This is a genomic window from Bacillus altitudinis (assembly GCF_001191605.1).
GTDB classification, from domain to species: Bacteria; Bacillota; Bacilli; order Bacillales; family Bacillaceae; genus Bacillus; species Bacillus altitudinis.
In genome coordinates, this window is record NZ_CP009108.1 from 3,401,196 (window position 1) to 3,458,866 (window position 57,671).

Genomic DNA, 57,671 nt, shown 5'->3' on the forward strand with positions numbered 1-57,671 from the left:
GCCGATGACTAAACCTTCCGGAAGAGAGGCCGGCATATCTTTCATGCTGTGTACTGCCATATCGATATCATGGTTCAGCATTGCTTGTTCAATCTCTTTAACAAACAGACCTTTTCCGCCAACCTTTGATAAGGTCACATCTAAAATTTGATCACCCTTTGTCACAATCTCTTTAATTTCAAAAGAATAAGAAGGGTTTAGTTCAGACAACTTTTGAATGACCCATTTTGTTTGTGTAATCGCAAGTTTGCTTCGTCTAGAACCTACTTTAATTGTACGCATTACGTCTTCCTCCCGACAATGCCCTTAAGACTCATCATTATTGAAACCAATGAAAGGTTGATAAGCTACCAAGCAGAAAATAATTGATCATCAGCACAAGAAATGAAGCGACATTCCATCGCGCCACGATTTTGCCCTGCATATTTCTCACCAGTCTAATGTATAAGTAAAAGCCGTATAAAAACAGCATAATAAACGAACCGAGCACCTTTGCATCTGTCCAGTACAACGTATCATACGAGATATATGCCCATATAATGCCAAGAATTAAACTAAGCAAGAGCATCGGCACGCCAATAATATTTAAGACATACGCCATGTGATCAAGCTTTGATAAGTCTTCAATTCTCAAAAGCCATTTTCCCCACTTTTTCTTTTTCAGCAAACGATATTGAAATAGATAGAGGAGTGAAAAAGCAAATGAAAGTGAAAAAGCGCCGTATGATAAAATGGCCATCGTAATATGAATGACGAGCAGCTCACTCGTCAGCTTTCCCGTCAGTTCGGCAGAATGAAGATCGGATGGTGTAAAGGTGTGAATCGCCATCATGGAAAAACCAATCACATTTGTAAAAAACACAATAAATTCAACGCGTAATACTTTTGTCAAAACGAGTGACAATGTCACAAGCACCCACGTATAAAAATATAACCCCTCTGCTACATTCAACACAGGGAATCGGTCTGTTTCCATCATAATATAAAACATGTAGACTGTTTGCAGCAGCCAGACAATAGAAAGCAACCAGAAAGCCATTTTTCCAGCCTTCCGGTTGTGTTGAAGAAAATCTATGAAATAGAACAAGACACTGAGTGCATAGATCAAGATCGTCGCTTCACCTAGTCTCGCTACAATGGATTCCATCATCGCCTAATCACTCACTGGCAACTGTAGCAAGGCCTTGTGCCATATTTGTTTTAAACAGCTGAAATGCCCCTTGCTCCACCTGCATCGGCTCTGCCTTTTGCTCTTCATCTTCAACCTGTAAATCAAAGATTTCTTTAAAGAGTAAAAGTTTTTCCTCTGCATTCGGCTCCCCGGCAATTTCTTTGGCCTTTAAGATAGGATCTTTCAGCATTTGATTGATGATGCTTTTCGTATGTTTATTTAACAGCTTCATTTCACGATTTGTGAGGTTTGGAAGCTTTCGTTCGATGCTTTGCATCGTATCCGCTTGAATCGAGAGTGCTTTTTCTCTTAAAGCAGAAATCACAGGAACCACTCCGAGCGTATTAAGCCATTGCTTAAATTCCACAATTTCAGCTTCGATGAGAAGCTCCACCTCTTCAGCTACTGCACGTCGCTCTTTCAGGTTGGCTGCCACAATACCCTCAAGATCATCAATGTCATACAAAAAAGCACCTTCTACTTCAGAAATAGCTGGATCTAAATCACGTGGTACTGCAATATCCACCATGAATAGAGGTCTGCCTTTTCTCTGTTTGTTCGCTTTTTCGACCATTTCTTTTGTGATCACAAATTGTTTAGCCCCAGTAGAGCTAATTAAAATATCCGCTTCAGATAAAGTTTTTTCTAATTGATTCAAGCTCTTAGGCTCTCCTGAAAAACGGCCGGCCAGTTCTTTGGCCTTTTCGAACGTTCGATTGATGACTGTTACCTGGCCAATTCCTTGACCTTGAAGGTTTTGAGCCGCCAGCTCGCCCATTTTACCCGCACCAAGAATAAGGACATGTTTATCAGAAAGACGTCCAAAGATTTTTTTGGCAAGTTCCACTGCCGCATAGCTGACAGATACAGCATTAGACGCAATATCTGTTTCCGCATGAGAGCGTTTCGCAACTGTTACCGCCTGCTTAAACAAATAATTGAAAACGGTACCAATGGTCTTCTCCTCTTGAGCAACTTTAAAGCTTGAGCGCACTTGACCGAGTATTTGTGTTTCACCAATGACCATAGAATCAAGTCCACAGGCAACTCGGAATAAATGCTCAACCGCTCCATCATTTTCATAAAACTTCAAATATGGAGAGACATCTTCTTTTTCTAAACCGAACCAATCTGCTAAAAATCTTTTTATATAAAACCGACCAGTATGAAGCTGATCTACAACTGCGTAGATCTCTGTTCGATTACATGTTGAGATGACGATATTCTCTAGAATGCTTTTTTCTTCTTTAAGCTTGGACATCGCTGTTCCGAGCTCGCTCGGTTCAAAGCTCAGCTGTTCCCGTATCTCAACAGGGGCTGTTTTATAATCTAAACCCACAACAAGAATATGCATAACTTCAGCTTGCACCCCCAACGCCCTGTCTAATTTATAATAATTACAATATAGAATTTATTATTTATAATGATTATAACATATATTCATTTTTAACTGGATAAAAATTGTGAACAGATTTCAAAAATGTTGTGATATAGTAGAAAAATGTTCGACATCGAATGCCATATCATCACTTCAAGCAATTTACCAGATTTGGCGCGTGCGGACAAATGATCTGCTTATAAGAAGGTGACATCTTTGAAGAAGAAATCTATTTTGCTGCCGCTCACTTTGCTGGCTGTAGCACTATATGCCATTCTCTCAGGAGATCAATTTGACATTTGGAAAGATCAGGAGAAATGGTATACACTTGTACTGCTTTTTGGCCTTGCTTTCTTATATCAAGGAAAGAAGGAGCAGGAAACCTCTCATGTGTTTATCGGTATGCTCATGACAGGCCTTGCGCTACACTTTATCCTTCAGCCGAAATTAGAACACTGGCCAGATACATTTACGATGATTGTGTTCATCATCGGCCTCGCACTTTTGATGAAATCATCACAGAAAAAGGAATATCGAATAGAAAGTGTTGTTCTCATTGCACTCGGTCTATTCCTTTATTTCTTTCAACAAATTACGAAGCAACTTAGCACACTTTCGATCCCTACTTCCGGTTTTGAATTGTACTGGCCATATGTATTGATTGCCGTCAGTCTCCTCTTATTATTTTTAAAAAGGAAATAACTTATACAATAAAAAGGCATCTGCATATAGCAGATGCCTTTTTTTAGCTGTTAATCTTCGCAAGGATCGCATTCCAGGCTTCATCTTTTCCCTTTTTTGTTTCAGAAGAGAAAAGGATTAATTCATCTGATGGGTCGATGTCGAGTGTCTGTTTGACGACTTTCGCATGCTTTTCCCATTTGCCTTTTGGAATTTTATCGGCCTTTGTCGCAATAATGATCACAGGAACTCCATAATATTTAAGGAATTCATACATGTTCACATCATCTGCGGATGGCTTATGACGCAGATCCACAATTTGGACGACTGCTTTTAACTCTTCACGCATTGTAATATACGTTTCGATCATTCTCCCCCATGCTTCGCGCTCTGTTTTTGATACTTTCGCAAAGCCATAACCTGGGACGTCCACAAAATGGAGCATATCATTAATAATGTAAAAATTAAGCGTCTGGGTCTTTCCTGGTTTAGAAGACGTACGCGCTAAATTTTTCCGATTAATCAATGAGTTAATGAACGAGGACTTTCCAACATTTGATCGTCCAGCAAGTGCGATCTCAGGCAGTCCCCCGCTCGGGTACTGCTCTGGTTTCACCGCACTAATGACGATATCTGATTTTGTTACTTTCATCTTCCCTCTCCTACTAACGCTTTCTCAAGCACCTCATCTAAATGTGAAACCGGAATAAAAGTTAATCCTTCTCTCACACTTTCAGGAATATCATCAATATCCTTCTCATTGTCCTTTGGAAGAATAATCGTTTTCAGTCCTGCACGATGTGCGCCTAATGCTTTTTCTTTTAATCCGCCAATCGGAAGCACTCTTCCTCTTAACGTAATTTCTCCTGTCATGCCAACCTCTTTTGAAACAGGACGTCCTGTGAGTGCTGATACAAGAGCCGTCGCAATGGTAATACCAGCTGATGGCCCGTCCTTTGGAACCGCCCCCTCTGGAACATGGATATGAATATCGTGCTTTTCATTAAATTGAGGATCAATGTTCAGTTCATCTGCTTTTGAACGGATATAACTGAATGCCGCCTGCGCAGATTCTCTCATGACATCACCGAGCTTACCTGTTAGCAAAAGCTTGCCTTTACCCGGCGAGAGTGAGACCTCGATGGACAAGGTGTCTCCGCCAACTGTGGTATATGCAAGGCCTGTGACAACGCCGACCTGATCTGTCGTTTCCGCCTGACCATAACGGTAAAGTCTTTTTCCGAGGAATTCAGATAAGTTCTTTTCCGTCACTGTGATGCGTTTGCGGTCTTCAGCCACAATTGCTCTTGCTGCTTTTCGGCAGATCGCCGCAAGCTGACGCTCTAACCCGCGGACTCCTGCTTCTCTCGTGTAATAGCGAATCATATCGTAAATCGCTGCTTCACGAAGCTGCAAGTTCCCTTTCTTTAATCCGTGCTCCTTTAGCTGCTTCGGCAGAAGGTGATCTTTCACAATTTCTGCTTTTTCAACTTCCGTATACCCTGCAATCGTGATAATCTCCATTCTATCACGAAGTGGACCTGGAATGGTTGCTAAATTGTTGGCAGTTGCGATAAATAACACTTGAGACAAATCAAATGTCTCTTCAATATAGTGATCGCTAAAGTTATGATTTTGCTCTGGATCTAACACTTCAAGCATCGCAGAAGACGGATCTCCTCTAAAGTCAGAAGACATTTTATCAATTTCATCTAAAAGAAAGACCGGATTCATCGTGCCCGCCTTGCTCATCCCGCGAATGATACGGCCCGGCATCGCACCTACATAGGTTCTTCGATGACCACGGATCTCAGATTCATCACGTACACCGCCAAGAGAGATACGGATAAACTTTCGATCGAGTGATTTGGCAATGGATTTAGCAAGTGATGTCTTCCCTACCCCAGGAGGTCCTGCCAAGCAAAGAATCGGTCCCTTTAATGAATTTGTTAGTTTTTGAACAGCAAGATATTCGAGTACCCGCTCTTTTACTTTTTCAAGCCCGTGGTGCTCGTCATCTAAAATTTCGCTTGCAAGCTTTAAATCTAGACGATCTTCTGTATATGTGCCCCACGGCAGATTGATCAGCCAATCAATATAATTGCGAATGACAGAACTCTCAGCAGAGCTTGAAGGGATTTTTTCATAACGGTTCAGTTCTTTTAAAGCCGTTTCACGAACGGAATCTGGCATGCCGGACTCTTCAATTTTAGCCATAAGCGTACTGACTTCGCCTGTTTTCCCCTCTTTGTCTCCAAGCTCTTTTTGAATAGCTTTCATTTGTTCACGCAAATAATATTCTTTTTGCGTTCGCTCCATTGAACGTTTGACACGCTGGCCAATTTTCTTTTCAATCTCTAGCACTTCTTTTTCATTGTGAATGAGACTGATGACCCGATTCAACCGTTTTTTGACATCGACTGTTTCCAGCACTTCTTGCTTGTCTTTTAATTTCAAAGGTAGGTGGGAAGCGACGATATCCGCCATTCTTCCAGGTTCTTCAATATCCGTCACCGTTGCATATGTTTCAGCTGAGATTTTTTTTGAAATTTTTATGTACTGATCAAAGTGATCTAACAAAGTGCGCATGAGTGCTTCTGCTTCTGCGTCCTTTAATTCTTCTTCTGTCAACTCTTTAATATCGACTGACGTATAGTCTTCTAGCTCCATGTAGGATTCGATCTGCGCTCGATTTAAGCCTTCGACGAGCACACGGATCGTTCCATTTGGCAGCTTCAGCATTTGTTTAATTTTTGTGTAGGTGCCGACTTTGAAAATTTCCTCTTCACCTGGTTCATCTATTGAAATTTCCCGCTGTGTTGCTAGAAAAATCATATGATCGTTCATCATGGCCTGTTCTAATGCTTGAACAGACTTTTCGCGCCCAACGTCCAAATGCAAGACCATTGTTGGATAAACAAGCAAGCCTCGCAGTGGAAGGAGCGGAACATTCTTTTTGATTTCAACTGCCATGTTGATAGACACCTCCGTCACTAGTATGAATCATTATAATATACCTGTTTCAGTCTTGTACAATGTAAAAGACTTGAGAAATGATGATCTTACCGTAGTATACCCTTTCTTTTTATCTTGAAAAAGAAAAAAAGATCTATTTCACTAAAAAATCCCCATATGAGATGGGGATTAAACAGATTTCCTTTTCATTTCTTCTTCTAGTCCATCTTTCTTCTCATCTGGCGGATTGACCAAACACTGATCCAGCACTTCTTGGAAATGCTTCACAGGCACAATCGTAACCCCTTCAATCTCTTTTAAGATCGACTGCTGATTGTCATAAGGGATGATCACTGTTTTGACACCCGCTTGTTTGGCTGCCTTGATTTTTGGTATGACACCGCCAATCGGCTTCACCTGACCTTGTAATCCAATCTCACCGGTCATCGCCGTTAAATGATCAATCGGGATTTGATGAATGGCTGAGAAAATGGCTGTGGCCATCGCAATTCCAGCAGACGGCCCATCAATCGGGGCACCAGCCGGAAAATTAATGTGGATATCATATTCATTTGTTCGTATGCCTAAGTTTCGAAGCACGGTTAAGACATTTTCAACTGAGCCCTTCGCCATACTTTTCCGTCTGATCGATTTAGACTGATTGCCGATGCTTTCTTCTTCCGCAATACCTGTAATATTGATACTGCCTTTTTCAAGCGCTTTACAAATGTTCACTTCAATTTCAAGCAGAGCCCCGCTGTTCGGTCCATACACGGCAAGACCATTTACTACTCCTACCTTTGGCTTTTCCGGTACTTTTTGTTCATATCTTGGTGTCAGCTGGCTTGAATGAATGACCCATTCTACATCGGCGATCGTAATATCTTTTCGGTTTTCAGTGACAGCCATACCTGCGGCGATCTGTACCATGTTGACCGCTTCACGTCCATTTTTCACATAAGATGTTAACAGGTTCAGTCCTTCGTCACTTAATTCCTTCTGTATTTTCTCGACTGCTTTAGCTGCAACAATTTTCAGCTCATGCTGATCCAAATCCTTGAAGAAAATCTCCAAACATCTTGATCGAATAGCCGGCGGAATTTCGTCTGGTGTTCTTGTCGTGGCGCCAATCAGTCGAAAATCAGCGGGTAACCCATTTTGAAAAATATCATGGATGTGATTCGGGATTTGCGTATTTTCTTCACTGTAATAAGCACTGTCTAAAAACACTTTTCGATCTTCTAGCACTTTGAGCATTTTGTTCATTTGAATCGGATGCAGTTCTCCAATTTCATCGATAAAGAGAACGCCGCCATGAGCATGTGTGACGGCTCCTTGTTTCGGCTGCGGAATGCCTGCCTGTCCCATGGCCCCTGCTCCTTGATAAATGGGATCATGTACGGAACCAATCAAGGGGTCTGCGATGCCTCGTTCATCAAATCTTGCCGTTGTGGCATCAAGCTCAACAAATACTGCATCTTTTTTAAATGGTGAATCAGCGTGACGCTTCGCCTCTTCCATCACTAGACGAGCAGCAGCTGTTTTTCCAACACCAGGCGGCCCGTAGACGATGACATGTTGCGGATTCGGTCCACACAGGGCAGCTTTAAGTGCACGTATACCATCTTCCTGCCCTACAATATCTTGAAACCCCTTTGGCCGGACTCTCTCTGATAAAGGTTCACTCAGTTTAATGGATCGCATCTTTCTGAGTGCTTCCATTTCTTTTTTTGATTCTTTATCGATCGTCACCTTTTGTGTGCGCTGATTTTTCAGTAAGTTCCAAAAGTACAACCCGATGACGATACCAAAGAACAGTTGTATGAATAATACGATTCCTGTCCAGCTCAATCGGTGCTCCCTCCTTCATCTATCGTTATGTATTGGTTTCTGTCTGCTAGTATTTCCTAGAGCTGGACGGAATAAACACAACTTCCACGATAAATAAAAAACTCCTGAATCAAAAGATTCAGGAGTCATTCAAATGGGCTTATGCTGATGTTTTTGTATCTTTATTCACGACTGTACCGTCTTTTAAGACAAGACGTGGCGGCTCACCATCAGCAACCGTTTCACCAGTAATGACACATTTCTCAATATCATCACGAGATGGAAGATCAAACATCACATCAAGCATGATGCCTTCAATGATGGAGCGAAGACCACGAGCTCCTGTTTTACGCTCAATTGCTTTTTTCGCAATTTCGCTAAGAGCATCTTCTTCAAACTCAAGCTCAACATCATCAAGCTCAAGCATTTTTGTATATTGCTTAACGAGCGCATTTTTAGGCTTCGTCAAGATTTCTACAAGTGCTTTTTCATCTAACGGCTCTAGGCTTGCAATAACCGGAAGACGACCGATGAATTCTGGGATTAAACCGAAGCGAAGTAAGTCTTCTGGCAGAACTTTTGATAGAAGGACTTCTTTTTCAAGATCTTCAATTTTATTTTCCGCACCGAATCCAATGACTTTTTGACCTAGGCGGCGTTTGATGATTTGCTCAATGCCGTCAAAGGCTCCACCACAAATGAAGAGGATATTTGTTGTATCAATTTGAATGAATTCTTGATGAGGATGCTTACGTCCACCTTGAGGCGGTACACTAGCGACTGTTCCTTCAAGAATTTTCAAAAGGGCTTGCTGTACACCTTCCCCAGATACATCACGAGTGATAGAAGGGTTTTCTGATTTTCTTGCTACTTTATCGATCTCATCGATGTAGATAATGCCTTTTTCAGCTTTTTCTACATCATAATCTGCTGCTTGGATCAGCTTTAGTAAAATATTCTCTACGTCTTCCCCAACGTAACCTGCTTCTGTTAAAGACGTCGCATCTGCAATCGCAAATGGAACATTTAAAATACGTGCAAGCGTTTGAGCAAGTAATGTTTTACCGCTTCCTGTAGGTCCAATCATAGAAATGTTACTTTTCGAAAGCTCAACATCATCAATCTTACTGTTGGAATTAATCCGCTTGTAATGGTTATAAACCGCTACAGCTAAGGATTTCTTCGCATTCTCTTGTCCGATGACATATTCATCAAGAATTTCCCGGATTTCATGAGGTTTCGGAACATCCTTGAATTCAACTTCTTCCTCAGTACCGAGCTCTTCTTCAACTATTTCCGTGCAAAGCTCGATACATTCATCACATATATATACGCCAGGTCCTGCGACCAGTTTACGCACTTGATCTTGCGTTTTTCCGCAAAACGAGCATTTTAATTGACCTTTTTCCTCGTTGAATTTAAACATTCTTTCACCCCTTATTCTTCTTCACTTGCCTGTAGCTAACAGTCAGCTACCCTTCTGGGTCCAGTATGTATGCATTTTACCATACTTTCCTAAAAGACGGTAATGATGTGTTTGTAACACTGCACATTGAGATATGTATGACAGAAAGATGCGACTTACACTATCGTTTCCAAAAGAAGCGATGATAAGTCAAAAATTGTACAAAACAAGGCACGAGTCACTCGCGCCCTGTTTTATTATTATGCACCATATTAACGGTTTTCTACAAGAAAATCAATTGCTTTACGAACTTTTAAATCTTCTTTCATTGCTTCAGTAGAACCGATCGCTTGTTTGATATTTTCAACTGGCATGTTGTATGCTTCAGCCATTTTTGAAAGTTCTTCTTCCACTTCTTCATCAGACACTTGTAGGTCTTCTGCAGCAGCAATTGCTTCAAGAGTAAGATTAGATTTTACGCGTTTAGCAGCATCTTCTTTCATTTGCTCTTTTAGCGCATCTTCATCTTGTCCAGAGAACTGGAAGTAAAGCTCAAGGTTCATCCCTTGCATTTGAAGACGTTGTTCGAATTCTTTCATCATGCGGTCTAGCTCAGTGTCAACCATCGCTTGAGGAACGTCAACTTCCGCATTTTCAGAAGCTTTTGCTACTAGCTCTTCACGAAGTTTGCCTTCTGCTTCGTTTTCTTTTGCTTCTTCAAGACGTTTCTTCGTTTTTTCAGTTAATTCAGCAATCGTTTCAACTTCTTCATCAACATCTTTAGCGAACTCATCGTCAAGTGTTGGAAGTTCTTTTGCTTTGATTTCATGAATTTTTACTTTGAATACAGCTGGTTTACCTGCAAGGTCTTCAGCATGATATTCTTCTGGGAATGTCACTTCAACGTCTTTTTCTGCACCTGCTTCAAGACCAACCAATTGCTCTTCGAAACCAGGGATGAATGAACCAGAACCTACTTCAAGAGAGTAGTTCTCAGCTTTTCCGCCTTCGAATGCTTCTCCATCAACGAATCCTTCGAAATCTAGAACAACTGTATCGCCGTTTTCGATTGCGCCTTCTTCTTTGACAACAAGCTCAGCTTGACGGTTTTGCATAGCTTTTAACTCTTCTTGGACATCTTCATCAGATACAGATGTGTCGTCTTTTTCTACGTTAAGACCTTTGTAGTCACCAAGTTTTACTTCTGGCTTCACTGTTACTTTTGCAGTGAAGATTAAGCTTTCGCCTTTTTCGATTTTCTCAACATCGATTTCAGGGCGGTCAACCGGCTCGATACCAGCTTCGTCGATTGCTTTTGGATATTCAACTGGAAGAAGAATATCTAGTGCATCTTGATAAAGAGATTCTACTCCAAAACGCTGCTCGAAAAGACCACGTGGTACTTTCCCTTTACGGAATCCAGGGATTGATACTTGCTTAACTACTTTCTTAAATGCATCATCAAGTGCTTTGTTAAATGTTTCAGCGTCAACTTCTACTGTTAAGACACCTTCGTTACCTTCTTGTTTTTCCCATTTTACTGACATGTGTGTTTCCCTCCAAAAATCTATTCAGATTGTGCGTTGTTACATTCTAAAGCATCATAAAGACTTCGTCCAATCAAAAACCACGCACTCCGCTAAAGAAGCGGTCTTATGTATACAACATTTGACTTGATTATACATAACGTCTTTCAACCGTTGGAATCTTACAACCGCACGATATATGCACAAATACAACCATTATATTATAACATAACAAGTCCGTCTTTCAACTAAATCGACAAATTACAAATAAGAAATTTCTTCAATATCTTTCAGCATTGTACAAGCTTCTCTCAGCTCTCGTTCGTTAAAATCATACAATAAATGCAATTCTTCGAGGTCAATCTCGATTCCATGCATTTCATAGCCGACTTTATGAAGTGCCGCAGCCCAAAGATTCGGATCCGTATATTTAGGAAGAAATGGATATAGCACAAATAAGTGCCGGCGCCATAACTCTTCAACCCCTTGGTAAAGGGTTGGGTTCTCATTGCCGAGAGTGTCATCAAGCTTTCGAAGGACTTGCTGAAGCAGTGGCATTTGCTCTGGCTTGACAGCCTCAGAAGGAACAAGCGTTAAAGAATCACCGAACTTCGTCACATGAACCGGCTTTGCCACATCATGATCTGACAGAAGTTGCAGGATCAATGATTTGACCAAAGGGTTTCCATCAGGCTTTTGTAGGATCGTATTTAATAGACCCATATGCGGCGTGATGTTTCGGTCTTTCAGCGAATGGATGAACTGCACCTGCTCTTCTGGCCGCTCGAGCATATCATCTATATTGATTTCTCCGCTGCCTTCCTCGTCTTCGTCTAAAATCTCTTCTGGTGATTCAATCATCTTTCTGCTAAATTCAAGCAGTTTATAAAAATGCTCCGCGCTTTCTGCTGGAAGGTGATTTTCTTCAAGGACAGCCTCAATTGTTTGTTTGACTTCCTCGTACTCTTTCAGCTGAATTAAGATGGTCATATACACTTGAAGCACAGTGAAATAGTGTCCATATCCTTCATGTAGCATCTTTTCACATACTCGCTTTGCATCCTGCAGCTCACCAAGCTCTAGAAAACAAATCGCCATACCGAGATGAATATCGGATTCTTCATCGTCATCATACGATTTCGCTTCTGAAAATAAGTGAAGCGCCTCTTGATACTGTTTATCTTTTAATGCTGCCATTCCTTTTTCAATCAGTCTTTCTTTCAGACCAGGAAACAAAATGACATTATCTTTCTTCTTGTCATGTTTCATGCTTACGTTCCTTTCGGGCGCATATTTTTTATCAGTTTACCAACGAAGGTTAGTAAACACAAGTAACGAGAGGTTTTCATGCAAAAAAGAAGCCGTCACACCACGGGGACGGCTTCTCGTTGTTTATGCACGCAGCCAGCTGCTACGTTTCTCTTCAAATGCCTGAATCTCATCTTCTAGTAACAATGTTAATGAAATCTCATCATAGCCATTCAGGAGCATTTCTCTCCAGTGTGGATCTACATCGAAAGGAGTAACATTCCCTTCATGGTCTTGAATCTGTTGTTTTTCCAGATCAACTGTCATTTCATATCCTTTGTTTTCATATGATGCAGCAAACGTTTTCCACACATCATAATCAAGGCGGATCGGAAGCATCCCGTTTTTAAAACAGTTTTGATGAAAAATATCGGCGAAAGATGGGGCAATGACAATTTTGAAGCCATAATCATCAAGTGCCCAAGGCGCATGTTCCCTTGATGATCCGCAGCCAAAGTTTTCGCCTGCGATCAAAATAGAGGCTCCTTCATAAATCGGCTGATTGAGTTCAAAATCTGGATTCGGACTGCCATCTGCTAAATATCGCCAGTCAAAAAAGGCAAATCGGCCATATCCTGTTCGTTCGATTCTTTTCAAAAACTGTTTCGGAATGATTTGATCTGTATCTACATTAATACGGTTAAGCACAGCGGCTTTTCCTTTATGAGTGACTAAAGGCTCCATCTATGACACAACTCCTTACACGACTGTTTTCTCTTGATTAAACTTCCTGACATCGACAAATCGGCCATGTATGGCAGCCATTGCAGCCATTGCCGGGCTGACAAGATGCGTTCTTGCACCCTTCCCTTGACGTCCCTCAAAGTTACGGTTTGATGTAGATGCACAGCGTTCACCTTCTGGCACCACATCGTTATTCATGCTGAGGCACATACTACAGCCAGATTCTCTCCATTCAAATCCTGCTTCTAGGAAAATTTCATGAAGACCTTCTTCTTCTGCTTGAAGTTTGACACTTTGTGAGCCAGGAACCACAATCGCTCTGACATGATCGGCTACTTTTTGGCCTTCAATCATAGAAGCGGCTTGGCGTAAATCAGTCATTCTTGAGTTCGTACATGAGCCAATAAACACATGCTCAATCGTAATATCTTCAATACGCTGATGCGGGTGAACCCCCATGTATTCATAAGCACGCTTTGCTTCTTTTTGATCATCTTCTTGTGCAAAATCTTCAGGTCCTGGAATTGCTGCATCCACAGGGAGCACCATTCCTGGGTTAATTCCCCACGTGACCATTGGTGAAATATGATTTCCATCTAAAACAATGGTTTTATCATAGGTCGCACCCGGATCTGTTCTTAGTTCTTTCCATTCTTTTATCGCTGCTTCGAAATCTTCACCCTGCGGTGCGTATTTGCGTCCGCGGCAATATTCAAAGGTCACTTCATCAGGTGCGATCAACCCTGCTCTTGCGCCTGCTTCAATTGACATATTACAAACGGTCATCCGCTCATCCATTGACATGTTTCTGAATACTTCCCCAGTGTATTCAATGACATAACCTGAACCAAACTTCACGCCATGTGCGCCAATGACTGCTAAAATGACATCTTTGGCTGTTACCCCTTTTTGAAGCGTTCCGTCTACTCTAATTTCTAGTGTCTTCGGACGCTGCTGCCAAAGTGTTTGTGTGGAAAGCACATGCTCAACCTCACTTGTGCCAATCCCAAAGGCAAGTGCACCAAATGCGCCATGAGTAGATGTATGACTATCTCCACACACGATTGTTTTCCCCGGAAGTGTTAAACCAAGCTCTGGTCCAACGACATGAACGATTCCTTGGTCTACACTGTGAAGGTCAGCTAGACGGACCCCGAATTCAGCACAGTTGCGCTCTAGAGCACTGACTTGCTTCTTCGCAATCTCATCTTTGATCACAAATCGATTCACAGTCGGAATGTTGTGATCCATCGTCGCAAATGTGTTTTGTGGTCTTCGCACCTTGCGCCCTTTTTGTCTTAATCCTTCAAATGCTTGAGGTGACGTCACCTCATGCACCAAGTGCAGATCAATATATAAAAGGTCTGGTTTTCCCTCGCCATTTTTGACAACATGCTGATCCCATATTTTTTCGATGATTGTTCGAGGCATAACCCTTTTCCTCCCTCTACCTAATTCAACAAGATTTCTATTTATACAATTGATTTCGTACGTTGTTTGAGTGCATCTACAACGGCTTTCGTGATATCATCAGTCGTTTCATACGTTCCCTCTTTTGATGCTAGGTCCTTTGTTCGTTTGCCAGAGGCAAGAACGGCTTCCACAGCTGCTTCAATTGCAGCCGCTTCTTCTTCTAGAGCAAAGGATGTTCTAAGCAAGCTGGCTGCTGACAATATAGTAGCCAGAGGGTTTGCGACATTTTGCCCCGCAATATCGGGTGCTGAACCATGAATCGGCTCATATAAATGAAGGCCGGTGCTTGATAAACTAGCAGATGGCAGCATGCCGAGTGAGCCAGTAATCATAGATGCTTCGTCACTTAAAATGTCACCAAACATATTCTCTGTCACGATGACATCAAATTGAGCGGGCTTATAAATAAGTTGCATCGCGGCATTATCGACGAGCATGTGCTCATATGCGACATCTGGATATTGTGATGCAACTTCTTCTACCGCATCCCGCCATAATTTACTCGAAGCGAGAACATTCGCTTTATCCACAGACGTTACTTTTTTCCGTCTCGTTAACGCCATGTCGAACGCTTCTTTTAATACACGAACAATCTCTTCCTTTGTATAAAGAAGTGTATCAACCGCAGCTTCTTTTCCTTCATCATCCGTGTAGCGCTCACTTGGTTCGCCAAAGTAGAGGCCTCCAGTTAATTCACGAACGATGACAAAATCTACTCCGCTAATGTGATCTTGTTTTAACGGTGAAGCCTCACTCAAGCTATCAAATACTTTGACAGGGCGGATGTTCGCAAATAAGTCCAGCTGCTTGCGAATGGAGAGCAAGCCTTTTTCTGGGCGAAGCTCTGGTGGGTTTTGATCCCACTTTGGTCCGCCAACGGCTCCTAATAAAATCGCATCTGCGCTTTTGCACACTTCTACTGTTTCTTTAGGGAGCGGATTGTTTTTTTCATCTATCGCTATACCGCCAATGAGAGCTGTTTCGAATTCAAATTCGTGTTGAAATTGATCCGCTGTCTCTTTCAGAACAGCGACGGCTGATGTGACGACTTCCGGTCCGATTCCATCGCCGGGCAAAAGTGCAATTTTCTTTTTCATGAGTCCCTTCCTCCTTTCTTATGAGATGGCGTGATGTTTCTCAATTTCTATTAGGTTTGATTTAAAGATTAAATGTCTATTCACTGCATTGACGTAAGCTTTAGCCGATGCTTCCAGCACATCTTGCGCTACACCGCGTCCTGCTGTTTCTTTTCCTTCTATTGAAACAGTGACATATACTTCCGCTAGTGCGTCTCTGCCTTTTCCATTGGATTGAATACGATAATCTAGCAAATGAATTCTTTCCTCCATACAGCGCTCAAGCGTGTTGTACACAGCTTCTACACTGCCTGCACCTGTAGCTGCTTCTTGAATGACTTCCTGCGTTTCTTGATTTTTAAGAGAGACTGTTGCTGTCGGCATTTGCTCTGTCCCATAGTGAACTTGAAGACTTTCAAATTCATAGCCGATTTTACGGTCTGCTACTTTTTCTTCTAATATAATAGAGATCAAATCATCATCTGTGATTTCTTTCTTCTTCTCTGTTAAGTTCTTAAAAGTTTCGAAGAACTTATTGATCTCTTCTTCAGTCAATTTAAAGCCGAGTGTTTTTAAGCGGTCTTTAAACGCGTGTCTTCCGGAGTGTTTACCAAGGACAAGCACATCTGTTGTGACGCCTACAAGCTCTGGAGAGATAATTTCATAGGTTGTTTTTTCTTTGAGGAATCCATCTTGGTGAATACCTGATTCATGGGCAAATGCATTGTTTCCAACGACTGCTTTATTACGCGGTACAATCATACCTGAGTATTTGCTCACTACATCACTTGTGCGCTTAATTTCATTCAACTGAATGGTTGATTCGACTTGGTAAAAGTCTTTGCGAATATGAAGGGCAACTGCAATTTCTTCTAAAGCAGCATTTCCTGCGCGCTCTCCAATACCGTTGACAGCTGTTTCAATTTGATCTGCTCCATTTTCAATGGCAGCAAGTGAGTTCGCTACAGCCATTCCTAAATCATCATGACAGTGTGCTGACAAGATGACTTGATCGATATTTGGAACGTGTTCCTTCATATATTTAAAGATATTTCCGTACTCTTTTGGTGCTAGGTATCCAACAGTGTCAGGCAAGTTAATGACACTTGCGCCTGCGTCGATCACTTTTTCTACAATTTCTGCTAGGAAAGAAAGATCTGTTCGGCATGCATCTTCTGCTGACCACTGAACAACTGGGAAGCGCTCTTTCGCGTATTTCACCATTGAAACAGCTTGTTCAACCACTTCTTCACGTGTTTTCTTTAGTTTATGCTTGAGGTGAATGTCAGAAGTCGCAATAAAGACGTGTATTCTTGGTTGAGCTCCATCTTTTAATGCGTCCCATGCAGCATCAATGTCACCTTTCACACATCGTGCAAGTCCTGCAACTGAACAGTTCTTAATCGTTCTTGCAATTTCTTGTACGCCTAAGAAATCCCCTCGGGATGAAGCGGGAAAACCCGCTTCAATGATATTAACCCCAAGGCGCTCAAGCTGCTTAGCAATGATTAGCTTTTCTTGTGCATTTAAGTTCACTCCTGGTGATTGCTCTCCATCTCGAAGTGTTGTGTCAAAAAAATTAATTTTTCGCACCGACGCTCACCGCTTCCTTTTTCTTTCCTTGTTTAACGAAAGGCATCATTTCACGAAGCTTTCTTCCGACGATTTCAATTTGGTGCTCATTTTCATTTGCATTGATCGCATTGAAACGTGGACGATTCACTTGGTTTTCAACAATCCATTCTTTTGCGAATGTTCCGTTTTGGATGTCAGTCAAAACTGCTTTCATTGATTCTTTTACTTTTGCATCCACAACGCGTGGTCCTGATACGAAGTCACCCCACTGCGCTGTATCAGAGATTGAATATCTCATACCTTCTAATCCTTCTTCATACATAAGGTCAACGATCAATTTCAGTTCATGCAGACACTCGAAGTATGCAAGCTCTGGCTGATAACCAGCTTCTGTTAATGTTTCAAAACCTGCTTTTACTAATGAAGTAAGACCTCCACAAAGAACTGCCTGCTCACCGAATAGATCCGTTTCCGTCTCTTCTTTAAATGTTGTTTCGAGAACGCCCGCTCTTGCTCCGCCAATCGCTTTTGCATAAGCAAGTGCTTTGTCTTTCGCTTGACCTGATACATCCTGGTAGATAGCAAATAGTGCAGGTACACCAGCGCCTTGCTCATATGTTCTTCTGACAAGATGTCCTGGACCTTTTGGAGCCACAAGATACACATCAACGTCACTTGGAGGAACAATTTGATGGAAGTGAACGTTGAATCCGTGTGCGAATACAAGAGAGTTGCCAGCTTCTAATTGATCTTTGATTTCTTCATCATATACTTTCTTTTGCTGTTCGTCAGGAAGTAATACCATGACGACATCTGCTTGTGCTGCTGCTTCTTTTACTGTGAATACTTGATGACCGTCTTCTTGTGCTTTTGTATAAGATCCGCCTTTTCTCACACCGACAATCACATCTACGCCGCTCTCTTTTAAGTTCAATGCATGTGCATGACCTTGTGATCCGTAACCAATGATGGCTACCTTTTGACCGTTTAATACGTTTTCTTGAATATCACCGTTATAATATACTTTTACCATTTGACTCTCTCCTTTTGTTTAGACAATTGAAATTGTTTTATTTGTTTGCGGCTTTTGCTGATTATCTCTCGCAAAGGCCGTGGTGCCAGTTCTGGCGACTTCTTTAATGCCGTATGGCTTAAGTAATTCAATGAGTGCTTCAATTTTTGAAGACTCACCTGTCACCTGAATGACGACACTCTCTCTGCTCACATCTACAATAGAAGCTCTAAAAGGTTCAATGACCCCCGTGATCTCCATTCTAGATGCTGGTGCAGATACGACTTTTATCAAAGCCAGCTCTCGCTGAACGATTGATTGGTTTGTAATGTCTGTTACTTTCAGAACATCGATTTGTTTGTTCAGCTGTTTTGTCAGCTGTTCGATGTCTTTCTCTTGGTCTACATGGACGACGAACGTGATGCGTGATACATCTTGAATCTCAGAATGGCCGACCGTAATGCTTTCAATGTTGTAGTGTCTTTTGGTAAAGAGGCCTGTGATTCTGTTCAGTACGCCTGATCGATTTAATACAGTCAACACAATAATTCTTTTCAAGGTTTCACCCCCACCATCTCATGAAGTCCTTTCCCCGGTGCTACCATCGGGAATACTTTTTCATCTCTCGCTACATTGACATCGATGAAAACAGGCTCTCTAGAGGTTAAGGCTTCTTCGAGTTTTTCTTGCGCCTCTTCGTCTGATGAGATTCTGATCCCTTTAATGCCATAAGCTTCAGATAATTTCACGAAGTCTGGCTGCTCTGAAAATTTAGAATGTGAGTAGCGTTCTTCGTAAAAAATTTCTTGCCATTGTCTTACCATTCCAAGACTGTGATTATTGAGAACAATCACTTTCACCGGAAGGTTCAGCTCACGGATAACGGCAAGTTCTTGCAGGGTCATTTGGAAACCTCCGTCTCCTAAAATCGCCACAACCGTTGCCTCTTGATCAGCTAGCTGCGCGCCAATCGCTGCCGGTAAACCAAATCCCATTGTGCCAAGCCCACCAGATGTCACCCATTTATCGGCATTTTCAAATGGATAGAACTGTGCAGCCCACATTTGATGCTGCCCAACATCGGTTGCCACAATGGCTTCACCTTTTGTAAATTGATGAATGTATTCGATCAGCTTTTGAGGCTTAAAGCCTTCAGCTTCGTTTTCGACATACCAGAGTGGATATTCTTCCTTCCACTGATTTAGCTGGCTCTTCCACTCGTCTGATTCACCTTGTTTCCCGTCCTGCTTGATCAGTTCTTGAAGCACTAGCTTACTGTCACCAACAACTGGGATATGGGTGTGAATGTTTTTACCAATTTCCGCTGGGTCGATGTCAATGTGAGCCACCTTCGCATGCTTTGCAAAATGATTGAGGTTGCCGGTTACCCTGTCATCAAATCTCGCTCCGATTGAAATGAGTAAGTCACATTGATGTAGTGCCATGTTCGCTGCATATGTGCCGTGCATACCCGCCATTCCTAGGAAAAGAGCATGCTTTGCTGGGAATCCGCCAAGTCCAAGCAATGTATGAGCGACAGGGATTTGTTGCTGCTCTACATATTGCCTTAATTCTTCCGACGCTTTGCCGTGAAGAACGCCAGCTCCTGCAAGAATAACTGGTTTCTTTGCTCTGCTTACAGCTTCTACTAACTTGCGAATTTGCAAATAATTCGGCTCAATTTTCGGCTGATAACCTGGCAAATCGATTGGCTGATCGTATTCAAATGTCCCTTCAATGCCAGCGACATCTTTTGGAATATCAATCAAGACTGGACCAGGTCTGCCGGTTGTTGCGATGTGAAATGCCTCTTTAATGACACCCGGTAACTCTTCTGGACGTCTCACTTGATAGCTGTGTTTTGTGATTGGCATTGTGATACCAAGTACATCTGCTTCTTGAAAAGCATCTGATCCAATGACTGAGGTTGCCACCTGTCCAGTAAAGATAACCATAGGTAGTGAATCAATCATCGCATCTGCAATTCCAGTGACTAGGTTTGTTGCCCCCGGTCCTGATGTGGCAATGACAACGCCTGGTTTACCAGATACTCTGGCGTATCCCTCCGCTGCGTGAATCGCTCCTTGCTCATGTCTTGGCAGGACATGAAATAAACCAGAATCGTAAATTTTATCGTAGATCGGTAAAACGGCTCCGCCAGGATAACCAAAAATGACTTCTACTTTTTCTCTTTTGAGTGCTTCAATTAACATGAGTGCACCGTTCATCGTTTGTGGTGCATTTGATTTTTCCGTCTCCATTTGTACATTTGTCCCCATTTGATTTCCTCCTCTTTGTCTTGCTTCAGTCAAGTTCTTTCACCCTTTTCCATTCAAGATAGAGATATGAGACCATATAAAAAAGCCTTCTCACCCCACAATGACACTACTTTTCACTAGGTCAAAGGGGCGAAAAAGCTTTGTTTTTCGCGGTACCACCCTTGTTCACGGCAAATCATGCTGCCGTCTCATGGACATCTTTCATCCATTTTGGTAACGAGTGATGCAATGTCACTCGGTCTGCCCTACTATCATTTCAAGCAGACACTCAGAGGTGAGTTCACTTTAGAAAGTAACACCGGTTTCCAGCTAGCACCGGCTCTCTGTAGATACTGACTCTAAAGCTACTAGTCCTCTTCAACGTTTATCGATATCTATTTAGCTTGCGTGAATGTTTTCATCGGTAAAGACTACTTTTTCTCCTTCTTCAACGACTCGCTTGCGGAATTGTTCAAGAAGTTTGTTTGTGTGGAACCCTGGTTTTCCTTCGCCAATGATACGGCCGTCAACTTTTACAACAGCGATGACTTCGGCAGCGGTTCCTGTCAGGAAGACTTCTTCAGCTGTATACACATCATGCCTTGTGAAAGGTTCTTCTTTCACTTCGTAGCCTAAGTCTTCTGCGATTTCCATGATGGCATTTCTTGTGATGCCTTCAAGTGCGCCGATATAACCTGGCGGTGTATAAAGCTTGCCTTTTTTATAAATAAACACGTTGTCCGCTGAACCTTCAGCCACATACCCTTGATCGTTCAGCATGAGCGCTTCACTGACACCGGCCATATGGGCTTCAATTCGGACAAGAATGTTATTCAAATAGTTTAATGATTTCACTTTCGGACTCAATACGTCAGGACGATTTCGCCTTGTCGGTACTGTCACAATATCAATACCTGTTTCATATAGGTGCTTTGGAAAGATGGCCAGCGGTTCTACAATGATCACTGTGTTGGCTCTCCCGCAGTTGTTTGGATCTAAGCCAAGATCACCGGCTCCTCTTGAGACAACAAGGCGGATATAGGCATCTTTTAGGCCGTTCCTTTCAACTGTATGAATCATTTTTTCAGTGAGCTCCTCAAGTGAATATGGAATGTTCAGCATAATGGATCTAGCGGAATCATACAGGCGATCTAAGTGTTCTTTCATTCGAAAGATATTTCCGTTATATACACGTATTCCTTCGAACACACCGTCACCATATAAGAAGCCATGATCATAAACTGAAATTTTCGCATCCTCTTTTTTCACGAGTTCATCGTTTAAAAAGATCCACTGTTCCTTTTGGTCTTCCATCTTCAGTGAGCACCCTCTCTTTCAAACAAAAAGTAGTTGAATTTTCAGACACTTTATATTGAAGTGTCTCACGCTTACTCTGCGTGTCTGTTTGCTTTTGTTGAACCCATCTTACGCCGCTTTCCATACAGTGTCAACAGCATTTTTAAAATTATTAGACAATTTAGACTAATCAAAATAAAATGTATACGCTTACACCTTTGCTAGACAAGGAATGAAAAAACTTAAAATTTTTTGTATTTTTTCTTCAATTTATTTACTCTACATGAACGGTTTTCTTTTGAACAAGCTTTTGTGATATTTTTTCACACGGTTTTTGAAGAATATTGTGAGATTTCATTGCGTTTGTTTTTTCCTTCAGCATGCCTTTCTAAAGCGTTTTCCTATGAATTTGTGATAGAATGAGAGCATCTAATAGAAGGAGGGCAATACATGGCTAACATCAGAGGTTATATCGGAACGTATACAAAAGGAGACAGCGAAGGAATCTATTCTTTTACTTTAAATACGGACAAGCAGCAGATTGAACAAGTAGAAGTGGCTGCAGAACTTGAAAATCCTACATATTTAACTGTCTCAGATTCTCAAAAGTTTGTGTATGCTGTTGTGAAAGAAGGAGCACAGGGCGGTCTTGCTGCGTATCAAATTGATGCCGACACCGGCGCACTTCGTTTCATCAACCAAGAGCTTGCCGATGGGGCTTCTCCTTGTCACGTCAGCGTGGACAGCCAAACGAAAACGGCGTTTACAGCAAACTATCATAAAGGAACAGCAGAGATGTATGAAATTGATGCTGAAAACGGCTCAGTGATCCGCACGCTGTCACAGGCGCAGCATGAAGGCACTGGACCAAACGAAGACCGTCAAGAAAAACCGCACACTCACTTTATGGGTTTGACACCTGATGAACAATTTGCAGTGGCTGTTGACCTTGGCACAGACGGTATTTATACGTATAAGAAAGAAAACGGCAAACTTGAGCTTGCCCATACATTTGAAACAAAACCAGGCAGCGGCCCTCGTCATATCACATTCCACCCAACGAAACCTGTGGCATATGTCATGACAGAGCTCAGCTCAGAGGTCATTGTACTTCGTTACTTTGAAGATGGTCATTTCGAAGAGATCCAAACGATCGCAACCATTCCTAATGACTTCACAGAGAATAATCAAGGCAGCGCCATTCATGTGTCTTCTGACGGTCAATTTGTGTATGCAGGAAATCGTGGACATGACAGCATTGCCATTTTCAAAGCAGATCATGACGGCAAACTAAGCCTCGTTGAAATTACTTCATCTGAAGGAAATTGGCCTAGAGACTTTGTCCTTGATCCAACAGAAGAATTTCTCGTTGGTTCAAACCAAGAATCTAGCAACCTTGTGTTATACAAACGTGACAAAGAAACCGGTCGACTCACTGTCTTACAATCAGACATCACCGTTCCGCATCCGGTTTGCGTGAAATTTTTAGGATAATGAAAAAAGCCTCCGTTTAGGAGGCTTTTCTTTAAGCAGACGGCATACCGCCATCTTCAAGCTTTTGATCAATGAAAGACGTATCGCTTTTTTCACCGAACCATTTTCCCAGCCTGTCTTTCGCTTTTCCTTTGACATCGTCATCAATGTACATTGCCACTTGAAGCAGAGCAAATGTGATGGCGCCTAGATCATCTGTGTAGCCGATCCCCACCAATGTATCAGGGATCAGATCAATCGGAAGGATAAAGTACCCTAGCGCCCCAATGATGAGGGTTTTCGCTTTAACCGGTACTTCGGGTTTTTGCAATGTATAATAAAGTAATAACACAGCATAGACAAGAGAAACTCCAGCTTTTTGTGCCGTCTTTTTTAACTTTTCCCAAAAGGCATGATCATTAAAATGCTTCTTTGAACGCTTTAATAGTTCTTTTTTCTCAGAACGATTCATCGTATCGCCTCCATATTCAGCATAGCCCTTCCACTTTATTTATACAAGAAATCCACTCATTCGACAAACAAACAAAAAGCAGCAGAAAGCTGCTGCAATCTACTGCTCTTTGTAAAACTTTTCGATCGCCTTATCGATGTATACCCATCCTTTATACGACACATGAATCGTATCCTTAAAGAAATATGGGTCATACTCATGCGAAGTCAAATCTGCGACTTCATACCCATTATCTCGAATTTGACGATTGATTTTTTGATAATAATCTGTACGTCCCTCTTTCGGAAAACCAGTGTAATCATACCATTTTCCGTTGACGGGAATCGTCACAAATAAAGGCTTCGCCCCTGCCTGTTTTAAAATATCCAGCATGATCTGGAAATCTTTATATTCAGGTGATTCTGCATAAGAATTGTCGCGACGAGAATCCTTCATCTTTTTCATGATCGGCTTCAGCTTGCGGTCAAACAGTCTCTGATCAATATAAAACGGGTTGTCCCCTGCTTTTTCAGATCCTAAGACGCTCGCTTCTTTTTCAAGCTCAGTCCATGTTTTCCCTTTCACTGAAGGAGACGGACGAAGCTTGCGCTCATGCCCAGACCCGATCGTATAGTACATGTCTTTCTTTTGAAGCATGCCATAATACATTTTTGCAATAGGAGAAATCGCGCCATAGGCGAATTTGTTCCCAGAAAGCTCTGCTTTAAAAAGCTCTGTGATGACCATGTCGTTCTTTACTGCCTTAAACTTCATGATTCTTTTGATGAGCTCTTTTTTAACAGCTGGATCAATTTCTTTATTATAAGCGAGATCAAGCGCCTGAAGCGCTGAATAGTTAGGAGCAAAGTGATTCTCGTCTGATCCCCATTTGACAAACCACTGCGGGGACACGATAAACACAAGCTTTTTCCCTTTTAATTCATCCATATGCGCTGCAAAGTTCATGGCATGAATTAATGATTGCGATCCACCTTTTCCAACAAGATAAGGTGTAAACCCTTGAGGATTTTCATGAAAGACATTCGAAGGGTGATATGGATCAAAACGTGAGAGTTCAGAAGATCCATAGATCGGCAAATAAGTTGGATCTTTTAGCATTTCATCTTGTAAATAAAGCCCTTGGAACATCCCTGGATCTAATTCTGTGGCTGACTTTTGTAATTTGTCTTTTGGGATCAGATGTGAGAGCCATGTATTTGGTACAAGAAGAACACCAATGAATAGAACAGCCGCTAAAATAAGCGGCCCAAAAAAACGCTTTTTCATTACTTCATCTCTGCCAGCTGCTCAGCAATGTGATTCGGTGTATCCCACACATCACGATCAAACTCTGTAATCGGAACAGTAATTCCAAGTTGACTTTCAATTGCCATAAGTAGTTCTACTGTACCAAATGAATCTAAAAGACCTTCGTCAAAAATTGCAATCTCTGGATTTTCTTTCACAACGTCGTCCTGACAAACCTCTGCAATAATACCGTATACTTGATTTTTAAATTCCATAATTTTCTACTCCCTTAATCATTAATGATGAAATGGTTTTCCTGAAAAAATATAAAATCCGAAACAAATCACATGGAATGTAATAATGATCGACACAACCATTGTGACCTTATTATCCGGCCACCACTTGTGCTTTTTATTCCACTTCTCAAATAAATTGTAACCGGACATCACAACTGCATGGTATAGTCCGTAAATAATGTATTGAAGGGCGAGACCATGCCAAGCACCCATCAATAGAAAGAGGACAAAGTACCCAATATTTGATACAGCCATCCGGTTCTTGATCCACTTCTTCTTTGTCATAAAGAACACAAATCTCATAAACACATAATCTCTGAACCAAAAGGATAGCGACATGTGCCAGCGATTCCAGAAGTCTTTAATATTACGGCTGATAAACGGTTTATTAAAGTTTTCTGGTGATTTAATGCCCATGATATAACTCACACCTACAGCAAATGCTGTATATCCAGCAAAGTCAAAGAACAAATACATACTGTACGCATACATATACGTTAACTGTTGAACAAAGTGACTGCTGCTAATGTGATGAATATTCATGAGAATATACGTGTGAATGAGATAACCAATAATGAACTTATATAAGAACCCGATAAAAATTTTATGAATCCCTGCATATAGAAGGTCACTGTACGCTTCTTTTTCAGGCGGTGTATCCATATCCTTTTCAAACCGGCGGTAACGATCGATTGGACCTGATGAAATCGTCGGGAAAAAGACGATGAAATAAACCAAACGGTGAATCGGGATTTTCTTTTTAATCAAGCCGTCTCTTGTCTCGATAATTAACTGAACACCTTTAAATGTTAAGTACGAGATCCCCAAAAAGCTCAGCCAGTTCATTGGCGGCGGTTGATGCGGCTGATGAGTTAAAAAGAACGGTAAAATCTTTGATAGCACAAGCGGCAAAATCGATGCCACCACTGCCATATAGAAGACAGACGCCTTGTTCGCCTTCAACCGGTACGCAAGGTATAGGCGGATAATCAAGACTTGCCACACTGTAAACAAGAACAGCAACAAAGCGCCATGTGCATCCTTTGAGAAAATAAGCGCAAGTGCCACAACCGTTGCAAACATGTTGTAGCCCTGCATTCTTTTGCCGCGAAGACCAAGAATCATCGTCGGCAAAAGAAGAATACCAATTAGAATGAAGAAAAAGAATGAACTAAACGGAATCATAGAAGAACCTCTTTCGCGATTCTTTTACGGTCAACCTTCCCGTTTGGCGTCATGTACAACTGCTCAAGATAGACAAACTTTCTTGGAATCATGTACGCAGGCAGTGAATCCGCCATTTCTTTCTTAATCGCACTTGTCAGCTGATATTCTTTTTCAAAGGAATGTTCAGTTGGGACAATGGCTGCAATTAAGTACTCCACATGCCCGTTTGGCTGGAATGGCACAATCACACAAGCATTGACATACGTTGTCTCGCTCACATGATATTCAATTTCTTCAAGCTCCATCCGGTATCCATGTAGCTTAATTTGATAGTCCAGACGACCGTGGCACGTAATCAAACCATCCTGCGCCACACCTGCATCACCTGTGCGGTAAGCAGGACGTCCTTCGTATTCAAAGAACACTTTATCCGTTAAGGCTTGTTCACCTAAGTAGCCTTTTGTGACGCTTGGCCCCACGATGACAATTTCCCCTTTTTCCCCATCAGGCAGTGTCTTGCCTTCTTCATCTAAAATGACGATATCTGTATCCGGTTTGGCATAACCGACTGGTAAAGAATCGTGCTGATCAAGAATCTCCTGCGTGACTCCAATCGATGTAATCGCAACAGTTGCTTCAGTTGGACCATACGTATTAAAGACCTGCGCCTTAGGAAAACGCTCAAGAAGCGCACTTGCTACAGCTACAGGAAGCGCCTCACCGCAGAACAAGAAAACTTTCAGCTCTGGTAAAAGCTCCCCTGTAAAGGATGGGTCCATTAAGCACATTTGCACAAAGGAAGGTGTGGATGTCCATACTTCAACGTCAGATTGACCAAGCGCTGCAAACATATCCTTCGGCTTATTCACAAGATCTTTCACTAAACAGTAAAGCGTGCCGCCTGATTGAAGCGCTGGATAGAGATCCATCACTGATAAGTCAAAAGAAAACGGTGCTTGATTTAAGAACGTGCGCCCCTCACCAATTGGGAAATCGCGGCACATCCACTCTGTAAAACTTTCTAAATTATTGGCTGTTACCTGAACGCCTTTCGGTTTTCCGGTACTGCCGGACGTGTAAATAATGTAGAAAACATCATCTTGTTGAACCCACTGCGTGGATGGCGGTGCTTCTTTTTCAAGTGCTAAAAGCGATGCCGCACTCTTTACTTCAATGTGTTCTTCTACATCTGGTATAGCCTGCTCATTTGCACAAATCAATAGACTGGCTTTTGAGCTTTCAATGATTGAGACGATGCGCTCGACAGGTATGGAGATATCGACCGGAATATAAGGTCTGCCTGATTTCACACTGCCTAAAAAAGAAATCAGCATCTCTGGCTCCATATGACCATATACAATGACAGGTGCACTGTCAGTTGCGACTGTATCAATCGCACCAGCCATTTGGTCTGATAGATGCCAAAGCTCATCATATGTGATCGAAGCATGTTGAGAAACAAATGCTGGCTGTGTCGGTTTCGTTTGTTGGTATTCATGAATCGTGTGTAATAGTTTCATAGTTTAATCTCCAATTAAAAATCGTTGTAAATGAATGATCCCGTATTTGCTGTATGGAATCCGTAAATAAAGAACAATAATAGCAAAATAAGTAAGTAAAAGCTTGTATATCCTATCCATTTTACAGACTTATTTTCTGATAGCTTTTTGAATAGCATATTGATAACCTCTTTTCTTTTGACACTTATAAAGACGCATGGATCATCAAAAGAGTTTCATATCAAAACATAAAAATTTTAAGAATTGATGAAAAAAAGATGTCCAAAGTATGAACGTGTCTTCGGGCAAAGCTGTCTTATTGTAACAAAGATTTAATGTAATTGAAATGAAATGGAAGCTTAAATTTGCCTTAAAATTGATGAAAACTGTCGAACAAACGTAAAAGCCACCTAGTTTGAATAGATGGCTTTGATGTTATTTACTTTTTATATTTATTCACTTCGAACATGAGAATGTTGTTGAATACCACATAGTCCTTTTTACTTTCAAAAGGACCTTTGTTGTTGTCATGCTCGTCAATTTCATAAAACCCTGGACCTTCGCCAGCATCACGTTTTTTGTACCAGGATAGGAAGGCGTTGACTTCTTTCATTGAAAGGTCATACTCCTTTTGCAAACCATTGACCATTGTGATGATGAGAAGTGCATCGCCGTCTTCATCTGTTGTATCGTCTTTTGGTGGTGTGGTTGGTTCTGGGTCTTTGTCGCCTGGATTAGTTGAACCGTCTTTTGGTGGTGTTGCTGGATCTGGGTCTTTGTCACCGGGTGTTTCTGTATTGTTTGGAAGTTCCAGATCTTTTAAGGAGATAGAGATCACCGATTTATAGTTTCTATCAGCTAATCTTTTAAAACTATTATTAATACTAGATTCTTTTCCACCTATTACATACAAAGTATCATCGATTATTATTGAAGAAGCTGCTTGACGCATTTCAGTTCTTGTAGTGTTTATTTTGAGCAGTTCTTCCTTATCTAAAGAGTACACATAAAGATTGTATGGATTAACTGCTGGTACTATAATGTGATTTTTGTATGCAGAACTGGTGCGATATTCTGCTTTCATCCCATTTTTTTTAGTAGTCCAATTATTTGTAGAAGGATTAAATTCGTAAACTAGATTTTTGTTATTGCCAGACAGAACATAAAATTTATCATTTACCACTACACCAGTAGCAAATTTCAAATCAGCTGCTGGGTCATTTTCAGCCTTCCATTCATTTGTTTCTAGATTATAACTATGAAATTCGTTTCCTCCCCCTAAGACATAAATCTTATTACCGATAAATCCAGCATAAACATTATATTCCCCCTTTAATGTTTTAAAAGGAATATCCTCTAACTGAGTCCACTTGTTAGACTTAGTGTCATACACTTCAAATTTATTTAATGTTTTATTTTCTGATTCACCGCCTATTACAAATATCTCACTACCGACAACTACAGTTGCTGCTCCACCTCTTGGTGACAACATTTCTTTCTTTTCAGTCCATTTGTCTATACTGGGATCATACATAAAAGTTTTATTTGAATAAACACTAGTTGGAGTACCTCCACCAGCCAGATATATCTTACCGTCAACTACACCCACACTTGCGCCAACTCTTGCTTCAGGTAAATCAGATAATTTGTTCCATTCTAATGTTGTAGCATTTGCAATTTGCTTTGAATGCATAAAAGATAAAACTAATAACATAAATATAAAAATAAACTTTTTCAAAAAATGACACTCCTTTTTAAATTACCATAACTAGAATTTTTGTGATGACATAATCATATTTCCACTCAAAGAAATATGATTATTTTTTTATAAATTTAGCCCCTTCCCAAATTCTACTTCTTAGATTTTTCAAGTAGTTTATACCTATCATTATACACATTAACCATAATTTTACTAGTTTATAATTGTTCCTATTAGAGTATTATTTTCAAACAAAAGACCAAACACATAAAATCGAATGCTCTCAATTCTTTAAGAACAAAATCAGATTATGTGGGCATTTTCTTCTTAATTGAAGCAAATAATAATTTCTCATTTTTTAAAAAGAAGTGAATAACATCTTCACAATTAAAAGTAGCATAATGTCCTATTGATGGTATTTTCTCTAACAACTGAATCTATTCAAAAAACCCATGATTTCATGGGTTTTTCATTAATCCATTATAAGAAAATCCGTCACAAGGCTCCATTTCCATCCAGTCCCCAAAAGCTTGGATACATCCCGTCGCCGAAGCCTGTTGTAAACATGGAAATATCCACCTTGTCATGAAAACGGGTGACGAGCCAGTCCCATGTGAGCTTGTAGTTTTGCTCAAGTACTTCTGCAAATTCCTCATAAAAATAAAAATCATTGTCCTCTTTATATCGCTTATCCTCATACGCTTGAAGATATATAGCTGACTCCGCATCCATATAGCAGCCCATACCCGTATTTACACCGTATCCGAAGAACTCGTCTTCTTTCAATTGATTGAGTTCTTGCCCTATTCTTGTAGCAAGCTCCCATTCTATTGCTAGCTCGTTTGTAAACTTGATCATTGCATAGGCTACTCGTTCGTCTCCGCTTTCCAACCGCTTAACTACAAGTATAATAGGATATTTTCCTAGAGTAATCTTCCTCGTAAAAGATTGGTCCCCTTCTGAAACAAAAGGATCACAGGCAACAATATGACCGCTCGTGATCTCGATATTTCCGATCTGTTTGGCGAATAATTGATCACCTTCTTGACTGCTTGTTGTCTCTCCATTTCTATATAACAAGTAAGTTGGATTGATGTTGTACAAGTGATCTTTCTCCTTTCAGCATTTTGGACTCTTATTCTTAGTCGATATTTAGTAATATATATAAAAACCCTTGAAATAGTTATGTATATCAAGAATTTTATCGCCAATCTTCTTATAGTCTTCTTCTTTCTGTAACATTCCTTCCAGTTCAACAATTTTTCTTGCCAAGTCTTTTGGTAATATTGAAATGTATTTGTATATGTAGCCGGACAGTATTTCCTTAGTATCATTTCTGAGAACGCTGAGATTTTCCGTAGTTATACTAGAAGCTTCCATAGCTTTATTTAGATAGTAATTAGTGTGTTCATGCAGTAATTTTTTACTATCGTAATCTTCAGACTTAATTCTTTCTATATCTCCCTTTATAGAAAAATATATGTTAGATAAACACACTGTTAACTCTAAGTGTTGCACACCAATGGTATAAAATGCTTCTTCTTTTGCTTCCCTCCCCTCAATTTTCTTTTGGGTATTGTTCACAAGTATTGTAATAAAGATGGCAGTCACAGGTATGAGTAGGAAATCCACAATTAAATTAGGTAATATACTATCTAACCACTGTGAACAGTTGTACCTATTCATAAACACTGCTGTAAGTATAGCACTTAGAAAAAATGAAAGAGCAGCAATCCACTTATACTCTTTAGGTATATTTAAGTGTTTGTATTTCCTCCTTATAAAAAGTGTTAAGTAAGTTATGACTAGATATATTCCAATAATTATCGTTAAACTTAATAACTCATTGCCTGGAAAACATGAAGCAATACCATTCATAATAATTTCCCCCTTTTATTATTTAAGAACTTCAGTTTGTTTTTATCCTTTCTATCTTCTCTTAAAATAAAGTAATATATCAATTATGATTAGGATGTTAAAATTCCAATAAATTTTCAATTGAGATGTCAACTTTATATATTAGTATCGGCCATTCCATTAATCAACAGTTTTCATTAGGAATTATATTGCTGAAAATTTATTGCATTTGATAAGTGAGTAACAAATATATAAGCGTGTCCACGGGGCATTTTGATAAATTCTAAATTGTTTGTTCTAAATTAATTTGTCTTTTTTCCACAAATAATTTAATCGAACATAGAAAAAGACACTTTTCTATATAAAAGTAAAGCGCCTTCGTTATATATATTATTATTATTTTATTAATCATAAACATGGATTGTTGCCATATCTGTATTCAATCCATCTTCTACATCATTTAACAAATTTTCTATAGAATATCGTATTTCCTGAAGTCCAACCTTATCTATTATATAATCTGCTAATTCATCCTTATTGTTTTTATTACCTCCTTTTGGCCGAACATTATAGAGCCTATTTAAACTACCTGTAAATAAATCTGCTGCTTGTATTAATCGACTCAATTTTGAATCTAGTGGAACATAGTTATTAAGTACTAGATCATCTCCGTATTGTTCTTTAAATTTGCTACTTAGTAATTCAGAAAACTTACTAATGTTATAAGTATTATCATTATCATCTCTATCTTTGAAATAATTTATTTGCCTTGGTAGCACCACTCTTCCAGTTAGAATTTCATGTTCCATACCTTTAATTGTTAATCGATAGAATAAATCATTTATTATCTCATCGATAGGTGTCGATAGTTTGGATTTGTTCACTGCGATCGCTCTAAAACTGACCATTGCGGAATTATCCAGCAAAACCTTAAAGAAGTCCTTGTATAATCTTAGTTCATCTCTATTTTTATTATTTAAATTCTTAAAGTGAAACTCATCTGGAAACCTAATATTTTCTTCTTTAGCTTTTTTTGTCCACTCTATTAACTCATGATTCAATAAACCATTATGTCTGTCATCTAATGCCCACACACTTCCTATAATTATATATTCGCTGTCTTTACCTGTCTCATCAGCATAAAGATGCATAATAGGAACTGTTGGTTTGTCTAATAAGGCCGCTTCCTTTTCAATTTCTTCACGTTCTCTTCTAATTTTTCTAGTTCTCTCATCTGATAAGAACAATTTGTATTCATTTTGGATTTTCGCTCTTGCTCTTACCAATGAACTTAACCTTTCATATTCATACATTTTCTTCAAATCTACTTTTTTGGAAGTATGTCCATGAAATTCTTCCCAAAATTTTATTTGCAGTGTAATATCTGACTTTCTTGCTTCAGGGTATTTGTTTAGTATTTTAGCAACCTTTTGCCTTAAAGTATTTGTAAGTCCAGATTGCACAGCAGTTATTAAAGCTTGTGCTTCCTGTCTTTTCCTCTCCTCTATAACTGGATCGATTACTTTTTCTTGAATTTCAATTTCTTTTTCATTTGAATGATTCATAGAAAACAGCCCCCTATATTCAAAAGCAATTACAAGAGATGATTGTCTTATTATTCTAAAGTTTAATTTTATTTCCACCTATTTTGCTAATCGAGAAATCCAAATTTTATGTTCCCCTTCTATTTAGACAAAGACTAAATCGTTAGACTCCAATAAGAAATAGTGTTCAGTATTTTCGGGATAATAAATTTGATCTCATTTCCCTTGATAAATTCATCAAAAATCTTTCAAGTTTGCCATAATTGAACTGTGTTTTGTTGTTGTTTGATTTGTCTATATTATCAACTCCTACCTTTATATCGGCAGGAAAAGAGCACACAGAACTATTCTCGAAATTTGTCGATCGACAAATCAATTTTCACCTTTCTCTTTCCTAGCGTAGACTTGCTCAAATGTTCTTAACATTAAGACAGCAACACTTCTGGCTCTTTTTCCTTTAATTACTATTGTTATAATAAAAATAAGTGATATAGCTGTGGTAACTAAAGCTAAAGCTTTACTTACATTAACATTAAATTCCATAGTGAAATATACAGCCACTAAAGGGACAAATGCTGGATAGTACTTAGAGACATCTCTTATGTTCTCAATATGGGCAAACCTCGATATTTTCTGAATATGTATAGATAACATCTTCTAACTCCATTAATTTCTTTGAGTATATTTCATTATCTAATTTCTTAATTTTCTTATTCTGTCTTTTATTTTTTATTACACGTTTCTTTCCTTTACCCAAATCTACTCACTCCTTGATTTTAATATCGGAGAAAATTGATAAAGTTGAGGTGCTTGCAAAATTTGTCGAACGAATCCTATAACTCGCTAAAGCAAGAAAAAATATATTAAATTTCAGAAAATTATACTTCTCCGTCCCACCTTCCATCTTTCAGTCCTAGCTCCCTGATCTTTTCTCCTTCAAACTTGTGTGTTGACGTTTCTATTGCATACTCACGTTCCTCAAGTTTCCAAAGACGTTTAAACAATCTTTATTCCTTCATATCCATGCACTTAATTCAGATTGGCTCTCTCCTTTGCTATCTTTTAGTAAATTGCCTCGATGCCATGTTGAGCAATCCACCAGCTGCTTTAAAGATTGCGGCCTGCATATTTGGTCCGTTTTCACGCTAAAGTTATTCAAAAACAATTAGGGCATACAAAAATGGATACAACTATGTCAATTTACGCTCATGTCATTGAAGAAGCTGATCAGAAATCAGCCACCCATTTTGATAGCTTCTTTGATACAAAAACAGGGAACGGAAATACTTAAAAATAAATCCGCTCCCAAAATCCTTTTTTGAAGCGATTTACGAACTTATGTTCTAAAGAACAAAAAAGCCTGAAACCCTTTATTATCAAGGGTTTCAGGCTTTTAATTTAGTACGTCCCAGGAGAGATTCGAACTCCCGACCGACGGCTTAGAAGGCCGTTGCTCTATCCTGCTGAGCTACTGGGACATGTTGTTATGTAGTGTGCTTTGGCGTATTACCTCAGCGACAAGATTTATTATATTACTATTGTTCTTTAAAGTCAACGGTTTTTCGAAAGTTTTTTCATAAGGGGCAAATGCTGCACCCTTATGAAATACCTTCCAATGTGACAGTGTTTTCGAGGTCTTGTATGACGTGACCTTCGTCCGTGAAAAACTGTACGTTTGCTTCGCTTCCATCTAGTGTCAGTATAGCATAGCTGCGCTCTTTGCGCACTCTTGGCAGGTGTACGCTGCCTGGGTTAATGAGGAGTTTTCCTCTTAGCAGCTCACTGCCTGGGATGTGCGAGTGGCCAAAGCAGATAATGTCTGCGCCTAGCTCTTCTGCACGGTAGTAGACTTGAAGCAAGGATTGTTTGATGCCATGCAGATGTCCGTGAGTGAGAAATAGTTTTCCGCCTCCGTCGAGTGGGAGCAGGAGCTCTTCTTCAAAATCGCCCATAAAGTCACAATTTCCTTTGACGACTTTGTATCCTTCGAGTGCTGGGTGGTTCGTTTCGAGTTCTGAATCTCCGCAGTGAATCATCATGTCCACTTCAGCCGCATGCCGTTTGGCAATGGTTTGAAGTTCGTCTGTGAGTCCATGACTGTCACTAATGATGAGTATCTTCATGGCTTCATTCCCCCTTATTCATTTGCGTCTAGCAGTGATGAAAGCTTTTGAAGCGCGACCGCTCGATGGCTGATCTTGTTTTTTTCCTCTGGTGATAACTCGGCCATCGTCTGGTCTTTGTCTTTGACGATGAAAATTGGGTCGTATCCGAAGCCGTTTTCGCCGATCGGTTCTTCTGCGATAAAGCCTTCTACTGATCCTTCTACCGTTTGAGTCTCTTTGCCCGGTATACTGACAGCCAGGGCACATCTGAATCTAGCAGTGCGGTCTTCTTTTTCGATGCCTTGCAGCTCATTTAGCACCTTTTCCACGTTCTCAGCATCGTCTTTATGCTCGCCCGCATACCTCGCTGAATAGACGCCAGGTTTTCCGCCAAGGTAATCAATCGACAGACCCGAGTCGTCTGCAATCACCATTTCACCTGCTTTGGCTTGAATGGCCTCGGCTTTGATAATCGCATTTTCTTCAAAGGTATGTCCTGTTTCTTCGATCTCTTCCGTAAATCCGATGTCCGCTAGTGTTTTGACCGTGAATCCTTTTGGCTCAAGAATGGCTTTGAATTCTTTCGCTTTGCCCGCATTGTGCGTTGCGATGATGGCAGTTTTCATCCTGATCAAACCCTTCTCTTTATTCGATGACTTCTCCTGTCACTGCTTTTTGCTTTTCAATTAATTCTTTGATGCCTTTTTCGGCTAAATCAAGCAGTCCGTTTAGTTGTTCTCTTGAGAATGTCGCTTCTTCGCCAGTACCTTGAAGTTCAACAAAGCGTCCAGCACCTGTCATAATGACATTCATATCCACTTCAGCTGAAGAATCTTCTTCATAATTTAAATCTAACAGAAGTCCCTGTTTAGAATCAATTCCGACGGATATCGCAGCTAAATAATCAGTGATCGGATTTTCTTTCAAAACGCCTTCTGATCGAAGCTTTTGAATCGCTAGTGTCATGGCAACAAATGCACCTGTAATAGAAGCTGTGCGTGTTCCACCGTCTGCTTGAATAACATCACAATCAATCCAAATGGTGCGTTCACCAAGCTTTTCTAAATCAACGACTGCGCGTAGAGCTCGTCCAATTAAACGCTGGATCTCCATTGTACGTCCTGTGACTTTTCCTTTAGATGATTCTCTTATCGTTCTTTGAGCTGTTGCTCTTGGAAGCATGCTATATTCTGCTGTAATCCAGCCTTTTCCTTCTCCTCTTAAAAAAGGAGGTACGCGGTCCTCGATAGATGCGTTACAAATCACCTTCGTATTTCCCGCTGAGATTAAGACAGAGCCTTCTGGGTGCGTAATGTAGCCTGCCTGTATTTCAATTTTTCTTAATTCGTCGTATTGTCTTTCATCTAATCTCATGTTTTACCTCCGTTACAATATACATTCCACGCGGGTGTCAGCGGGGTTCTCCTATTAACTTTGACAACCTCGATCCGTTCTAATCGCTTGGAATAAAAAAGAGGCAGCGAATGTGCATGCCTCTTTTTCTCCATTATATCAATGTGTGACGTTAAAAACTACCTGTATTCACTTGTTCTGGTCTTGAAACTGGCTTTGTGAGCTCTGCTCCTTTTTCATTCACAAGCTCTGCCTTTCCGTTTACCTTCACAGACACGCTTTTCACATCTGGCAGCTCTGTTAATGTCAGCACAATGCTATCAAGAACTTTTTGTGATATGACCTTTTTCTTTTCATCTGCACTGCCAAAAATGGATTCATTGAAATCAAGGGTCACATGACCGTCTTTTACTTTCGGGACATCATTGAGCTTCACATCTTGATCAAAGTCTGTCAGCAATTGGCTTGTTTTGCTTGGCCCAGAGACGAGCTCATCAATGGCTGCTGTAATTGGATCATCCTCGTCTTTTGGTGCTCTTTTGGTCACCGGGACATAGTACGTCTGTTCATCAGATTCAGCTAAATAGTAGACGGTCACAGGCTTTGTCGATGTCATATCAGCCGCAGCCTCGTGCTGAATATTAATGCCGTCCTCTCTGCTTAAATCATCTGAAATCGGCGTCCCATTCACAGGCATCTCTTTTAATTCATGGCCATTCATCTTTAATTTGACTTTCGCTACCGAATCAAACTGCGTTAATGTCCAAGTGACTGATTGCAAAATGCGCTGTTCGTCTTCTTTTTTATAGTTTTTGAATTCATTTGAGAAATCAACAACCGCAGTGCCATCTTTAATATCGACAGATACGCTCGTGTCCGCCGGCAGCACGGCTCTGAACCCATTTGGCATCAGGTTAGAAATCGGTCCCCCGTCTACGAGGTATTCAAGTGTTTGTTTCGCACTTCCTTCGTTCTTCGGCAGCGGAATGGATTGAGAGACAACATATCCATTTTTATCAATTAAATATAATTCTCTCATGACGGTATCTGCTTGCTTCTCTTCTTTTCCTTCTTTCGCTGTTTGTTTCTCTTCTTTATTTTCTTTCACAAACGTGACATTTTGTGGTGGATCAATCTCTGTTTTCGCTTGGTCTGTTTGAAACAATCCGCATCCTGATAAAAGCATGGCTGACGCAATACACGTAACAGCTGCTGTAGTTCCTTTTTTCAGCATACTTCACCCTCCTCTAGTGGTTTGTACTAGTATGTATACGAGCTCCCTCAGAGGATTAGACCCTTTTCATAAAAAAATAACCCACTTCCATGAGAAGTAGGTTATTGCTGATATACGTGTTCAAGCGAAACCGTTTCGACCTTTCCTGGCAGGTAGCCGAACCAGTCTTGAGCGATGTTTTGAAAGTTTTGTTGCTGCCCTGTTGTGTAAATCGTATGAACAGGCTCTTCCTTCGAATTATTTAACAGCCCTTTATATGAAAGAATTGTGCTCGCTTCTCTCGCTGTCTCGTCTCCTGATGAAATGATATTGACGCCACTGCCCATAAAGCGCTGAATCGGTTCTTTTAAAATTGGATAGTGCGTGCAACCAAGAATGAGCGTATCAATGCCTGTTTCTTTCATTGGTTCAAGAGAAGCTTTTACGACTTCATCTGCTGCATGATCTAAAAACGTACCACTTTCCACAAATGGCACAAGCAATGGACATGCCAGACTTTGAACAGTTAGTCCTGCTTTTAAAGAAAGCAGTGCTTCTTTATAGGCTTCACTTTTGATCGTATTGACTGTGCCGATGACACCAATATGCTGATTGTTTGTCACCTTGATCGCTGTGCGGGCTCCGGGCTGGATCACGCCAATGACCGGGATATCAAGTGTTGCTTTAATTTCATCAAGTGCTATCGCCGTCGCAGTGTTACACGCAATGACAAGCATTTTAATATGGTGATGTCTTAATAGGTAGTGTGCCATTTCCCATGTATATTGAAGAACCTCTTCTTCTGCTCGAGGGCCGTATGGACATCGTTTTGTGTCGCCTACATAAATAATTTTTTCTTTTGGCAGTTGTCTCATGATTTCCTTCGCAACGGTTAAACCGCCTACGCCGGAATCAATCACGCCGATGGGTTGATCCAACAAAATCGCCTCATTTTCTTTTCATTTGCTGCTGTAGTTTCGTTAAAGATTGGTTGAAAACGATGGCTTCTTCTTCTGAGAAAGCCCCTAGAAGTTCACTGACGTATTCTTGGCGTTTGACAATCACTTCTTGAATGATCCGCTCACCTTCAGGTAATAAATGAATGCGAACCACGCGGCGGTCAGACGGATCTTTCACCCGTTCAACAAGTTCACTTTTTTCCATTCGGTCAATTAAATCGGTTGTCGTGCTGCAAGCCAAATACATCTTTTGTGATAACTCACCTATTGTCATATCTCCGAATTCATAAAGCCACTGAAGCCCTACAAATTGAGGAGGTGTAATCGTATATTGATTCAGAATTTCTCTACCTTTTTGCTTAATGATTGCAGCAATATGGCGCAATGATTTTTCAATTTCTGCAACATGACCTGACTCATTCGTTTCCATTTCATTGATACCTCACTATAGCATCTCACTTTGATTAAAACGTACATTCCTATTTTCCTCGTTTTTCAAAGAAATTGCAAGAAGAGACTCATGGAAACCATATAGAAATAACCGGCTCCTCCCTGATGCGGAAGGAAAACCGGCTGACGTTAGAGCTCTAGCTCACCCATACGCAGAAGCTCGACTACGGCCTGTGAACGACCTTTGACTCCTAGCTTTTGCATGGCATTCGAAATATGATTTCGAACAGTCTTTTCGCTAATAAAAAGCTCGCTTGCAATTTCTTTTGTTGTTTTATCTTGGACGAGCAATTCGAATACTTCTCTTTCTCTTTTGGTTAATAGCGGCTTGGATTGAAACTCTTTCTCCTTCAAGTATTGTAACCCTCCTTGCTAAGGTGAGAGCTCTAGTCTCTATAGAATGGGATTCTGTATAGTCGAGATATCATATGCCGGGTACTTGAGGTAGGTGACGTTAAAATCGAGAATTCCCGTAGATGAGCGTCCAATTTGCTCCCCTTCAAACCGCACAAAAAAGGACGAGTCCCCTATAGAGACATCGTCCTTGATCAAACAAGCTTTTAAAATATCGAAATGGCTCCTGTTAAAAGAGCAATAAGTGTTGTAAACAGGGCTGTGAGTACGGTCCATAACAGTGCGTACTTTTGCAAATCACCGATATCTTTATTCAGCATACTCACAAGTAGTAATGTGGAAGCCACAAGCGGACTCAGTAAATGGACAGGCTGTCCGATAATAGAGGCGCGCGCAATTTCTACTGGATCAATTCCGTAAGCTGCGCCGGCTTCAGCTAAAATTGGCAGCACCCCGAAATAATACGCATCATTTGAAAGAACAAATGTAAATGGCATACTCGTCAACGCGACAATGAGTGGAAAAAATGAGCTGTATGAATCTGGAATCATGTAAATGACCAAGTGAGCAATGGACTCCACCATTTTTGTTCCCGAAAAAATGCCTGTGAAAATTCCTGCTGCAAACACAAGGGTAATGACCGTTAAGGCATTTCCTGCATGCGATAAAATCCGCTCACGCTGATCTTCAACTTTTGGATAGTTGATCATAAGCGCAATGACAAAGCCAATGAGAAAGAGTACAGGAATCGGTACGATATCCAATACAAGTGTCACCATGACAGCAATCGTCAGGAAGAAGTTGACCCAAATCAGGTTTGGTCTCTTCATATCTGCAACGCCATCTTCAATTGATGCCGCCAATTCAGGAGAGATCGAGACCTCTTCTTTATACTGAATCTCGGCAACCCCAATGCGCTTCCGTTCTTTTTTTCCAAGAACATACGCTGTAAAAAGGATAAAAAGACCGCCCCCTATCATCGTCGGGAGTAATGGAATGAAGAATTCCGCTGCATCTAAACCAAGTGCAGCAATCGCACGAGTGGCTGGACCGCCCCAAGGCGTCATTCCACTCATAATGCCTAATGATAATAATGAAATCGTCCCTAAAATCAGTGGGTTCATCCCAATTCTTAAGAAAAGTGGCAGCATAGCTGATACGGTAATCATGTACGTTGTCGTTCCATCACCATCTAATGCAACAAGCATAGACAAAATCGCTACCCCAAAAGCAATTTTCACCGGATCGCCTTTCACAAGACGTAAAATCAGTTTGATCAATGGGTCAAACAATCCAGCATCCAGCATGACACCGAAGAATAAGATGGCAAATAACAATAAAGCAGCAGATGGTGCAACGGTCTTGAGTCCATCAAGCATCATGTCCCCTAATCCGCTGTAAAATCCACCGATTAATGCAAAGATGATTGGCACAACGGTTAGAGCCACCACCGGATGCATACGTTTTGTCATAATAAGAAATGTAAAAGTCACGACCATCAAGATCCCTAAAATAGCTAGCACTTCATATCCCTCCATCCTCTTCTTTACACGATCCACAAGCGCCCCTTTTGCACTTGCGGCCCGAAATGTTAGCGCTTTCTATTTCAAGGATATAATAGCTTTTTTTATAATGAAAATATCGATTTTTTCGTCTATTCAATAAATTTTTTTTATAATTAGCCTTGCTGACTTCTTAAAAACTCAATGAATGCTTTCACAACAGACAAATGAAGGGAATCCGGCTGGTACATGAGCCATGTATCTCTTAAAACAGGCTGTCCATCTTTATACGAAAGACCTTTTACAAATAGCTCATCACTTGGTCTGAGGCAAATTTCCGGGACAATGGCATAACCTAAACCATGCTTCACCATCTCTTTTGATGTATCTTGCCTGTCTGTCTCCATTGTCACAAGCGGAGGCATCGTGAACGTCTCCTGCCACCATCTGTTAATCAATCGTTTTAATGAACTATCCGTGTGATAGTCAATGAGCGGCAGCTTCGGAAGGTCCTTTAGCTGTATTTCTGATTTTGAAATGATACAAAGGCGTTCTTTATCAAGCAAAAATCGCTCTCCATTCCAGTCGTAATCTCCTCTTAAAATCCCTAAATGTACACTTGATGTACCTAATAAATCCATGACTTTTGTGCTCCATCCTGTGTTCACCATAAATTGAACATGTGGATACTGCTTAGAAAACTCTCTTAAAATTTCCGGCAGTTTATATTGAGCAAAGTTACTCGACACCCCTAGCCTGATCGTTCCTTTGACCTTTTTTTGCATATTGAGCATGCCATCTTTCGTTTGCTGGAGCTGCTTGAGCATGTCATTTGCGTATTTAGCCAAGTATTCGCCCTCTGATGTAAATTCAATGCCTCGTTTTCTTTTAAAGAAAAGCTTCATGTCAAATTCCTCTTCAAGCTGTTTCAATCGATAACTTAAGGCAGGCTGCGAGACAAATAATTTTTCTGCCGCTTTTGTGATGTTCTTCTCTTCATATAGCACCTTTAAAAACCGCCAGTCTTTCTCATCCATTGTGTGCCCTCCTTTTGACCTTGTTATAAAAATATTTTATTAGTTTCTCTTAAAATAATGTATTTAACTTATTTCTTATTATACTTTACCATTTTGATTAGATAAATAGTAACTAAACAATTGAGGGTGAGAGCAATGAGAAAAGTTCCAATCACAATCATGCGAGGCGGTACAAGCAAAGGGGTCTTCATTCAAGCCAATGATGCACCTTACGAACACGATGAACTCGAAGCATTTCTATTAGACATTATGGGCAGCCCTGACCGGCTGCAAGTTGATGGAATCGGGGGCGGTAATTCTTTAACAAGTAAGGTGGCCATTATCGATAAAGCCACTCGTCCAGATGTGGATGTAAACTATACGTTTGCACAAGTCAGCATCAATGAAAGGTTTGTCGACTTTAAAGGAAACTGTGGGAATATCTCATCAGCAGTTGGACCGTATGCCATCATTAAAGGACTTGTCCAAGCAGTTGAGCCTGTCACAACGGTACGTATTTTGAATACCAACACGAATAAAATCATTGTGGCAGAGGTAGAAGTCGAGAATGGAGAAGTGAAATTTGAAGGACAGGCAGAAATTCCAGGAGTGAAAGGAACAGGTTCTCCCATTTATTTATCCTTTGAGAAACCTGAAGGCGCTGTCACAGGTAAAACCTTTCCGACTGGAAACAAAATGGATACGATCCAGACAAAGTTTGGAGAGATTCCGATCTCAATCGTAGACATTGCAAATCCAATCGCCTTTGTCCGTGCCAAAGATATTCAATTAAAAGGAACTGAATTGCCTGAGGAGTTTACAGACGAATTGCTGGATGATTTAGAAGAGATTCGTTCCATCGCTGCTGAAATGTGTCACTTCGCACCAAAAGAACTGGCCACATTACAGTCTCCTGCTGTTCCAAAGCTTGCGATCATCAGCGAGCCTGCTGATTATGTAGATACAAATGGAATATTGAGAAGAGCAGCAGATATGGACATCATCGTTCGGATGCTATCGATGCAAAGACCGCACCAAGCACTTGCCATCACCGGATCTGTCTGTGTGTCAGCCAGCTGTTTCATGGATCAAACGCTTCCGGCACAGCTGTTTCAAGGTCAAGATGATACACTTCGAATTGGTCATCCTGCTGGTATTATGCAAACTGAAATTGATATCTCACAAAATAGAGTGAAAGTCATTCGAACCGCAAGAGAAATCCTAGATGGAGTGGTCTTTACAAAAAAAGACTACATGGTTCAACCTCAAATAAAAAGAGAAGCATAAATGAGACGTCATCATGTCGACAAAGAGCTAAAATGAACTGATTTTAGCTCTTTGTCTTTTTTTCAGTGTGAAGATCTTAAAGCAATCCGTTCTAACATCGAATGCAACGGTTTTATACACACTCATCGAACGAGAAATTGTCTAATTGGGCGGTGCATCAATATCTCCTGCTGAATGGGCTTTTATATGTCCTTGATCATCTTTTAACTGAATATGACCATAACGATTCACACCACAGCAAATCCCTTCCTGCCATGTTTGCTTTTCACGATCTAGTGAAATACGAAGCGGTTGATTCAGCCGATATAATCGTTTGTTATAAAGGGCAGTGAGGGCTTCAAATCCTTCCATTTGCCAGCGTGCATGGTATTTTTCAAAGGCCGCTACCAAATCTTTCACTAGCTGGTCCGCTTTCACCTCAGTCAGTTCTGATAGGCAAACGGTTTTATACGGAACGTGCTCGGGCTTTGTCTCTACATTGATGCCCACACCGATGTAAATGGCGCTACGGTCTGCTTCAATTAATGTGCCAGATACTTTCGCTTCATTAATCAATAGATCATTTGGCCATTTGATCGCCAGCTGATCCTCTGCTCTCATGAGTGGTTTGAGTACATCATAAATCGCGAGTGCCGTCAGCGGGGCAATCGTTGATTGGGTGGAGATATCTACTGGCGGTTTTACTGTCATCGTGACAGCCACATTTCCTGTAGGCGTTTCCCACGGTCTGCCAAGCCTGCCTCTCCCTGCTGTCTGCTGCCGGGCATATACAGCAAATGAAGGGATTTCTCCTTGCTGAATGAGCCTTTTCGCTTCATTATTTGTACTATCAATGGTGTCGTATTGAAAAATCTTCATGTGCTCTCCTTTTGTTTCATCTTCATATGATCTTTTTATTATAACAAAATGAAACATGTGACCGTGATTCTTTAATGTCGCTGGGCCTGAAAAGTCTCTTTTTCCTCTTCTGTAAACGGTACAGGGGCACCGGTGTCTTTACTTATTTGCACCATCGTGACTGAGCCTGTAAAACACGGTTCTTGCTGTTCATTTTCTCCTAAATAATGAAGGATGAGAGAGCTTGATCCAACCTTTTCTGGCTTTACATACACACGCAGCCTCTCACCGATTTCCACTTGCTTGATGTAATCACATTGAAGGTTTGCCACGACCGTAATCGTCTCTCTCGCTCGCTTCATTCGTTTATCTACAATTCCCGTTTTTTGAAAGAAGGCAATCCGCGCCTCTTCAAAATACACAAACGGGGTGACATTGTTCATGTGACCAAACATATCCGTTTCTGAAAAACGGACGGTTGTTTCCACATAAAATCGAAACGATGCCCTCCACTCTTCAAACGGTTCTTCAATATATGACGGCAGCCTCATTTGATCCACTCCTTATTCGCAAACAAAACGCCTCTCCCGTATTGGAAGAGGCGTTTGTTATGTTTTTGCATCCAGCCTCTTGTAAACACTCATCATGATTGGCAAGGAGGACTGAATGTGATGTTATTCTGCGTGATCGCTTCCGAAGAAGTTACGGAAAGCTTGTAATGTTGTATCTCGGTTAAGTGCTGCAATTGATGTTGTGAGCGGGATTCCTTTCGGACAAGCCTGCACACAGTTTTGAGAGTTCCCGCAGTTTGCGAGACCGCCATCACCCATAATTTCTTCTAAACGGTCAGACTTATTCATTGCACCTGTCGGATGTGCGTTAAATAGACGAACTTGTGAAAGCGGTGCAGGGCCCATAAAGGAAGACTTATCATTCACGTTTGGACAAGCTTCAAGGCAGACACCACATGTCATACATTTTGAAAGCTCATACGCCCATTGACGCTTTTTCTCAGGCATTCTTGGTCCAGGTCCAAGATCATATGTGCCATCGATCGGCACCCATGCTTTGACTTTTTTCAATGAATTGAACATACGGCTTCGATCAACCTGCAAGTCTCTCACAACCGGGAACGTTTTCATCGGCTGAAGACGGATCGGCTGCTCTAACTTGTCAATCAGTGCAGTACATGATTGGCGAGGCGTTCCATTAATGACCATGGAACAAGCGCCACATACTTCTTCAAGACAGTTCATGTCCCAGTTGATCGCCGTTGTTTTTTCACCTTTTTTATTGACCGGATTACGTCTGATTTCCATGAGTGCAGAAATGACGTTCATATTCGGACGGTAAGGGATTTCGAATTCCTCATCATAAGGCTTGCCATCTGCTGTATCTTGACGTGTGATAATAAATTGAATCGTGTTTTTTTCACTCATCTTATTTCTCCACCTTTTTCTTCGAGTAATCTCGTTTACGAGGTGCAATTAACGATACATCGACGTCCTCATAGTGGAATGCAGGTTTTTGGTTCTTCCCTTTGAACGTAGCCATCGTTGTTTTTAGGAATTCTTCATCGTTTCTTTCTGGGAATTCCGGTTTATAGTGTGCGCCTCGGCTTTCATTCCGGTTGTAAGCCCCAATCGTAATGACGCGTGCCAGCTGAAGCATGTTGTCAAGCTGACGCGTGAAGGCAGCGCCTTGGTTGCTCCATGAAGCTGTATCGTTGATGTTAATATGCTTATAGCGCTCCATCAGTTCTTCAATCTTCTGATCTGTTTTTAAGAGCTTCTCGTTGTAACGAACCACTGTCACGTTGTCCGTCATCCATTCTCCAAGCTCTTTATGAAGCACATATGCATTTTCTGTGCCATCCATGCTAAGGATGTTGTCCCATTTCTCCTGCTCTTTCTTCACGGCACTGTCGAATGTTGCAGATGATAAATCTTCTGCAGACTTTTCAAGACCGCTAATGTATTTCACAGCATTTGGTCCAGCAACCATTCCGCCGTAAATCGCAGAAAGCAATGAGTTTGCACCAAGTCTGTTTCCGCCGTGCATAGAGTAATCACATTCTCCTGCAGCAAACAAGCCTTTGATATTCGTCATTTGATCATAATCAACCCATAAGCCGCCCATTGAATAATGAACAGCCGGGAAAATTTTCATCGGAAGCTTACGCGGGTCATCACCCATGAATTTTTCATAGATTTCAATGATTCCACCAAGCTTAATATCAAGCTCTTTTGGATCTTTGTGAGAAAGGTCTAGATACACCATGTTCTCTCCGTTGATGCCAAGCTTTTGCTCCACACATACGTCGAAAATTTCACGCGTTGCAATGTCACGCGGTACAAGGTTTCCGTATGCTGGGTACTTTTCTTCTAGGAAGTACCAAGGTTTTCCGTCTTTATATGTCCAAACACGTCCACCTTCACCACGAGCTGATTCACTCATGAGACGCAGCTTGTCATCTCCTGGGATCGCTGTTGGGTGAATTTGAATGAATTCTCCATTAGCATAATGAGCACCTTGCTGATAAACGATCGATGCAGCTGATCCAGTATTAATCATGGAGTTCGTTGATTTACCGAATACGATACCAGGGCCTCCTGTTGCCATGATGACAGCATCTGAACGGAAGGATTCGATTTCCATTGTCGTCAAGTTCTGCGCGACAATGCCTCGGCATACTTCCTCGTCATCTAACACAGCACCAAGGAATTCCCAGCCTTCATATTTCGTCACAAGCCCTGCTACTTCATAGCGGCGAACCTGCTCATCTAGTGCATATAATAACTGCTGACCTGTTGTCGCACCAGCAAATGCTGTACGGTGGTGCTGTGTTCCCCCGAAACGGCGGAAGTCCAGTAATCCTTCTGGTGTTCTGTTAAACATTACACCCATACGATCAAGTAAGTGGATAATGGACGGCGCTGCTTCACACATTGCCTTTACTGGCGGCTGGTTAGCTAAAAAGTCTCCGCCATATACCGTGTCATCAAAATGCTCATAAGGTGAATCTCCTTCACCTTTTGTATTGACCGCTCCGTTAATTCCGCCCTGTGCACAAACAGAATGCGAACGTTTCACAGGTACGATTGAAAATAGTTTAACAGCTGTTCCCGCTTCTGCTGCTTTGATAGTTGCCATGAGACCAGCTAAGCCGCCTCCGACAACGATGATGCTAGAATTACTCATTGTAGCCCCTCTCCCTCTTCTACTAATCTATTTCCTCTTAAACAAAAGCGAAAATTGCTCTTAGCCCTACATATGAAAGCGCTATAAATATACCTAATGTCACATATGTGGAGATTCTTTGTGAGCGTGGTGAAACTGTAATTCCCCAGCTGACAGCAAATGACCACAAGCCATTAGCAAAGTGGAAAATAGTAGATAAAACGCCGACAATATAGAAACCTAGCATAAATGGAGAGCTTAAAATATTCGCCATCATGTCATAGTTTACTTCAGCTCCAAGCTGCGCTTGAATGCGTGTTTCCCATACGTGCCAAGTGACAAAAATCAATGTGATGATACCTGTAATCCGTTGCAGTCTGAACAACCAGTTTCTTAAGTAACTGAAGCGAGACGTGTTGTTTTGTGCCGTAAAGGCTATGTACACCCCATAAACAGCATGATAGATCAGTGGTAAGAAAATCACGAACAGCTCAAGTGCATATCTGAATGGAAGCTGTTCCATAAAGTGTGCAGCTTTGTTAAACGCCTCTGGTCCATTCGTCGCAAAGTGGTTAATCACTAAGTGCTGTACTAAAAATAGACCGACCGGAATGACGCCAAGCAAAGAATGCAATCTCCGATAAAAAAATTCTTTGTTCCCCGACATTACTTTACCCCCTAGTAAAAAAAGTGCAATTGCTTGAAAATTGTCTTACCCCCGCTTCTTTCAATTGTAAGCACTTTATTCAAATTTATTGACAATTTCATTTTACTCCTATGTCAAAAAAGCGTCAAGAAACCGCGTACATAAATTAAAATTTTCCGAAATTTAAAAGTTTTAAATCAAAATTCGTTTTACTACAATAAGAATTTCTTAGACTTCAGGGAAAACTCTGTCATCATATGCCCACATAAGCTATAATAAATTGTTGAAAGAGGGGAGCCATACAATGAATAAATTCGAATCTAACTTAGAACAGCTAAAAGAAATTGAAGTCAATGGATTTGCCTACGAGCTGATACGCGAAGTTCTGCTGCCTGACATTCTTGGTCAGGATCATTCATCTATGATGTATTTTGCGGGTAAACTGCTTGCTCGTAAATTTCCTCAAGAGTCATGGGAAAAGATCCCCGAATTTTTCCATGATGCCGGATGGGGAACTCTCACGATGGTCCATTCTAAAAAACAGGAAATTGAGTTTGAGCTCGAAGGTCCACTTGTATCGAATCGACTCAGCTATCAAAAGGAGCCATGCTTTCAAATGGAAGCAGGTTTTATCGCTGAACAGATTCAGCTTCTAAATGAGCACGTGGCTGAATCCTATGAACAAGTAAAAAAGCGTGCTGATAAAGTCATTTTAACCGTTAAATGGGATTTAAGAGACCCTAGCTAACACTGTTTATGAAAGGCGATGACTTCGTGTCACGCCTTTTTTATATACCCTTCTATCATAGCACAGTTGGCGTACCGGTTTACGCATGTTTTTCTTTCTTCATATGCTGATGATTTCCAATATAAAAAAGAGGTGTATCTTTTTATGGGATACACCTCTTTTGAAGATTTAAGAATGAGCAGCGGCGCTCACCTTTGATAATTCAAACGCATCATGAAGGGCTTCTACCGCTTTCACCATATCTTCACGATCAACGACTGTTGAGACTTTGATCTCAGACGTACTGACCATTTTCACTTGAATGTCTTTTTGAGCTAACACAGCGAACATTTCAGCCGCAACGCCTGGGTTTGAAACCATACCAGAGCCAACGATAGATACTTTGGCTAATTTGCTTTCTGTCTCAATCTGCTCATAACCAAGCGCACCTTTGTATTCTTCTAATACTTCAACTGTTTTAGACAAATCATCCGTTTTCACAGAGAAAGAGATGGAGGTCTGATTGGTGCTTGTGACAGACTGAATGATGATATCGACATTGATATTTTGCTTTGCAAGTGTCGTAAAAATCGTCGATAGCGTTGTTAAACCGCTTGAAAGGCCACATACCGTCACGCGTGTCATCTGATCTTCAAATGCAATGCCTCTTACAACTAAATTTTGTTCCATGGATGATTCCTCCTCAATTAACGTACCCGATTCATTTTCAATACTAGAACGGACTTCTAGTGGGATTTGATAATTTTTCGCAAATTCGACCGCTCTCGGATGCAGCACACCTGCTCCTAAATTGGCTAACTCAAGCATTTCATCGTATGAAATTCCTGCAAGTTTTCGCGCAGACGGCACATAACGAGGATCTGTTGTAAACACACCTGGTACGTCCGTATAAATATCACATTTGTCCGCTTTGAGTGCCGCAGCTAGTGCCACTGCTGTCGTATCTGATCCACCACGCCCAAGTGTTGTAATATGTAGATCATCCGCAATTCCTTGGAAACCTGCTACAACGACGACTTTTCCCGCACTCAGTTCTTCTTTGATTCTTGCTTCATCGATGTCCACGATTCTTGCATTTCCGTGCACCTTCTCTGTTTTCATCCCAGCTTGCCAGCCTGTAAAGGAAATGGCATCATAACCTTTTGCTTGCAGTGCCATGGCCAGTAACGAAATGGTCACTTGTTCTCCAGTCGTGAGCAGCATATCCATTTCTCTTTTGCTTGGTTCGTCTGTGAGTTCTTTCGCTAAATCTACTAAAACATCCGTTGATTTGCCCATCGCAGACACAACCACGACCACATCATTTCCTGCCTCGCGTTCAGCGATGACTCTCTCTGCGGCATTGCGAATTTTTTCTGTCGATCCAACAGATGTTCCACCAAATTTTTGTACAATTAGTCCCATGTCTACCACCCTTTTTCAAAAGATCACGTGTGAGAGAAGAGGCTGCGGAGACTGCTCTCGTCACTGCAAATAAAAAAGCAATGAGAGAACAAATCTCCCATTGCTTTAAAATCATCATCAAACGATGCAAACAATGAGATAGCCCTCCAAGAAATACATTCTTGACAGCCCTACATTTCTTCAATGTACAGCCAGCGAATAAAATGAGTGGATTTTATTCACTTCGGCGACGCTCCCCTTTCAGCCCTCTTCCTAGATCCCCTCGATCTCTGAAGGCTTACTCTTGAAGTTCGCACCTCTATCTTCAACAAACAACACGTTCATTTATTAAATTAGTCACATCTTAACAGACTTTTGGAAAAAGTACAATCTATTTTTTTAATGCCTCCATTAAAAGTTCAGCCGTTTGTTTCGGAATACCAGCGTCCTGAAAATCCTGTATAGAGGCTTCTTTCATCTTTTTCACAGAGCCAAAATGTTTAAGCAACTGCTTTTTACGCTTTTCCCCGATACCTGGGACATCGTCTAGAATAGACTGAAAAGCATTCTTCCCGCGCAGCTGCCGGTGAAAACTAATCGCAAACCGGTGCACTTCATCTTGAATACGCTGCAATAAATAAAAGGCCTGACTATTCCGTTCGAGCGCAACAATTTCAAGCGTATCACCCATCATCAGATTCGATGTCCTGTGTTTTTCATCTTTCACAAGACCTGCCACAGGAACAGACAGATTTAATTCATTTTCGAGCACATCTATGGCTGCGTTGATTTGTCCTTTTCCTCCATCGATTAAAATCAAGTCAGGAAGCGGCAGCTCATCTTTTAACACACGGGTATACCGCCTTCTAATGACTTCACGCATGGAAGCATAATCATCAGGCCCCTCAACGGTTTTAATTTTGTATTTTCGGTATTCCTTTTTATACGGCTTCCCGTCTTGGAAGACAACCATAGCGGATACGGGGTCTGCTCCTTGGATATTGGAGTTATCAAACGCCTCAATCCGGTATGGCATATAAATATTGAGTGCATCTCCAAGCTGCTTCACTGCACCAATTGTCCGTTCTTCATCACGCTCTATAAGCGAGAACTTTTCTTTGAGAGCAATTTTGGCATTTTGGTGGGCAAGTAAAAGCAAATCCTTCTTCTTTCCTTTTTTCGGCTGATGAACATTCGTTTCAAGCAATTGCTCAATCATCTCTTGATCGACGCTGTCCGGCACCAAAATTTCCTTCGGCAGAAAATGGTTGTTCTTTTCATAAAATTGCCCCATAAACGTGAGGAACTCTTCCTCAGGGTCTTGATACATCGGAAATAGGCTGACATCACGTTCAATTAATTTCCCCTGTCTGATGAAGAAGACTTGGACACACATCCAACCCTTATCATAAGCATAGGCAAATACATCGCGATCGGATAAGTCACTCATCGTCATCTTTTGCTTTTCCATCGTTGAGTCAATGTATGCGATTTGATCTCTCAGCTCTTTTGCCCGCTCAAATTCTAATTGTTCGGCCGCTTCTTGCATCTTCTCTGTTAATTCTTTCTTGATTTGCTGATGACCTCCGTTTAGAAATCTTGTGATTTCGTCGACGAGCTGTTTATTCGTTTCTTCAGAAATGTCATACACACACGGAGCAAGACATTGTCCAAGATGATAATAAAGACAGACTCGGTCAGGGAGTGTCGCACATTTTCTAAGTGGATATAAACGGTCGAGCAGCTTTTTCGTTTCTCTTGCTGCTTGTACGTTTGGATATGGACCGAAGTATTTCCCTTTATCCTTTTTCACATTGCGGGTGACAATCAGCTTAGGGTGACGTTCATTCGTAATTTTAATAAAAGGGTACGTTTTGTCATCCTTGAGCATGACATTGTATTTCGGGTCATATTTTTTGATTAAATTCAGCTCTAAAATAAGTGCCTCAATATTTGAAGAGGTGACAATGTATTCAAAGTCTTCGATTTCACTGACAAGCCGCTGCGTTTTGGCATCATGAGATCCTGTAAAATAAGAGCGGACCCTATTTTTTAATACCTTTGCCTTTCCCACATAAATGATCGTATTTTGTCTATCTTTCATTAAGTAACAGCCTGGTTGATCAGGTAAGACTGACAGCTTTTCTTTGATCAATTTGTTCATATTTTCATCCGTCCTTGTTTTCCTCGTTCACTCCTTCTAGTGTATCACGAACATTTGTTTTATACCACGATGAAAGAAAAGCGGCTCTCGACTATACGAGAACCGCTTTTTGAGATATGCCACGCGGGCATAGATCGGTTTATAGATGTTTGTTTACAAGCTCAGCTAGTGCTTCTTTTGGTTTGAAACCAACAGACGTTTCGACGACTTCACCGTCTTTTAAAACAAGAAGTGTTGGGATACTCATAACGCCGTATTTACCAGCAGTTTCTTGGTTATCATCCACATCAATTTTTACAATTTTCATTTTATCGCCCATTTCTTGATCAAGTTCTTCAAGAACTGGAGCAATCATTTTACAAGGTCCGCACCAAGGTGCCCAAAAGTCTGCAAGAACAACACCTTCTGCAGTTTCTTGTGAAAATGTTGCGTCAGTAGCTTTTACGATTGCCATTATTCATTCCTCCAATGTAAATTATGCTTTTTAGTATAGCATCTACCAATGTGACTTGCGAATGAAATGCTTACGAATCATTTTTTATGAAATGAATTAAAAAACAAACCGTATGATCGCACCAATAACAACAATCGCACCGATGATCATCAGAATGGTTCTAAGCATATGACATAACTCCCTTTCCGCTTCATTTACAATGTATGATGCCCCAACATTCTTCTCATCAAACATTGAAATATGCGATCAAGCCAGATCGACGGTCAACATGACAACCGACATAGGCGGCAGATCAATAGTCAGCTCGCCGTGCTTAACAGCAAATTGCCGAAAGTCCGCAGGCTGAACGGAATGAGGATCATCGAACGTGTTGTGCGCATTCATCCGATCAGCAGTCAGCACACGGCCAGTGACCTTCGTTTTTGCACCGATTCCCTCTATCGCAAGAGATACGTCTGCTTTTTCATGGGGATTCACATGACATAAACTTATATGCATCTTGTCAGATGACCGCGAGGCTGACACACTGACTTGAGGGATTTTTTCACCCCGGCGTTCATACGAAGGAGCATTCAATTCTACTTCAAGCGCTTCTTCTTCTTGATGTACTTGAAACATGTGAAATACGTGATAGGTAGGTGTCAGGAGCATCTTTTCGTCCTGCGTTAACACCATCGCTTGCAACACATTGACGGTCTGGGCAATATTCGCCATATGAATCCGCTGGCAATGGCGATGAAAAATATGAAAATGCAAGGCACAGACTAGAGCATCTCTTAATGTGTTTTGCTGATACAAAAACCCTGGATTTGTCCCCGGTTCTGGATCATACCATGTCCCCCATTCATCAATAATCATCCCGATTCGCTTGTCTGGGTCATAACGATCCATGATCTCTCCGTGTTCCACAACAAGCCGCTCCATTTCAGACGCCTTTTTCAGCGTTGTAAACCACTCATCCTCATCAAAATCGGTCGCTGACCCTTTCTTCTCCCATGTTCCTGGGACCGTATAGTAATGCAAACTGAGCCCATCCATCCACGGCGCTGCACGCTCCATTAATACTTTTGTCCAATTCACATCATTTGAATTCGCACCGCATGCGATTTTGTAAATGTGCTGACCAGCAAATTCTCTCACATACGTTTGGTAGCGTTTATATAAGTCTGCATAATACTCTGGCGTCATATTTCCACCGCAGCCCCAGCTTTCATTGCCTACACCAACATAGGTCAGCTTCCAAGGTTCTTGTTTTCCGTTTTTAATGCGCCAGTCTGACATAGGTGTCCCTTTTGGAAATGTCATGTATTCGACCCAATCGGCTAATTCTTGAACAGACCCGCTTCCCACATTGCCGCAAATGTATGGCTCACATTCAAGCAGCTCACATAATGCCATAAATTCATGCGTACCAAATGCATTGGATTCAACCGTACCACCCCAATGGGTGTTTACCATCGGCTTTCGTTCACTCAGATCACCTACACCATTTGCCCAGTGATACTCGTCTGCAAAACAGCCGCCCGGCCACCTCAGCACCGGGATATGTAAGGCTTGAAGTGCCTTTAGTACATCGGTACGTATCCCCTCAATATGGTCAATCGATGAGTCTTTCCCTACCCAAATGCCGTCATAAATTCCTCTTCCTAAATGCTCTTGAAAGTGTCCATAGATGTGTTTAGAAATGCGTCCAATCACTTCATTGACTTTTACTGTTCCATTCACTTGTAAACCGCTCCTTTGTTTCGTGATGACATAAAAAAAAACCCAGAATACCTAGGCATTCTGAGTGTATGAGCGTTAAGAATGGATATTCATCTTTTTTAACTCTTCATTTAAAAGCGGAACGACTTCGAATAAGTCACCGACAATTCCGTAATCGGCAATTTTGAAGATTTCAGCTTCTGGGTCTTTGTTGATCGCAACAATGACTTTACTGTTGGACATACCGGCTAAATGCTGAATAGCTCCTGAAATCCCGCAGGCAATGTAAAGGTCAGGTGTGACCACTTTACCGGTTTGACCAATTTGCAGGGCATAATCGCAGTAGTCAGCGTCACATGCACCACGCGAGGCACCGACTGCTGCGCCAAGCGTTTGGGCAAGTTCTTTCAGCGGTTCAAAGCCTTCTTTGCTCTTGACCCCCCTGCCTCCTGCAACAATGACCTTCGCTTCAGATAAATCTACACCTTCTGATGTTTTTTTAATGACTTCCTTCACGATCGTTCTTAGGTTTTGAATATCGACAGAAACTGGCGTCACTTCTCCGCTGCGTGACGCATCACGCTCCAGCGGTGCCACGTTGTTTGGACGGATAGTAGCCAAAAGCAGACGATCTGTTGAAATGACTTTTTCAAAAGCTTTTCCTGAATAAATCGGTCTAGTGAAAACAAGATGTTCACCGGTAACGCTTACATCTATTGCATCTGAAATTAAGCCTGTTTGCAGGCGTGCAGCTATTTTTGGTGACAAGTCTTTTCCGATCGATGTATGACCGAAGAGCACTGCATCAGGATTGACTTGATCTAATATTGCTTGAAGCGCCTGCGCAAAACCATCAGACGTATAATAAGAAAGATGCGGGTGCTCGACGATCATCACATGATCCGCTCCATAATAAAGCAGTTCATCCGCTTGGTCTTTGACGTGATCCCCTATTAAAACGCCAATCACTTCACCGCCATCAGCCACCTCGTGAGCGGCAGCAATCGCTTCAAACGTCACATTTCTTAATTTACCGTCACGACTTTCTCCAAGTACAACAACTTTTTTACTCATCCTTTAAGCTCCCCCTTGTTCTCGTGATATCGTAAAGTGGATGTTTAGATGACTTTTGCTTCATTTCTTAGCAGGTCTGTCAGTTCCTTGACCTGATCCTGAAGCTCGCCGCTCAGCACCTTGCCACCCTCTTTTTTCTCCGGTAAGAAACGTTCGATTGTTTTGATTTTAAATGGCACATCGTCTTCATCTAGATCTAGATCGTCTAATTCTAATTCTTCTAAAGGCTTTTTCTTTGCCTTCATGATGCCTGGTAACGATGGATAACGAGGCTCATTGAGACCTTGCTGCGCGGTGACCACTAGTGGAAGCTCGGCAGAAATCACTTCCACATCACCCTCTGCATCTCGCTCAATTGAAGCTGAGCCGCCGTCGATTTGAATACTTGTAATGGTTGTGACATATGGAAAGCCGAGTAATTCAGCAAGACGCGGGGCCACCTGTCCAGACCCGCCGTCAATCGCTACATTCCCTGCTAAGATCAAGGAAGCTTCTTTATCCTTGAAATAGTGATATAGAATCGTAGAAGCGGAAAACTGATCCCACTCCTCCAAATCATCTTCAACATTTAATAAAACGGCTTGATCGCAGCCCATTGCAAGTGCTGTTCTAAGCTGTTTCTCCGCATCTTCATTGCCAACTGTCACGACCGTTACTTCTCCCCCGTGCTCATCCCGAAGCTGAATCGCTTCTTCAATTGCGTACTCATCATAAGGATTAATAATGAACTCTGCCCCATCTTCTTGAATAGCACCAGACTGAATAGAGATTTTCTCTTCCGTGTCAAACGTACGCTTCATTAAAACAAAAATATTCATTCATTTCTCCCCCTTGTGTCGTACTAATCCCTTATTCCCCTTTAAAATTCGGTTTACGCTTTTCAATAAAAGCTTGGATGCCTTCTTTGGCATCATTCGACTGGAACACCTCAGCAAACTTTTTGGCTTCCAGCTTCATTCCGCCATCATATGAGTACACTTTTGTCGCATTCAATAACTCAAGCACATACTCAAGCGTTTTAGGGCTTTTCGCTGCAAATTTCGCCGCCAATGTTTTCGCTGTTTCCAGCGCTTCTTCCTCTGTTTCCGCAAGTTTTGAAACAAGTCCGCAGGCAAATGCTTCTTCTCCTGTAATTGGCTCAGCTGTTCCCATCATTTCAAGTGCTTTAGCTGATCCAACGTAGCGAGGCAGGCGCTGCGTTCCGCCGAATCCTGGGATAATACCGAGATTTAATTCCGGCAGTCCCAGCTTTGCATCTTTTGTTGCGATTCGAATATCACACGACATCGCCAGCTCAAGCCCGCCGCCTAATGCTGCCCCGTGAATGGAAGCAATCACCGGTTTTGGACATTGTTCAATTCGTTCAAACACTTGCTGTCCTCTGTCTGCAAGGCTGGCATAATCAGATTCTTCCTGCAAGGTCGTAAATTCTTTAATATCAGCACCTGCTGAGAAAAATCTACCTTCTCCATGAATGACAATAGCTCTCACTTCACTGTTTTGTTCAAGCTGATCAAACATGTCGTTGAGTTCAGTGAGAAGCTGAGAGGATAAGGCATTTGCAGGCGGGTGTTGAATCGTGATGAGTGCTGTCTGTTCGTCTTGGTGTAAGCTAAGTATTTTTTCCATGTCAATCATCCTTTTTCAATTGTCTTTAAGATTGATGTATTCCGTTTAAGAGAAGATCATGTACACTTTCTGCGAGTGCTGGCAGGTCATACTTTTGATCATTCATGACCCATGTTGTAGCGGTTTCATCAATCGTCCCAAATACCATTTGTCTCGCTAAGCGGACATCTAGATTTTGTCTAAATTCTCCTGTCTTCTTTCCCTCGGTTAAAATGGAGTCTAGCATATTTAAATACCCTTTCAGCACCTCATTGATTTTTTGGCGCAGTTCAAGGTTTGACTGCCTGAGTTCAAGCTGTGTCACAAGGGCCAAATGATGGTCTTGCGATAGCAGGCGAAAGTGTTCTCGAATGAGGAGAAGAAGCTTTTCTTTCGCAGACGGTTTCTTTTGAATATCGTTTTCCATCCGTTCGATGAATTGTCCCATTTTTTCTTTAAACAACGAGATCAGAATATCCTCTTTGTTTTTGAAATAGAGATAAATGGTTCCGTCTGCTACTCCTGCTTGTTTGGCAATCTTTGAAACTTGTGATTGATGGTAGCCGTTCTCTGCAATCACCACAACGGCTGCATCAATAATTTGCATGTACTTCGGTCTTTTCTGCTTCAATGTGCTTCGTCCCTTTCTAAATTGAATGAGCATTCATTCATAACTTTATGTTAAAAAGAAACGAGTGATTTGTCAAGTGATGTTCTTCTTTCTTTTCAACCTTTAGCATACCAGAGCAGACACGTACAATTCAAATCATCC

General features: G+C 41.2%; 54 protein-coding genes, 1 tRNA gene, 1 riboswitch and 1 other annotated feature (1 of these 57 only partly in view). Of the genes, 4 read left to right on the forward strand and 51 right to left on the reverse strand.

What is annotated here, in order from left to right; translation table 11 throughout:
- The 3 genes in view from hemC to hemA are tightly spaced (at most 37 nt apart) and all read right to left on the reverse strand, a layout consistent with a single transcriptional unit that may run on beyond the window.
- Positions 1–282, reverse strand: the 5' portion of a protein-coding gene (gene hemC / locus ID12_RS17200; protein WP_025207728.1) for a hydroxymethylbilane synthase. The gene continues 654 nt to the left of window position 1, outside the view; 282 of the gene's 936 nt are visible here — the first part of the coding sequence; its start codon is at positions 280–282; its stop codon lies off the left edge, out of view.
- A 37-nt stretch (positions 283–319) separates the two neighbouring features.
- Positions 320–1,150 carry a cytochrome c biogenesis protein gene (locus ID12_RS17205; protein ID WP_008342830.1) on the reverse strand — a complete coding sequence of 277 codons (831 nt, stop codon included), beginning with the start codon at positions 1,148–1,150 and terminating at the stop codon, positions 320–322.
- Positions 1,151–1,157: 7 nt separating this feature from the next.
- A complete protein-coding gene (gene hemA / locus ID12_RS17210) occupies positions 1,158–2,525 on the reverse strand; it encodes a glutamyl-tRNA reductase (protein WP_024718410.1) in 1,368 nt (455 codons plus the stop codon).
- Positions 2,526–2,765: 240 nt separating this feature from the next.
- Between hemA and ID12_RS17215 the strand changes: the two genes are divergently transcribed.
- Complete coding sequence (locus tag ID12_RS17215) at positions 2,766–3,251, forward strand: hypothetical protein (RefSeq protein ID WP_017358144.1); 486 nt, start codon at positions 2,766–2,768, stop codon at positions 3,249–3,251.
- Between the two features lie 43 nt (positions 3,252–3,294).
- On the opposite strand, the gene yihA is transcribed toward ID12_RS17215, so the two are convergent.
- From yihA to ilvE, 14 genes are all read right to left on the reverse strand, one after another.
- Positions 3,295–3,882 carry a ribosome biogenesis GTP-binding protein YihA/YsxC gene (gene yihA / locus ID12_RS17220; protein ID WP_007501562.1) on the reverse strand — a complete coding sequence of 196 codons (588 nt, stop codon included), beginning with the start codon at positions 3,880–3,882 and terminating at the stop codon, positions 3,295–3,297.
- A complete protein-coding gene (gene lon, locus ID12_RS17225; RefSeq protein ID WP_050827526.1) occupies positions 3,879–6,203 on the reverse strand; it encodes an endopeptidase La in 2,325 nt (774 codons plus the stop codon). The genes yihA and lon overlap by 4 nt, the downstream gene beginning before the upstream one ends.
- 171 nt (positions 6,204–6,374) lie before the next feature.
- On the reverse strand, positions 6,375–8,036 hold the full coding sequence (gene lonB / locus ID12_RS17230) for an ATP-dependent protease LonB (RefSeq protein ID WP_007501566.1): 1,662 nt from the start codon (positions 8,034–8,036) through the stop codon (positions 6,375–6,377).
- Positions 8,037–8,175: 139 nt separating this feature from the next.
- The gene (clpX, locus tag ID12_RS17235) at positions 8,176–9,441 is read right to left on the reverse strand and encodes an ATP-dependent protease ATP-binding subunit ClpX (protein ID WP_017358145.1); all 1,266 of its coding nucleotides are present in this window, start codon (positions 9,439–9,441) and stop codon (positions 8,176–8,178) included.
- Positions 9,442–9,692: 251 nt separating this feature from the next.
- Complete coding sequence (tig, locus tag ID12_RS17240; protein WP_025207732.1) at positions 9,693–10,967, reverse strand: trigger factor; 1,275 nt, start codon at positions 10,965–10,967, stop codon at positions 9,693–9,695.
- Between the two features lie 240 nt (positions 10,968–11,207).
- Entirely contained in the window at positions 11,208–12,215 is a 1,008-nt protein-coding gene (ddcA, locus tag ID12_RS17245; protein WP_019744120.1) for a DNA damage checkpoint antagonist DdcA, read from the reverse strand.
- Positions 12,216–12,338: 123 nt separating this feature from the next.
- Complete coding sequence (leuD, locus tag ID12_RS17250) at positions 12,339–12,938, reverse strand: 3-isopropylmalate dehydratase small subunit (protein ID WP_008342843.1); 600 nt, start codon at positions 12,936–12,938, stop codon at positions 12,339–12,341.
- 15 nt (positions 12,939–12,953) lie between these two features.
- Positions 12,954–14,369: a 3-isopropylmalate dehydratase large subunit gene (gene leuC / locus ID12_RS17255; protein WP_007501575.1), complete on the reverse strand. Its 1,416-nt coding sequence runs from the start codon at positions 14,367–14,369 to the stop codon at positions 12,954–12,956.
- 41 nt (positions 14,370–14,410) lie between these two features.
- Positions 14,411–15,508, reverse strand: coding sequence for a 3-isopropylmalate dehydrogenase (gene leuB, locus ID12_RS17260; protein ID WP_019744119.1), 1,098 nt, complete (start codon positions 15,506–15,508; stop codon positions 14,411–14,413).
- 18 nt (positions 15,509–15,526) lie between these two features.
- Positions 15,527–17,080 (reverse strand): 2-isopropylmalate synthase, encoded by a 1,554-nt coding sequence (locus tag ID12_RS17265; RefSeq protein ID WP_008342850.1) that lies wholly within the window; start codon positions 17,078–17,080, stop codon positions 15,527–15,529.
- Positions 17,067–18,095, reverse strand: coding sequence for a ketol-acid reductoisomerase (ilvC, locus tag ID12_RS17270; protein ID WP_007501581.1), 1,029 nt, complete (start codon positions 18,093–18,095; stop codon positions 17,067–17,069). The genes ID12_RS17265 and ilvC overlap by 14 nt, the downstream gene beginning before the upstream one ends.
- A gap of 18 nt (positions 18,096–18,113) precedes the next feature.
- Positions 18,114–18,632: an acetolactate synthase small subunit gene (gene ilvN / locus ID12_RS17275; RefSeq protein WP_007501584.1), complete on the reverse strand. Its 519-nt coding sequence runs from the start codon at positions 18,630–18,632 to the stop codon at positions 18,114–18,116.
- Positions 18,629–20,353 (reverse strand): acetolactate synthase large subunit, encoded by a 1,725-nt coding sequence (ilvB, locus tag ID12_RS17280; RefSeq protein WP_050827528.1) that lies wholly within the window; start codon positions 20,351–20,353, stop codon positions 18,629–18,631. Before ilvB ends, ilvN begins: the two co-directional genes overlap by 4 nt.
- Positions 20,354–20,475: 122 nt before the next feature.
- Positions 20,476–20,723, reverse strand: a binding site (T-box leader).
- 8 nt (positions 20,724–20,731) lie between these two features.
- Positions 20,732–21,646 carry a branched-chain-amino-acid transaminase gene (gene ilvE / locus ID12_RS17285; protein WP_008342856.1) on the reverse strand — a complete coding sequence of 305 codons (915 nt, stop codon included), beginning with the start codon at positions 21,644–21,646 and terminating at the stop codon, positions 20,732–20,734.
- A gap of 432 nt (positions 21,647–22,078) precedes the next feature.
- Here ilvE and ID12_RS17290 point away from each other — a divergent pair, with 432 nt between their 5' ends.
- Positions 22,079–23,122, forward strand: a complete 1,044-nt coding sequence (locus ID12_RS17290; protein ID WP_035701785.1) for a lactonase family protein — start codon at positions 22,079–22,081, stop codon at positions 23,120–23,122.
- Positions 23,123–23,153: 31 nt separating this feature from the next.
- Here the strand turns inward: ID12_RS17290 and ID12_RS17295 are convergent, their stop codons facing one another.
- The 21 genes from ID12_RS17295 to ID12_RS17390 form a co-directional block, all read right to left on the reverse strand.
- Positions 23,154–23,573, reverse strand: a complete 420-nt coding sequence (locus tag ID12_RS17295; protein WP_008342863.1) for a YkvA family protein — start codon at positions 23,571–23,573, stop codon at positions 23,154–23,156.
- A 99-nt stretch (positions 23,574–23,672) separates the two neighbouring features.
- Positions 23,673–24,839, reverse strand: a complete 1,167-nt coding sequence (dltD, locus tag ID12_RS17300) for a D-alanyl-lipoteichoic acid biosynthesis protein DltD (protein WP_035701787.1) — start codon at positions 24,837–24,839, stop codon at positions 23,673–23,675.
- Positions 24,839–25,075: a D-alanine--poly(phosphoribitol) ligase subunit 2 gene (gene dltC, locus ID12_RS17305; RefSeq protein ID WP_003216498.1), complete on the reverse strand. Its 237-nt coding sequence runs from the start codon at positions 25,073–25,075 to the stop codon at positions 24,839–24,841. Before dltC ends, dltD begins: the two co-directional genes overlap by 1 nt.
- A gap of 21 nt (positions 25,076–25,096) precedes the next feature.
- Positions 25,097–26,281, reverse strand: coding sequence for a D-alanyl-lipoteichoic acid biosynthesis protein DltB (dltB, locus tag ID12_RS17310; RefSeq protein WP_017358153.1), 1,185 nt, complete (start codon positions 26,279–26,281; stop codon positions 25,097–25,099).
- Complete coding sequence (gene dltA / locus ID12_RS17315) at positions 26,278–27,783, reverse strand: D-alanine--poly(phosphoribitol) ligase subunit DltA (protein WP_050827530.1); 1,506 nt, start codon at positions 27,781–27,783, stop codon at positions 26,278–26,280. The genes dltB and dltA overlap by 4 nt, the downstream gene beginning before the upstream one ends.
- Before the next feature lie 14 nt (positions 27,784–27,797).
- A complete protein-coding gene (locus ID12_RS19195; protein WP_024427820.1) occupies positions 27,798–27,947 on the reverse strand; it encodes a teichoic acid D-Ala incorporation-associated protein DltX in 150 nt (49 codons plus the stop codon).
- Positions 27,948–28,201: 254 nt separating this feature from the next.
- Positions 28,202–29,500 carry a Kelch repeat-containing protein gene (locus tag ID12_RS17320; protein WP_035701792.1) on the reverse strand — a complete coding sequence of 433 codons (1,299 nt, stop codon included), beginning with the start codon at positions 29,498–29,500 and terminating at the stop codon, positions 28,202–28,204.
- Between the two features lie 456 nt (positions 29,501–29,956).
- Positions 29,957–30,565, reverse strand: coding sequence for a DUF4241 domain-containing protein (locus tag ID12_RS17325; protein ID WP_035701793.1), 609 nt, complete (start codon positions 30,563–30,565; stop codon positions 29,957–29,959).
- Between the two features lie 48 nt (positions 30,566–30,613).
- Positions 30,614–31,339, reverse strand: coding sequence for a hypothetical protein (locus ID12_RS17330; RefSeq protein ID WP_050827531.1), 726 nt, complete (start codon positions 31,337–31,339; stop codon positions 30,614–30,616).
- A 383-nt stretch (positions 31,340–31,722) separates the two neighbouring features.
- The gene (locus ID12_RS17335; protein ID WP_050827533.1) at positions 31,723–32,883 is read right to left on the reverse strand and encodes a DUF3800 domain-containing protein; all 1,161 of its coding nucleotides are present in this window, start codon (positions 32,881–32,883) and stop codon (positions 31,723–31,725) included.
- A gap of 351 nt (positions 32,884–33,234) precedes the next feature.
- Positions 33,235–33,516: a hypothetical protein gene (locus ID12_RS17340; RefSeq protein ID WP_050827536.1), complete on the reverse strand. Its 282-nt coding sequence runs from the start codon at positions 33,514–33,516 to the stop codon at positions 33,235–33,237.
- 750 nt (positions 33,517–34,266) lie between these two features.
- Positions 34,267–34,340 (reverse strand) — tRNA-Arg (locus tag ID12_RS17345).
- A 120-nt stretch (positions 34,341–34,460) separates the two neighbouring features.
- Positions 34,461–34,985: a YfcE family phosphodiesterase gene (locus ID12_RS17350; RefSeq protein ID WP_008345914.1), complete on the reverse strand. Its 525-nt coding sequence runs from the start codon at positions 34,983–34,985 to the stop codon at positions 34,461–34,463.
- A 14-nt stretch (positions 34,986–34,999) separates the two neighbouring features.
- Entirely contained in the window at positions 35,000–35,602 is a 603-nt protein-coding gene (locus tag ID12_RS17355; RefSeq protein ID WP_164704279.1) for an XTP/dITP diphosphatase, read from the reverse strand.
- Between the two features lie 10 nt (positions 35,603–35,612).
- Positions 35,613–36,341, reverse strand: coding sequence for a ribonuclease PH (gene rph / locus ID12_RS17360; RefSeq protein ID WP_017358165.1), 729 nt, complete (start codon positions 36,339–36,341; stop codon positions 35,613–35,615).
- Positions 36,342–36,492: 151 nt separating this feature from the next.
- The gene (locus ID12_RS17365) at positions 36,493–37,554 is read right to left on the reverse strand and encodes a GerMN domain-containing protein (RefSeq protein ID WP_007501601.1); all 1,062 of its coding nucleotides are present in this window, start codon (positions 37,552–37,554) and stop codon (positions 36,493–36,495) included.
- A 101-nt stretch (positions 37,555–37,655) separates the two neighbouring features.
- Positions 37,656–38,474 carry a glutamate racemase gene (gene racE / locus ID12_RS17370; protein WP_419761243.1) on the reverse strand — a complete coding sequence of 273 codons (819 nt, stop codon included), beginning with the start codon at positions 38,472–38,474 and terminating at the stop codon, positions 37,656–37,658.
- A 7-nt stretch (positions 38,475–38,481) separates the two neighbouring features.
- Positions 38,482–38,922 carry a MarR family winged helix-turn-helix transcriptional regulator gene (locus ID12_RS17375; protein ID WP_007501606.1) on the reverse strand — a complete coding sequence of 147 codons (441 nt, stop codon included), beginning with the start codon at positions 38,920–38,922 and terminating at the stop codon, positions 38,482–38,484.
- 149 nt (positions 38,923–39,071) lie between these two features.
- Complete coding sequence (gerE, locus tag ID12_RS17380) at positions 39,072–39,296, reverse strand: spore germination transcription factor GerE (protein WP_003184172.1); 225 nt, start codon at positions 39,294–39,296, stop codon at positions 39,072–39,074.
- A gap of 206 nt (positions 39,297–39,502) precedes the next feature.
- Positions 39,503–40,819, reverse strand: a complete 1,317-nt coding sequence (locus tag ID12_RS17385; protein ID WP_025207747.1) for a CitMHS family transporter — start codon at positions 40,817–40,819, stop codon at positions 39,503–39,505.
- 155 nt (positions 40,820–40,974) lie between these two features.
- Entirely contained in the window at positions 40,975–41,835 is an 861-nt protein-coding gene (locus ID12_RS17390; RefSeq protein ID WP_007501609.1) for a LysR family transcriptional regulator, read from the reverse strand.
- Positions 41,836–41,970: 135 nt separating this feature from the next.
- Between ID12_RS17390 and ID12_RS17395 the strand changes: the two genes are divergently transcribed.
- On the forward strand, positions 41,971–43,101 hold the full coding sequence (locus tag ID12_RS17395) for a 2-methylaconitate cis-trans isomerase PrpF family protein (RefSeq protein WP_017367811.1): 1,131 nt from the start codon (positions 41,971–41,973) through the stop codon (positions 43,099–43,101).
- Positions 43,102–43,242: 141 nt separating this feature from the next.
- Here the strand turns inward: ID12_RS17395 and ID12_RS17400 are convergent, their stop codons facing one another.
- From ID12_RS17400 to ID12_RS17420, 5 genes are all read right to left on the reverse strand, one after another.
- The gene (locus ID12_RS17400) at positions 43,243–43,959 is read right to left on the reverse strand and encodes a biotin--[acetyl-CoA-carboxylase] ligase (RefSeq protein WP_026050129.1); all 717 of its coding nucleotides are present in this window, start codon (positions 43,957–43,959) and stop codon (positions 43,243–43,245) included.
- A 71-nt stretch (positions 43,960–44,030) separates the two neighbouring features.
- Positions 44,031–44,489 (reverse strand): acyl-CoA thioesterase, encoded by a 459-nt coding sequence (locus tag ID12_RS17405; protein WP_007501614.1) that lies wholly within the window; start codon positions 44,487–44,489, stop codon positions 44,031–44,033.
- A gap of 123 nt (positions 44,490–44,612) precedes the next feature.
- Positions 44,613–45,377, reverse strand: coding sequence for a succinate dehydrogenase iron-sulfur subunit (gene sdhB / locus ID12_RS17410; RefSeq protein ID WP_008345969.1), 765 nt, complete (start codon positions 45,375–45,377; stop codon positions 44,613–44,615).
- A gap of 1 nt (position 45,378) precedes the next feature.
- Positions 45,379–47,139 carry a succinate dehydrogenase flavoprotein subunit gene (gene sdhA / locus ID12_RS17415; RefSeq protein ID WP_008345971.1) on the reverse strand — a complete coding sequence of 587 codons (1,761 nt, stop codon included), beginning with the start codon at positions 47,137–47,139 and terminating at the stop codon, positions 45,379–45,381.
- A gap of 37 nt (positions 47,140–47,176) precedes the next feature.
- Positions 47,177–47,785: a succinate dehydrogenase cytochrome b558 subunit gene (locus ID12_RS17420; RefSeq protein WP_007501622.1), complete on the reverse strand. Its 609-nt coding sequence runs from the start codon at positions 47,783–47,785 to the stop codon at positions 47,177–47,179.
- A gap of 283 nt (positions 47,786–48,068) precedes the next feature.
- On the opposite strand from ID12_RS17420, the gene ID12_RS17425 reads away from it, so the two are divergent.
- Complete coding sequence (locus ID12_RS17425; RefSeq protein ID WP_008345974.1) at positions 48,069–48,512, forward strand: YslB family protein; 444 nt, start codon at positions 48,069–48,071, stop codon at positions 48,510–48,512.
- Between the two features lie 168 nt (positions 48,513–48,680).
- Here the strand turns inward: ID12_RS17425 and ID12_RS17430 are convergent, their stop codons facing one another.
- From ID12_RS17430 to ID12_RS17465, 8 genes are all read right to left on the reverse strand, one after another.
- Positions 48,681–49,916 carry an aspartate kinase gene (locus tag ID12_RS17430; RefSeq protein WP_046527234.1) on the reverse strand — a complete coding sequence of 412 codons (1,236 nt, stop codon included), beginning with the start codon at positions 49,914–49,916 and terminating at the stop codon, positions 48,681–48,683.
- Positions 49,917–50,047: 131 nt separating this feature from the next.
- Positions 50,048–50,225: riboswitch (Lysine riboswitch) on the reverse strand.
- Between the two features lie 61 nt (positions 50,226–50,286).
- Positions 50,287–52,059 (reverse strand): excinuclease ABC subunit UvrC, encoded by a 1,773-nt coding sequence (uvrC, locus tag ID12_RS17435; protein ID WP_007501627.1) that lies wholly within the window; start codon positions 52,057–52,059, stop codon positions 50,287–50,289.
- 139 nt (positions 52,060–52,198) lie between these two features.
- Entirely contained in the window at positions 52,199–52,513 is a 315-nt protein-coding gene (trxA, locus tag ID12_RS17440) for a thioredoxin (protein WP_007501629.1), read from the reverse strand.
- A 246-nt stretch (positions 52,514–52,759) separates the two neighbouring features.
- Positions 52,760–54,238, reverse strand: coding sequence for an alpha-N-arabinofuranosidase (locus tag ID12_RS17445; protein ID WP_046527235.1), 1,479 nt, complete (start codon positions 54,236–54,238; stop codon positions 52,760–52,762).
- A gap of 75 nt (positions 54,239–54,313) precedes the next feature.
- Complete coding sequence (locus tag ID12_RS17450; protein WP_017358243.1) at positions 54,314–55,291, reverse strand: electron transfer flavoprotein subunit alpha/FixB family protein; 978 nt, start codon at positions 55,289–55,291, stop codon at positions 54,314–54,316.
- A gap of 44 nt (positions 55,292–55,335) precedes the next feature.
- On the reverse strand, positions 55,336–56,109 hold the full coding sequence (locus ID12_RS17455) for an electron transfer flavoprotein subunit beta/FixA family protein (RefSeq protein ID WP_007501632.1): 774 nt from the start codon (positions 56,107–56,109) through the stop codon (positions 55,336–55,338).
- A gap of 31 nt (positions 56,110–56,140) precedes the next feature.
- Entirely contained in the window at positions 56,141–56,920 is a 780-nt protein-coding gene (locus tag ID12_RS17460; protein ID WP_017358245.1) for an enoyl-CoA hydratase, read from the reverse strand.
- 25 nt (positions 56,921–56,945) lie between these two features.
- Complete coding sequence (locus ID12_RS17465; protein ID WP_017367816.1) at positions 56,946–57,530, reverse strand: fatty acid metabolism transcriptional regulator FadR; 585 nt, start codon at positions 57,528–57,530, stop codon at positions 56,946–56,948.
- Between the last annotated feature and the right edge of the window lie 141 nt (positions 57,531–57,671).

Coding starts and splice junctions, on each gene's coding strand:
- ID12_RS17205 (WP_008342830.1), bottom strand. CDS start 1,150: ATGATGGAATCCATTGTAGCGAGACTAGGTGAAGCGACGATCTTGATC.
- hemA (WP_024718410.1), bottom strand. CDS start 2,525: ATGCATATTCTTGTTGTGGGTTTAGATTATAAAACAGCCCCTGTTGAG.
- yihA (WP_007501562.1), bottom strand. CDS start 3,882: ATGAAAGTAACAAAATCAGATATCGTCATTAGTGCGGTGAAACCAGAG.
- lon (WP_050827526.1), bottom strand. CDS start 6,203: ATGGCAGTTGAAATCAAAAAGAATGTTCCGCTCCTTCCACTGCGAGGC.
- clpX (WP_017358145.1), bottom strand. CDS start 9,441: ATGTTTAAATTCAACGAGGAAAAAGGTCAATTAAAATGCTCGTTTTGC.
- tig (WP_025207732.1), bottom strand. CDS start 10,967: ATGTCAGTAAAATGGGAAAAACAAGAAGGTAACGAAGGTGTCTTAACA.
- ddcA (WP_019744120.1), bottom strand. CDS start 12,215: ATGAAACATGACAAGAAGAAAGATAATGTCATTTTGTTTCCTGGTCTG.
- leuD (WP_008342843.1), bottom strand. CDS start 12,938: ATGGAGCCTTTAGTCACTCATAAAGGAAAAGCCGCTGTGCTTAACCGT.
- leuC (WP_007501575.1), bottom strand. CDS start 14,369: ATGCCTCGAACAATCATCGAAAAAATATGGGATCAGCATGTTGTCAAA.
- leuB (WP_019744119.1), bottom strand. CDS start 15,508: ATGAAAAAGAAAATTGCACTTTTGCCCGGCGATGGAATCGGACCGGAA.
- ilvC (WP_007501581.1), bottom strand. CDS start 18,095: ATGGTAAAAGTATATTATAACGGTGATATTCAAGAAAACGTATTAAAC.
- ilvB (WP_050827528.1), bottom strand. CDS start 20,353: ATGGGGACAAATGTACAAATGGAGACGGAAAAATCAAATGCACCACAA.
- ilvE (WP_008342856.1), bottom strand. CDS start 21,646: ATGGAAGACCAAAAGGAACAGTGGATCTTTTTAAACGATGAACTCGTG.
- ID12_RS17290 (WP_035701785.1), top strand. CDS start 22,079: ATGGCTAACATCAGAGGTTATATCGGAACGTATACAAAAGGAGACAGC.
- ID12_RS17295 (WP_008342863.1), bottom strand. CDS start 23,573: ATGAATCGTTCTGAGAAAAAAGAACTATTAAAGCGTTCAAAGAAGCAT.
- dltD (WP_035701787.1), bottom strand. CDS start 24,839: ATGAAAAAGCGTTTTTTTGGGCCGCTTATTTTAGCGGCTGTTCTATTC.
- dltC (WP_003216498.1), bottom strand. CDS start 25,075: ATGGAATTTAAAAATCAAGTATACGGTATTATTGCAGAGGTTTGTCAG.
- dltB (WP_017358153.1), bottom strand. CDS start 26,281: ATGATTCCGTTTAGTTCATTCTTTTTCTTCATTCTAATTGGTATTCTT.
- dltA (WP_050827530.1), bottom strand. CDS start 27,783: ATGAAACTATTACACACGATTCATGAATACCAACAAACGAAACCGACA.
- ID12_RS17330 (WP_050827531.1), bottom strand. CDS start 31,339: ATGAATGGTATTGCTTCATGTTTTCCAGGCAATGAGTTATTAAGTTTA.
- ID12_RS17335 (WP_050827533.1), bottom strand. CDS start 32,883: ATGAATCATTCAAATGAAAAAGAAATTGAAATTCAAGAAAAAGTAATC.
- ID12_RS17340 (WP_050827536.1), bottom strand. CDS start 33,516: ATGTTATCTATACATATTCAGAAAATATCGAGGTTTGCCCATATTGAG.
- ID12_RS17350 (WP_008345914.1), bottom strand. CDS start 34,985: ATGAAGATACTCATCATTAGTGACAGTCATGGACTCACAGACGAACTT.
- rph (WP_017358165.1), bottom strand. CDS start 36,341: ATGAGATTAGATGAAAGACAATACGACGAATTAAGAAAAATTGAAATA.
- ID12_RS17365 (WP_007501601.1), bottom strand. CDS start 37,554: ATGCTGAAAAAAGGAACTACAGCAGCTGTTACGTGTATTGCGTCAGCC.
- ID12_RS17375 (WP_007501606.1), bottom strand. CDS start 38,922: ATGGAAACGAATGAGTCAGGTCATGTTGCAGAAATTGAAAAATCATTG.
- ID12_RS17390 (WP_007501609.1), bottom strand. CDS start 41,835: ATGGATGAGAAAGACTGGCGGTTTTTAAAGGTGCTATATGAAGAGAAG.
- ID12_RS17395 (WP_017367811.1), top strand. CDS start 41,971: ATGAGAAAAGTTCCAATCACAATCATGCGAGGCGGTACAAGCAAAGGG.
- ID12_RS17400 (WP_026050129.1), bottom strand. CDS start 43,959: ATGAAGATTTTTCAATACGACACCATTGATAGTACAAATAATGAAGCG.
- ID12_RS17405 (WP_007501614.1), bottom strand. CDS start 44,489: ATGAGGCTGCCGTCATATATTGAAGAACCGTTTGAAGAGTGGAGGGCA.
- sdhB (WP_008345969.1), bottom strand. CDS start 45,377: ATGAGTGAAAAAAACACGATTCAATTTATTATCACACGTCAAGATACA.
- sdhA (WP_008345971.1), bottom strand. CDS start 47,139: ATGAGTAATTCTAGCATCATCGTTGTCGGAGGCGGCTTAGCTGGTCTC.
- ID12_RS17420 (WP_007501622.1), bottom strand. CDS start 47,785: ATGTCGGGGAACAAAGAATTTTTTTATCGGAGATTGCATTCTTTGCTT.
- ID12_RS17425 (WP_008345974.1), top strand. CDS start 48,069: ATGAATAAATTCGAATCTAACTTAGAACAGCTAAAAGAAATTGAAGTC.
- ID12_RS17430 (WP_046527234.1), bottom strand. CDS start 49,916: ATGGGACTAATTGTACAAAAATTTGGTGGAACATCTGTTGGATCGACA.
- uvrC (WP_007501627.1), bottom strand. CDS start 52,059: ATGAACAAATTGATCAAAGAAAAGCTGTCAGTCTTACCTGATCAACCA.
- trxA (WP_007501629.1), bottom strand. CDS start 52,513: ATGGCAATCGTAAAAGCTACTGACGCAACATTTTCACAAGAAACTGCA.
- ID12_RS17450 (WP_017358243.1), bottom strand. CDS start 55,291: ATGAGTAAAAAAGTTGTTGTACTTGGAGAAAGTCGTGACGGTAAATTA.
- ID12_RS17455 (WP_007501632.1), bottom strand. CDS start 56,109: ATGAATATTTTTGTTTTAATGAAGCGTACGTTTGACACGGAAGAGAAA.
- ID12_RS17460 (WP_017358245.1), bottom strand. CDS start 56,920: ATGGAAAAAATACTTAGCTTACACCAAGACGAACAGACAGCACTCATC.